Annotated in this window: 40 protein-coding genes, 1 tRNA gene, 1 rRNA gene, 1 pseudogene, 1 riboswitch and 1 other annotated feature; of the genes and pseudogenes, 36 read left to right on the top strand and 7 right to left on the bottom strand. The window is 66.0% G+C overall.

What is annotated here, in order from left to right; genetic code table 11:
- Nucleotides 1-500, bottom strand: a 500-nt coding sequence (locus tag CAP13_RS01130; RefSeq protein ID WP_179184878.1) for a protein kinase domain-containing protein, incomplete at its 3' end; no start/stop codon positions are given.
- Between the two features lie 307 nt (nt 501-807).
- Here CAP13_RS01130 and dnaX point away from each other — a divergent pair.
- From dnaX to CAP13_RS01040, 18 genes are all read left to right on the top strand, one after another.
- Nucleotides 808-1,998: a DNA polymerase III subunit gamma/tau gene (dnaX, locus tag CAP13_RS01125; protein ID WP_085829839.1), complete on the top strand. Its 1,191-nt coding sequence runs from the start codon at nt 808-810 to the stop codon at nt 1,996-1,998.
- Nucleotides 1,995-2,477, top strand: a complete 483-nt coding sequence (locus CAP13_RS01120) for a hypothetical protein (protein WP_085829838.1) — start codon at nt 1,995-1,997, stop codon at nt 2,475-2,477. The genes dnaX and CAP13_RS01120 overlap by 4 nt, the downstream gene beginning before the upstream one ends.
- A 223-nt stretch (nt 2,478-2,700) precedes the next feature.
- A complete protein-coding gene (locus CAP13_RS01115; RefSeq protein ID WP_085829837.1) occupies nt 2,701-3,843 on the top strand; it encodes a N5-glutamine methyltransferase family protein in 1,143 nt (380 codons plus the stop codon).
- 257 nt (nt 3,844-4,100) lie between these two features.
- Entirely contained in the window at nt 4,101-4,841 is a 741-nt protein-coding gene (locus tag CAP13_RS01110; RefSeq protein ID WP_085829836.1) for an L-threonylcarbamoyladenylate synthase, read from the top strand.
- 11 nt (nt 4,842-4,852) lie between these two features.
- Nucleotides 4,853-6,397 (top strand): glycerol kinase GlpK, encoded by a 1,545-nt coding sequence (gene glpK / locus CAP13_RS01105; protein ID WP_085829835.1) that lies wholly within the window; start codon nt 4,853-4,855, stop codon nt 6,395-6,397.
- A 96-nt stretch (nt 6,398-6,493) separates the two neighbouring features.
- Nucleotides 6,494-6,985: a ribose 5-phosphate isomerase B gene (gene rpiB, locus CAP13_RS01100; protein ID WP_085829834.1), complete on the top strand. Its 492-nt coding sequence runs from the start codon at nt 6,494-6,496 to the stop codon at nt 6,983-6,985.
- Nucleotides 6,986-7,006: 21 nt separating this feature from the next.
- Complete coding sequence (gene upp / locus CAP13_RS01095) at nt 7,007-7,654, top strand: uracil phosphoribosyltransferase (protein WP_085829833.1); 648 nt, start codon at nt 7,007-7,009, stop codon at nt 7,652-7,654.
- Between the two features lie 312 nt (nt 7,655-7,966).
- On the top strand, nt 7,967-8,308 hold the full coding sequence (locus CAP13_RS01090) for a hypothetical protein (protein ID WP_085829832.1): 342 nt from the start codon (nt 7,967-7,969) through the stop codon (nt 8,306-8,308).
- Complete coding sequence (gene atpB / locus CAP13_RS01085; protein WP_085829831.1) at nt 8,308-9,105, top strand: F0F1 ATP synthase subunit A; 798 nt, start codon at nt 8,308-8,310, stop codon at nt 9,103-9,105. The genes CAP13_RS01090 and atpB overlap by 1 nt, the downstream gene beginning before the upstream one ends.
- 122 nt (nt 9,106-9,227) lie before the next feature.
- Nucleotides 9,228-9,422: an ATP synthase F0 subunit C gene (locus tag CAP13_RS01080; RefSeq protein WP_085829830.1), complete on the top strand. Its 195-nt coding sequence runs from the start codon at nt 9,228-9,230 to the stop codon at nt 9,420-9,422.
- A 35-nt stretch (nt 9,423-9,457) separates the two neighbouring features.
- Nucleotides 9,458-10,051: a F0F1 ATP synthase subunit B gene (atpF, locus tag CAP13_RS01075; protein WP_085829829.1), complete on the top strand. Its 594-nt coding sequence runs from the start codon at nt 9,458-9,460 to the stop codon at nt 10,049-10,051.
- The gene (locus CAP13_RS01070; protein WP_085829828.1) at nt 10,048-10,530 is read left to right on the top strand and encodes a F0F1 ATP synthase subunit delta; all 483 of its coding nucleotides are present in this window, start codon (nt 10,048-10,050) and stop codon (nt 10,528-10,530) included. Before atpF ends, CAP13_RS01070 begins: the two co-directional genes overlap by 4 nt.
- A 5-nt stretch (nt 10,531-10,535) precedes the next feature.
- Nucleotides 10,536-12,155, top strand: a complete 1,620-nt coding sequence (gene atpA / locus CAP13_RS01065; RefSeq protein WP_085829827.1) for a F0F1 ATP synthase subunit alpha — start codon at nt 10,536-10,538, stop codon at nt 12,153-12,155.
- A 5-nt stretch (nt 12,156-12,160) separates the two neighbouring features.
- A complete protein-coding gene (atpG, locus tag CAP13_RS01060; protein ID WP_085829826.1) occupies nt 12,161-13,066 on the top strand; it encodes an ATP synthase F1 subunit gamma in 906 nt (301 codons plus the stop codon).
- Nucleotides 13,066-14,499 (top strand): F0F1 ATP synthase subunit beta, encoded by a 1,434-nt coding sequence (atpD, locus tag CAP13_RS01055; RefSeq protein ID WP_085829825.1) that lies wholly within the window; start codon nt 13,066-13,068, stop codon nt 14,497-14,499. The genes atpG and atpD overlap by 1 nt, the downstream gene beginning before the upstream one ends.
- Nucleotides 14,500-14,910, top strand: coding sequence for an ATP synthase F1 subunit epsilon (gene atpC, locus CAP13_RS01050; protein WP_179184869.1), 411 nt, complete (start codon nt 14,500-14,502; stop codon nt 14,908-14,910). It begins immediately after the preceding gene.
- A gap of 73 nt (nt 14,911-14,983) precedes the next feature.
- Nucleotides 14,984-16,267: a UDP-N-acetylglucosamine 1-carboxyvinyltransferase gene (gene murA / locus CAP13_RS01045; RefSeq protein WP_085829824.1), complete on the top strand. Its 1,284-nt coding sequence runs from the start codon at nt 14,984-14,986 to the stop codon at nt 16,265-16,267.
- Between the two features lie 13 nt (nt 16,268-16,280).
- Nucleotides 16,281-17,450 (top strand): LCP family protein, encoded by a 1,170-nt coding sequence (locus CAP13_RS01040; protein WP_085829823.1) that lies wholly within the window; start codon nt 16,281-16,283, stop codon nt 17,448-17,450.
- A 146-nt stretch (nt 17,451-17,596) separates the two neighbouring features.
- Here the strand turns inward: CAP13_RS01040 and pepT are convergent, their stop codons facing one another.
- Complete coding sequence (gene pepT / locus CAP13_RS01035; protein WP_085829822.1) at nt 17,597-18,835, bottom strand: peptidase T; 1,239 nt, start codon at nt 18,833-18,835, stop codon at nt 17,597-17,599.
- Nucleotides 18,836-18,959: 124 nt separating this feature from the next.
- On the opposite strand from pepT, the gene CAP13_RS01030 reads away from it, so the two are divergent.
- From CAP13_RS01030 to CAP13_RS00955, 16 genes are all read left to right on the top strand, one after another.
- Nucleotides 18,960-19,385, top strand: a complete 426-nt coding sequence (locus CAP13_RS01030; protein WP_085829821.1) for a metal-dependent transcriptional regulator — start codon at nt 18,960-18,962, stop codon at nt 19,383-19,385.
- Nucleotides 19,386-19,395: 10 nt separating this feature from the next.
- Nucleotides 19,396-20,307, top strand: coding sequence for a homocysteine S-methyltransferase family protein (locus CAP13_RS01025; RefSeq protein ID WP_085829820.1), 912 nt, complete (start codon nt 19,396-19,398; stop codon nt 20,305-20,307).
- Between the two features lie 130 nt (nt 20,308-20,437).
- On the top strand, nt 20,438-21,835 hold the full coding sequence (locus CAP13_RS01020) for a phosphohexomutase domain-containing protein (protein ID WP_085829819.1): 1,398 nt from the start codon (nt 20,438-20,440) through the stop codon (nt 21,833-21,835).
- Between the two features lie 240 nt (nt 21,836-22,075).
- Nucleotides 22,076-22,362: a sequence feature (23S ribosomal RNA rRNA prediction is too short), on the top strand.
- A gap of 179 nt (nt 22,363-22,541) precedes the next feature.
- A 5S ribosomal RNA gene (rrf, locus tag CAP13_RS01015) occupies nt 22,542-22,657 on the top strand.
- A gap of 256 nt (nt 22,658-22,913) precedes the next feature.
- Nucleotides 22,914-23,450: a holo-ACP synthase gene (acpS, locus tag CAP13_RS01010; protein ID WP_085829818.1), complete on the top strand. Its 537-nt coding sequence runs from the start codon at nt 22,914-22,916 to the stop codon at nt 23,448-23,450.
- 4 nt (nt 23,451-23,454) lie between these two features.
- The gene (locus tag CAP13_RS01005; protein WP_085829817.1) at nt 23,455-25,083 is read left to right on the top strand and encodes an NAD(P)H-hydrate dehydratase; all 1,629 of its coding nucleotides are present in this window, start codon (nt 23,455-23,457) and stop codon (nt 25,081-25,083) included.
- Entirely contained in the window at nt 25,070-26,221 is a 1,152-nt protein-coding gene (gene alr / locus CAP13_RS01000; protein WP_085829816.1) for an alanine racemase, read from the top strand. The genes CAP13_RS01005 and alr overlap by 14 nt, the downstream gene beginning before the upstream one ends.
- Nucleotides 26,222-26,230: 9 nt before the next feature.
- Entirely contained in the window at nt 26,231-26,890 is a 660-nt protein-coding gene (locus CAP13_RS00995; protein WP_085829815.1) for a uracil-DNA glycosylase, read from the top strand.
- A 1-nt stretch (nt 26,891) separates the two neighbouring features.
- Complete coding sequence (gene tsaE, locus CAP13_RS00990) at nt 26,892-27,392, top strand: tRNA (adenosine(37)-N6)-threonylcarbamoyltransferase complex ATPase subunit type 1 TsaE (protein WP_085829814.1); 501 nt, start codon at nt 26,892-26,894, stop codon at nt 27,390-27,392.
- Between the two features lie 85 nt (nt 27,393-27,477).
- Nucleotides 27,478-29,904: a tRNA (adenosine(37)-N6)-threonylcarbamoyltransferase complex transferase subunit TsaD gene (gene tsaD / locus CAP13_RS00985; RefSeq protein WP_085829813.1), complete on the top strand. Its 2,427-nt coding sequence runs from the start codon at nt 27,478-27,480 to the stop codon at nt 29,902-29,904.
- A 498-nt stretch (nt 29,905-30,402) separates the two neighbouring features.
- Nucleotides 30,403-32,937 (top strand): ribonucleoside-diphosphate reductase subunit alpha, encoded by a 2,535-nt coding sequence (locus CAP13_RS00980; RefSeq protein ID WP_085829812.1) that lies wholly within the window; start codon nt 30,403-30,405, stop codon nt 32,935-32,937.
- A 35-nt stretch (nt 32,938-32,972) separates the two neighbouring features.
- The gene (locus tag CAP13_RS00975) at nt 32,973-33,356 is read left to right on the top strand and encodes a DUF488 domain-containing protein (protein WP_085829811.1); all 384 of its coding nucleotides are present in this window, start codon (nt 32,973-32,975) and stop codon (nt 33,354-33,356) included.
- A gap of 82 nt (nt 33,357-33,438) precedes the next feature.
- Nucleotides 33,439-34,497, top strand: coding sequence for a ribonucleotide-diphosphate reductase subunit beta (locus CAP13_RS00970; protein ID WP_085829810.1), 1,059 nt, complete (start codon nt 33,439-33,441; stop codon nt 34,495-34,497).
- Nucleotides 34,498-34,834: 337 nt separating this feature from the next.
- Nucleotides 34,835-36,748 carry a carbon starvation CstA family protein gene (locus CAP13_RS00965; RefSeq protein WP_085829809.1) on the top strand — a complete coding sequence of 638 codons (1,914 nt, stop codon included), beginning with the start codon at nt 34,835-34,837 and terminating at the stop codon, nt 36,746-36,748.
- Between the two features lie 224 nt (nt 36,749-36,972).
- Nucleotides 36,973-37,881, top strand: coding sequence for a peptidoglycan-binding domain-containing protein (locus CAP13_RS00960; protein ID WP_179184868.1), 909 nt, complete (start codon nt 36,973-36,975; stop codon nt 37,879-37,881).
- Nucleotides 37,882-37,918: 37 nt separating this feature from the next.
- Nucleotides 37,919-37,992: transfer RNA gene (locus CAP13_RS00955), tRNA-Gln, on the top strand.
- Between the two features lie 20 nt (nt 37,993-38,012).
- Here CAP13_RS00955 and CAP13_RS00950 read toward each other — a convergent pair.
- Nucleotides 38,013-39,026, bottom strand: coding sequence for a polyprenyl synthetase family protein (locus tag CAP13_RS00950; protein WP_085829808.1), 1,014 nt, complete (start codon nt 39,024-39,026; stop codon nt 38,013-38,015).
- Nucleotides 39,027-39,077: 51 nt separating this feature from the next.
- Entirely contained in the window at nt 39,078-40,139 is a 1,062-nt protein-coding gene (galE, locus tag CAP13_RS00945; protein WP_085829807.1) for a UDP-glucose 4-epimerase GalE, read from the bottom strand.
- A 279-nt stretch (nt 40,140-40,418) separates the two neighbouring features.
- Here galE and CAP13_RS00940 point away from each other — a divergent pair, with 279 nt between their 5' ends.
- Nucleotides 40,419-41,561, top strand: coding sequence for a coiled-coil domain-containing protein (locus CAP13_RS00940; protein WP_245798849.1), 1,143 nt, complete (start codon nt 40,419-40,421; stop codon nt 41,559-41,561).
- A gap of 209 nt (nt 41,562-41,770) precedes the next feature.
- Here the strand turns inward: CAP13_RS00940 and CAP13_RS00935 are convergent, their stop codons facing one another.
- The 3 genes from CAP13_RS00935 to CAP13_RS00925 are packed head-to-tail and all read right to left on the bottom strand — an operon-like array spanning nt 41,771 to nt 44,905.
- Nucleotides 41,771-42,574: an energy-coupling factor transporter transmembrane component T family protein gene (locus tag CAP13_RS00935; RefSeq protein ID WP_085829805.1), complete on the bottom strand. Its 804-nt coding sequence runs from the start codon at nt 42,572-42,574 to the stop codon at nt 41,771-41,773.
- A complete protein-coding gene (locus tag CAP13_RS00930; protein WP_085829804.1) occupies nt 42,558-44,375 on the bottom strand; it encodes an ABC transporter ATP-binding protein in 1,818 nt (605 codons plus the stop codon). The genes CAP13_RS00935 and CAP13_RS00930 overlap by 17 nt, the downstream gene beginning before the upstream one ends.
- On the bottom strand, nt 44,372-44,905 hold the full coding sequence (locus CAP13_RS00925; RefSeq protein ID WP_085829801.1) for an ECF transporter S component: 534 nt from the start codon (nt 44,903-44,905) through the stop codon (nt 44,372-44,374). Before CAP13_RS00925 ends, CAP13_RS00930 begins: the two co-directional genes overlap by 4 nt.
- Nucleotides 44,906-44,909: 4 nt before the next feature.
- Nucleotides 44,910-45,050, bottom strand: a riboswitch (FMN riboswitch).
- A 79-nt stretch (nt 45,051-45,129) separates the two neighbouring features.
- On the opposite strand from CAP13_RS00925, the pseudogene CAP13_RS00920 reads away from it, so the two are divergent.
- Nucleotides 45,130-45,323: pseudogene (locus CAP13_RS00920) on the top strand (UDP-N-acetylmuramate dehydrogenase); the annotation flags it as partial.

Below are 45,323 nucleotides of genomic sequence, written 5' to 3'. Positions count from 1 at the left end.
GGTTTGATGTCGAGGTGGAGCACGCGATTCTCATGCGCGTAGGCGAGGGCCGACACCAGGGCGTCGGCGATGGCGGCGGCCTCGTCGTAGGTGAGGGAATGGCCCTCCACGGCCGCGAGGAACTCCTCGAGGCTCATGCCGTCCACGTACTCCATAACCAGGTAGGCGTGGGCGATGTCGTAGCTGAAGTCGATGACGGACACGATATGGGGGTGCTGCAGCATGCTCGCGGTGCGCGCTTCGCTGAGCGCGGCCGCAGTACTCTGGCGCGGGGTTCCCGCGGCATCGGCCCCGAGCGGCATGCGCTTGATGGCCACGCGGCGCTGCAGGCGCTTGTCGAGGCAGATCTCGACGCTGCCGAAGCCGCCGGCTGCCCGCGTCTCGAGCGGCCGGTAGCGTTTGAAGAGTTGGAATGCGGCCGTGCCAGCAGGACTCGGGGCCGGCGCGGGCTCCGCCTGGAGATGTGGGCGCTCGGGGCGCTGCTGGCTGAAAAAGGGCATGGAGCGTCAAGCCTTTCAGGTTCGTTTCAGGTGCAGATAGGCTATCCGCGGCATTTTACCATGGAGGATGTGCGGCGATGTGAAGCGCTCCTGTGGTATCGCCGATCCAGATCCGTCCGGGCGCGGGGATGCCGATGTTCCCGAAGACCCGCGAGGCCGTGCGAAAACCGAGGACGCGCCTCGTCGGCCTCAAGCGTCCCCGTCGGGCTTCGCCGGCCGTCCGCGCGAGGCGGTATCATAGGCGCACGGCATCGGTCCTCCGGGACCCGGCCGCGCATCGCTCACCCCACCCCACGAGGAGGGTCCCATGGAGTCGCTCTACCGCACCTACCGCCCGCTCACCTTCGAGAGCGTCGTTGGTCAGGAGCACATCGTCTCGACGATCAGGAACGCCGTCACCGAGGGCCGCCTCTCGCACGCCTACCTCTTCTGCGGCCCGCGCGGCACGGGCAAGACCACCATGGCGCGCATCCTGGCGAAGGCCCTGCTGTGCGGCAAGGCGGCCGGATCCCCCGCCGGCACGGGCTGCATGCCGGACGGCACCTGCCCCGCTTGCGACGCCATCGCCCACGGCACCCACCCGGACGTCTACGAGCTCGACGCTGCGAGCCGCACCGGCGTCGACAACGTGCGCGAGGAGATCGTCAACTCCGTCGGGTTCGCCCCGGTGCAGGGTGCCTACAAGGTCTACATCATCGACGAGGTCCACATGCTCACCACGGCGGCGTTCAACGCGCTGCTGAAGACCCTCGAGGAGCCGCCGAGCCACGTGGTGTTCGTCCTCTGCACCACCGACCCCCAGAAGATTCCCGAGACGATTCTCTCCCGCTGCCAGCGCTTCGATTTCCATCGCATCGGCACGGAGGACCTCGTCTCCCGCATGCGCTATATCTGCGAGCAGGAGGGGTTCACCTATGACGACGAGGCCCTGGAGATCGTCGCCAAGCATGCCCGCGGCGGCATGAGGGACGCCCTCTCCACTTTGGAGCAGCTCTCCGTCTTTGGCAACGGCGTGGTCTGCGCCGCCGACGCCCGGTCGCTTTTGGGTGAGACCCCCAAGAGCGTGCTCGCGGCTTTTAGTAGGGGGATCGCCGGCCGCGACGTCGTGGGGCTCTTTGGCCTCGTCCGCGACCAGGTGGAGGACGGCGGCGACCTCATGGAGCTGATCCGCGACCTCGTGGGTCACCTGCGCGACGTCTACACGGTGCGGGTCGCCGGCGCGAAGGAGGGGCTGGTTGACGGCACGCCCGAGGAGGTCGCTGTCCTCGGAGAGGAGGCGGCCCTCTTCGAGGGGCCCGATCGCCTGGCGCGCGCTCTCACGGTCCTCGATGACGCGGCGCTTGAGATGCGTGACGCCACCGATGNCCGCAGGCCTCGTCCCGTGTGCGGGGCGGCTCCGGACGGGTGCCGAGGGGCGCGGATCACGGCCCCGCGCCGACGGCCGGGCAACCGGATGCCCCGCTTCCTCATGAGCGCCCGTCTGATCCGGCTTCCGTGAACGCCGCCGCCCCGGCCCCCGTCAACTCCGCAGCGCCCGTCTCAGTGCAGGGGGCATCCGCCGACGAGATGCCCCCTTGGGAGGCCGAAGCCAGCTCCTCTCCCGCGACGGATGCTGAGAGCGGGCCCACGGTCGTGCCCGAGCCCGATGTGGAGGCCGATCGCAGGGCTTGGGAAGATGAGCGGGTGCCCTATGACGACGCTGCCGTTGCCTCATATGAGGATGGGCGCGCGGTCAATGGCTCCGTAGCCGGAGACCCCGGACGCGAGCCCAGGACGCAGGATCATGCCCATGACGCGCCCGCCGGGCCGACGGCCGCCCGTCCTGACGCCCCTTCCGGTCGTGCGGCCGCTGCGTCGGCCATGCCTTGGTCGGGGAAGCCCACCGTGGACGCCGACGAGCAACCTGAGGCCGTGGAGGATGCCAAGAGCATGCTCGGGGAGATCTTCGGGGCCGGGGTCGTCTTCAAGAACGAGTAGAACGAGGCATCCCACAGGGGGTCGGCGTTAGATTCGGGGGAAGATTCCTTCGAATTCGAGCGCAGACCGCGTCGTCGGACCGCTTTTTTCACCCGCCTTTCCCGCCGGGAGGGCATCGCCGCACCTCGCCGCACCGCGGCCGTGCTAGAGTCACGCTTCGCAGGCGGTCCGGGACCGGGCCGTCGCGGTGCCGTGGTTGTCGTGCGAAGAGAGGGTGGAGCTCATGGCCGAGGTGTGGACCGTCAAGCGCTGCATGGACTGGACGCGCGCGTACCTGGAGGAGAAGGGCGCGGAGCGCGGCCGCCACGAGGCCGTGTGGATGCTCTCCGCAGTCACCGGCCTGTCGCGTATGGAGCTGTTCCTCTCGCTCGATCGGCCGCTCTCGAAAGCCGAGCTCGATCGCATGCACGGCTACGTGGTGCGCCGTGCGAAGGGGGAGCCGCTCCAGTACATCCTCGGCGACACCCAGTTCCGAACGATCACGGTGCTCTGCGAGCCCGGTGTCCTCATCCCGCGACCTGAGACCGAGCTTCTCGTCGAGGAGGTGCTCAACTTTCTCGATAAGGAGGTGCTTCTGGCGTCAGATGCGCGGCGCGCCCGCGTCGAGCTGCCCTGGAACGCCGAGGTGGCCGCGGCTCGCAGCGCTGAGGAGGCCCGTGCCCGAGAGGCCGCCGCGGCAGGCGGGGGCTCCGGGGAAGCGTCCGCCGATGCCCCTGCGGAGCTGTTGGATGTGACCGAGGAGGGGGAGCGTGCGGAGATCGCACCAGGTGACGGAACCCCTGAGGCTGAGGGGGTGGTCCAAGCCCCCGAGGGATCCACGGTGCCCGCCCGCACCGGTCGGTCCGCTCGCGTGCTCGAGATCGGCTCCGGAACCGGGTGCATCTCGCTCTCGATCGTCTCTGAGCGTCCCGGCCTCGTGACCGCCGTCGCCACGGACATCGATCCGCACGCCGTGGCGCTCTCCGTGAAAAACCGCGAGGCGTTGGGCATCGAGCCTGCTCGGGCTGATTTCCGCGAAGGGAGCCTGACCGCCCCCATCAGCCATGAGGAACGGGGCAGCTTCGATGTGCTGGTGTCAAACCCGCCCTACATCCCCGAGTCGGTGATGCCGATCCTGCCACGCGAGGTCACGGCGTACGAGCCTCATCGGGCGCTCGCGAGCGGCGCGGACGGTCTCGACCTGTTCCGCCACATCGTGAAGGCCGCCCCCCATATGCTGCGTCCAGGCGGGCTCCTCGCTTGCGAGCTCTTCGAGGACGCTCTGTCTACGGCAGCGGACATCTGCACGCTCGCCGGCTTCGCGGACGTGCACGTGACGGAGGATCTCACGGGGCGACCCCGGTTCGTGCTGGCGCGCTGGAGATAAGGGGCACCCACAGCCCGTCGGCGGCGCGCGATCCCAGGCGCGGCCGTCCCGCCCTTCGATCGGGTCGTCGCTGCTCTAGAAAATCGCCACATCCCGGCCCCTTCACCGAACGATGCTCCCCGTTGGCCCATCTCGTGCGCATCGCGGGTGTGAGACGGGGCGATGCGTGGGAGAATGCTCCGATGAAGGCGCCTGTCCTGGACGGGTGCAGACGATGAGCCCCGGTCCGCATCGCGGACAGGGGGAAAGGTGTGGCTATGCGCAGGATCTATCGAATCGATGGCACGGCACCGCGCCCGTCCCGTCTCGCGATCGCGCATGCCGCAGCCGACCTCTCGCGCGGCGCCCTGGCGCTCCTGCCGACCGAGACCGTCTACGGGGTCGGCGTCGCCGTGTCAGCTTTTGCAGGCGATGGCCCCGATCGGGATGAGCTGCCCGATGAGGGCAGCGGCTATCGACGCATCTTCTCACTGAAGCGACGCGACCTCGCGCAGACGGTCCCCTGGCTGGTGAGCGGTATCGAGGCGCTCGACATCCACGGCGTGGACGTCGACCCCCGGGTCCGTGCGCTCGCGGAGGCGTTCTGGCCCGGCGCACTCACCATCGTGGTGAAGGCCGCACCGTCCGTGCCCGCTTTCATGCGCGCTGCCGACGGCACCGTCGCCCTCCGGGCAAGCGCCTCCCCGGTCATCCTCGCCCTCACCCGCGCCTGCTCCTCACCACTCGCGGTCACGAGCGCGAACACGCATGGCAGGCCCGCGCCCGCATCGTTCTCGGCTGTTGAGCCCCGTGTCCTCAACGGAGTTGACCTCGCCATCGACGCAGGTGAGACGGTCTGTCGCGATGCGTCGACGATCGTGTCCTTCGTCTCCGGGCACTTGGAGATCCTGCGTGCGGGCGCCCTCGCCACCGCGGAGATCGAGGAGGCGCTCGCCCGGATGGCCGGCGGGTCACCCGACGCAACCCCTCATCGGGCCGACGGCCCGATACAACCATAAAGAGGTAACCGATGGCCTTCGCATTCAAAGATCTGAAGCTGGTGGAGCAGGTGTACTCCCCGGGAAAGAGCCAATACATCATGGCCCTCGATTCGGGGACCACCTCCGCGCGCGCGGTGATCGTCGATGAGTACGGCTGCATCGTCGCCCAGGCCAAACGGGACATCCCCACGATCTACCCGCGGTCCGGTTGGGTTGAGCAGGACCCCATGGAGATCCTCGCGGCTCAGATCGCCGTCATGATGGAGGTCCAGTTCAAGAGTGGCATCCATTCGGACAGCATCGCGGCCCTTGGGATCACGAACCAGCGTGAGACCGCCGTGGTGTGGGACAGCGACAGCGGCCAGCCCATTCACAACGCCATCGTCTGGCAGTGCCGCCGCACCGCCCCGCTCGCCGACGCCCTCGTGCGCGACGGCTACGAGGACCTCATCCGCTCGAAGACGGGGCTCAAGCCCGACGCGTACTTCTCAGGCACCAAGATCCAGTGGATCCTCGACAACGTGGACGGGGCGCGCGCTGCGGCAGAGGCCGGGCAGCTCATGTTCGGCACCGTGGACACCTGGCTCATCTACAACCTGACTGGCGGCATGGTCCACGCGACGGACTACACAAACGCCAGCCGCACCATGCTCTTCAACATCCACACCCTGGAATGGGACGATGAGCTGCTGCGCCTGATGAACGTGCCCCGTGCCATGCTCCCCGAGGTTCGGTGGAGCTCGGGCGAGTTCGGACGGGTCTCGAGCGAGATCATGACCCATATGCCGCGCATCACCGGAGTCGCCGGTGACCAGCAGGCGTCCCTGTTCGGGCACTGCTGCTTCGAGCCGGGTGAGACCAAGAACACCTACGGTACGGGCTGCTTCATGCTCATGAACACCGGCGACGCCCCGGTCGCATCCGAGAACGGCCTGCTCTCGACCATCGGCATCGCCGAGGGCGGCTGCATCAGCTATGCGCTCGAGGGCTCCATATTCCACGCGGGCTCGGTCATGACCTGGCTCCGTGACAAGCTGGGGATCCTCGGCTCGGTGGAGGAGTCATCGGACATCGCCCAGGCCGCCGGTAGCAATGGGGGCTGCTACCTGGTGCCGGCGTTCAGCGGCCTCGGCGCCCCGTGGTGGGACCCCGATTCCCGCGGGCTCATCTGCGGCCTCTCGGCGGCTTCGGATCGCGCTTCCCTCATCAGGGCCGCATGCGAGTCCATGGCCTTCCAGACGTACGACGTCCTGCATGCGATGGAGGCGGACGCCTCCATCGACCTCTGCGCGCTCTCGGTTGACGGATCCGCCTCGCTCAACGACTTCATCATGCAGTTCCAGGCGGACTTGCTGGACATCCCTGTCATCAAGTCGGAGTCGGTGGAGACCACCTCGCTGGGGGCCGCCTACCTCGCCGGCCTCGCGGTGGGGTATTGGGAGGATCGCGAGGAGCTCAGGCAGAACCTCGGCCGGGGCAGGCGCTTCGAGCCCTCGGGCGACCCCGAAGTCCGGGCGCAGCTGCTCTCAGGTTGGCGCGACGCGGTGTCCCGGTCGCGTACATCGCTCGCCTGAGGCCTCCCGTCTGGTCACGTACCCGACGTGTCTGCGATGTGTAGTAAAGTGTGGGCTGCCTCGAAACGCGGGGCGCCGACTCGAAAGGAAGCATCCATGCGCATCGCCATCGGTTCCGACCACGCGGGCTTCGAGCAGAAGCAGATGCTCGCCGACTATCTCACCCGTGAACTCGGCCACGAGGTCATCGACCTCGGTCCCGACACGGACGACCGCGTCGACTACCCCGATTACGGCGAGAAGGTCGCCCGGTGCGTGGCCTCTGGTGAGGCGGACCGCGGCGTGGCCGTCTGCGGCACCGGCATCGGGATCGCGCTCGCGGCCGACAAGGTCGCCGGCGTGCGGGCCTCCTCCATCACAAGCCCCGAGTTCGCCGACCTCTTCCGCCGTCACAACGACGGCAATGTGATCGGCCTCTCAGGCCGCTTCGTCGACCCCGAGGTCAACCGCGACATCGTCCGCGTGTTCCTCACGTCGGAGTTTGAGGGCGGCCGCCACGCCCAGCGCGTCGCCAAGATCATGAAGCTCGATGAGAGTGGGAAGACGGAGGGCGGCCACCGTCCCCCCGTCATGCCGATCAACCGCTAGAACCACCGAAAAGGAGCACCCATGTCCTGCGTCTACGACCCCTCGCGCGTCACCCTGATCGACCATCCGCTGGTGCAGCACAAGCTCGCCATCATGCGCAGCGTGGACACGGGCACCAAGCAGTTCCGCGAGCTCGTGCGCGAGCTCGCGCTGTTCGAGGGCTATGAGGCTACGCGCGATTTCCCGCTTGAGGACGTCGCGGTGACGACCCCGATCAGCGAGACGGTCTGCCGTCGGCTCTCCGGGCGCAAGGTCGCCATCATCCCGATCCTGCGCGCCGGCCTCGGCATGGTGGACGGCATGCTCGAGCTGGTTCCCTCCGCGCGCGTGGGACATCTCGGCATGTACCGCGACGAGGTGACCCACGAGCCCCACGAGTACTATGCGAAGGTGCCGGCCGATATCGAGCAACGCATCTGCCTCGTGGTCGACCCGATGCTCGCCACCGGAGGCTCGTCGATCGACGCGATCAAGTACCTGCGCCGCCAAGGTGTTCAGGACATCCGGCTGCTCGTGCTCGTGGCGGCGCCCGAGGGGCTTGCCGCCGTCGAGCAGTCCGATCCGCAGGTGCGGATCTTCACCTGCGCGATCGATGAGCGCCTGAACGAGGACGCCTACATCGTTCCGGGTCTAGGCGACGCCGGCGACCGCATCTTCGGTACGAAGTAGCGCGCGGCCGGCTCCCTGCGAGAGCGGCTCGCAGGGAGCCGGCCGCGGCGGTTGAGGCGCGTGACATGCAGGTGTATTACTTCAGGATAACTCAATAAAACGGCCCGGCGCACCCTTTGAGAAACCAGAGGTTAGCTGCATGTTTGCGGATGCCGTTCATCCTTTCCCGGGGTCCGTTCATACCGCCCAATGCACCGTTCCCATATTTATTCGCTTTTTGAACGGGTGCTCACTTTCCGGGTATCGGCAAGTTGGCTACACTGGTTCCTGTGAGAAGCGACCTCGGTCGCAGCGCGCGTTTGAGGTGGTTGCATGCAGGGGCTTTCGTTAGAGATCGGCGCCTGCACCATCCCCTTCATCGTCGGTGTCGTCATCGGGGCGACTGCCTTCGGCGTCCTCATGCTCGTGCTGCTCCCTGTCCTCAGACACAGGCGGAGACCGCGCCTGTCGTGGGGGTTTGCCGCCATCATGGCGTCATTCGCCCTCTTGGCGGCTGGGATCATCGGGGCCTATCTGCTTCTCGCCTCAGCGCTGTTGTGGTTCCTCGCAGGGGAGCTGACAGGGCTGTTCGTGTGCTGGGCCGTTCTCGCCTGGTCGATCCTCACACATCGGTGGGGTCCGAACGGGACTGAGGGAAAGGGAAGGGTTGTATAGTGGAAGCGTTTGACAGGCTCCCCGACGAGATCAACCATCTGGTTTCGGAGTTCTCCTCCATCCCGGTGTTCGGCACGCTCATGGCGGGGCTCACGCAGTACACGTTCTGGCTTGTCGTCTCATCGATCGTGCTGCTGATCGTCGTCTTCGCCTATGTGCGCCGGCTCTCGCTCGTGCCGCACGGCATCTTCTCGAACGTCATGGAGACGGCTATCAACTTCATCTCGAACGATATGTGCCAGCAGATCATCGGGCCCACGTGGAAGAAGCACTTCCCCTTCCTCGCGAGCGTCTTCTTCTTCATCCTGGTGAACAACCTGATCGGCGTCATCCCCGGCATGAAGCCCGGCTCAGGGACCATCTCGACGACAGCCGCCCTGGCGCTCGTCGCGTTCATCTACTTCATCGCAGTGGGCATCAAGCAGCACGGTGCCATCGGGTATGCGAAGAGCCTTGCGCCGAAGGGCGTCAGCTTCCCGCTGAACGTCCTCATCTGGCTCATCGAGCTCATCTCGCTGCTGCTCCGACCCATTACCCTTGCGGTCCGACTGTTCTGCAACATGTTCGCCGGCCACATCGTGATGGGATCGTTTGCCCTCATGGTGACGCTCTTCGCTGAGCCGCTGCTCCAGGAGGTGACGGCGTCGAACATCCTGGGCGCCCTGCCGGCGGTCGCGTTCGCCGGGATCCTGCTCGTCATCTATGCGATCGAGATCTTCGTCGCCTGCGTCCAGGCGTATGTCTTCGCCGTGCTCGTCGCCGTGTACATCCAGGGCGCCGAGGCGGAGGGCCACTAGGAATCGTCGCGGGGGATCAGGAACATGGTCCCCCGCAGTATTTGGTACCAGGCGCGCCCGCGCGCTTGATATAGCATGCATTCGGATGCGCCCAAAGGGGGCGTGTGAACGGAGGAGGAATCGTGGGAGTTATCGGTTACGGTCTTGGTGTTATCGGCGCTGGCCTCGCTATCGGTTTGGCGGCCTACGGCGTCGCCCAGGCTATGGCCCGTCAGCCTGAGGTGCAGGATCGTGTCTTCACCGTCTTCATCATGGGCGCTGCGTTCGCTGAGGCCCTGGCCCTGATCGGCTTCGTTGTCGCGCTGGTCGTTCGCTAGACACAGACGACGGGCCTCACCGTAAGGGAGATGTCATGAAAAAGTTCCACGTCGGTATCGCAGCCTGCACGGCATCGGTGCTCCTGGCTCCTGCCGCGGCGTTTGCCGAGGAGTCCACCTCCTCAGGTGCCGAGATCCTGATCCCGAAGCCGGCTGAGTTCATCCCCGCGCTCATCATCTTCATCATCATCTGGGCGCTGCTCGCCAAGTTCGCCTGGCCCCGGGTCCTGGATATGCTGGAGAAGCGCGAGAAGACCATCCAAGACAGCATCGACGAGGCCGAGGCGATCAAGTCCCATGCGATGAGCACGCGCGAGGAGGCGGATGCGGTCATCGCCGACGCCCGCCGCAAGGCCTCGGAGATCATCCTCGCCGCCCGTGAGGATGCCGAGAAGGAGCGCGGCCGCATCGTGGCCGACGCCCACACGGACGCCGAGGACATCATATCCAAGGCGCGCGATCGCGCGGCGGATGAGCAGCGTCGCATCTACGCGAACGCCACCGACTCCATCGCGAAGGTGTCGGTCGCCGTGGCCGGCAAGATCGTGGGCGATGTGCTCGAGGGCGACGAGGAGAAGCAGCGCGAGCTCATCAAGAAGTACATCGCGGAAGTGGGTAGCTTACGATGAGCGACTCGACCTTCAACAGCCGGCTCGATCAGCGCAAGCTCGAGACGTACGCGCGCACGCTTCTCGAGGCCGCACGCAGCGAGCACCGCGTCTATGAGAACCTCGTCCCGCTGAAGGCGGAGGCGGGCGCCTCGCCCGAGGTGCTCTCCCTGATCGGGTCCATGGCGAGCGCCGGCGATCTGGACAAGCTCCCCGAGGTGTTCGAGCTCTACCGTGAGATGATCGACGGCGATCGGGACGTCGTGGGCGTGCACGTGACCACGGCGATCCCGCTCGACGACGAGCTTCGCGAGATCGTCAAGAGCAAGTGCGAGGCCGATCTTGAGGCCCAGGTGTTCCTCATCGAGCACGTGGACCCCACCATCATCGGCGGCATCGTGATCTCCGCCCGTGACCAGCGACGTGACGCCTCCGTGCGCATGCAGCTGGAGACCGCGCGCAAGATCATGACACAGACGAAACGGAACACGGAGGTATAGCGCATATGGCAGAAGCTATCAGCGCCTCCAATATCGAGGAGGTCCTGCAGCAGCGCCTGCTCGACCTCGCTGCCACGGTCGACACGCAGGAGCTGTCGCATGTGGCGGAGGTTGGTGACGGCATCGCGCACGTCATGGGCCTCAGGAAGGCCATGTCGGGCGAGCTGCTCGAGTTCATGAGCTCCACAACGGGCAAAACGGTCTACGGTCTCGCCCAGAACCTCGATCGCGAGGAGGTGGGCGCGGTGCTCTTCGGCGATGTCGACTCCATCAAGGAGGGCGATGAATGCCGCACCACCGGCCGCATCATGGACATCCCCGTTGGCGAGGGCATGCTGGGCCGCGTGGTGAACCCGCTCGGCGAGCCCATCGACGGCAAGGGCCCCATCGGCGCCACGCATCGCCGCCCTATTGAGTTCAAGGCCCCCGGCGTTATCGACCGCACCCCGGTCTGCGAGCCGGTGCAGACCGGCCTGTTGGCCATCGACGCCATGATCCCGGTCGGGCGCGGCCAGCGTGAGCTCATCATCGGCGACCGCAAGACGGGAAAGACCGCCATCGCGATCGACGCGATCATCAACCAGCGTGGCAAGGGCATGATCTGCGTTTACGTGGCCATCGGTCAGAAGGCGTCCACCGTCGCCGCGATCCGCCAGACCCTCGCCGAGCACGGGGCCCTTGATTACACGGTCATCGTGTCGGCAAGCGCCTCGACCTCCGCGCCCCTGCAGTACATCGCCCCGATGGCGGGCGCCGCCATCGGCGAGTACTTCATGTACAACGGGCGCGACGGCAAACCCGCAAGCGCGTCCAACCCCGGCGGGCACGTGCTCGCCGTCTACGACGACCTCTCGAAGCAGGCGGTCGCCTACCGGCAGATGTCGCTTACGCTGCGGCGTCCGCCGGGACGCGAGGCCTATCCCGGCGACATCTTCTACCTGCACTCCCGCCTTCTGGAGCGCGCCTGCAAGCTCTCCGACGCCAACGGCGGCGGCTCGCTGACGGCGCTGCCCATCATCGAGACGCAGGACGGCGACGTGTCGGCCTACATCCCCACCAATGTGATCTCGATCACCGATGGGCAGATCTACCTGCTGAGCGAGCTGTTCTTCCAGGGGCAGCGCCCGGCTGTCGACGTCGGCATCTCGGTGTCGCGCGTAGGCGGCGCGGCGCAGACCAAGGCCATGAAGCAGATGGCCGGCAACCTGCGCCTCGATCTCGCCTCCTATCGCGAGCTCGCCGGCTTCACGCAGTTCGGATCCGACCTCGACGCCACGACGCAGCAGCAGCTGACGCACGGCTCCCGCATGACCGAGCTGCTGAAGCAGTCCCGCTTCAAGCCGATGCCCGTCTCCGACCAGGTCATCGCCCTCTTCGCAGGCAACAAGGGCTATCTCGATGATCTGGATCTCGCGGATGTCGTCCCCTTTAGGGACGGGCTCATCGATTACTTCGCGGGTGCCTATCGCAAGTTGCGCGACCGCGTGGGCGAGACCAAGATCGACGACGAGCTCGCCGCTGAGCTTGAGGTCGTCATCAAAGACTACAAGGAGGAGTTCGTGGCCTCCCGTACGCAGGCGCGCGCCGGCGATACCGGTGATGACGCCTCCTCCAAGGAGAACTAGGGTCCATGGCGAATCTCCGTGACATAAAGAAGCGCATCTCGTCGGTCTCCACGACCGAGCAGATCACGCGCACTATGGAGATGGTGTCAACGGCGAAGATCGCCCGTGCGCTCAATCGCGAGCAGCGCTCGGAGCCGTACCGCATCGCCATCACGGACGTGATGCTCACCGTCGCGGGCGACGCCTCATCCGAGTCGCCGCTACTGGAGAACCCCGAGACCTATGAGCGGGCCCTCCTCGTCGTGGTCAACTCCGACCGAGGGCTCGCCGGCGGCTTCAACATCCAGGTGGAGCGTGCGGCCGAGGCGCGTATCGACCACTTCCGCCGGCATGGTGCCCAGCAGGTCGAGCTCATCACCTGCGGCCGCCGGGCGACCGAGTACTTCCGCTCCTACCCTGACGTGGTCATGTCCGTCGAGGGCGAGTCCGATGCCCCCGCGTTGCACCGTGCGCGGGAGATCGCTGACTACATCCTCCACGGCTTCGGTGAGGGCCGTTTCGGTCGCGTGGACATCGTGTACTTCCACGCGAAGAACCGCGTCGAACAGGTCCTCCGCCAGGAGCGCATCCTGCCGCTCGACCCCGAGGTCCTGGCCGCCCCGCGTGGCCCCAGGACCGATGAGGCAGGCGGCCCGAAGCGCCTGACCTCGCCGTTCACCTACACGCCCTCCGCCGAACGCGTGCTCGACCGGTTGATACCGAGCTATGTGCTCACCGTGGTGCACCAGGCTCTGATTGACTCCGCAGCCGCTGAACAGGGCGCGCGCCGCAAGGCGATGCATTCCGCCACGGAGAACGCGAGCGCGATCATCTCTGACCTTAAGCGCACCTACAACCGCGTGCGTCAGGCTTCCATCACCACCGAGATCAACGAGATCGTGGGCGGAGCCGCAGCATTGGAGGATTACTAATGGCTGATAACATCGCCGACACGATGAGCGAGGGAATCGGACTCGGGCACATCGTCCGCATCATCGGCCCTGTCGTGGACGTCAAGTTCAACAACGGGGTCCCCGATATCTACAACGCCCTCACCGTCGACGCCGAGACCCCCGTGGGCCGCATCGAAACCATCCTCGAGGTCGAGAGCCAGCTGCCGGGCAACGTGGTCCGGTGCGTGGCAATGACATCGACGGACGGTCTCACCCGCGGCATCGATGTCACCGACACCGGCGCCCCCATGAAGATGCCGGTGGGTGCGAACACCCTCGGGCGCATCTGGAACGTCATGGGCCAGCCGGTCGACGGCAAGGAGATGCCCGAGGTCGATGACTGGTACCCCATCCATCACCCCGCGCCCTCCTTCGATGAGCTCACCACCAAGACCGAGATCTTCGAGACCGGCATCAAAGCGGTCGACCTGCTCGAGCCCTATATCCGCGGTGGCAAGACGGGCCTGTTCGGCGGCGCCGGCGTGGGCAAGACCGTTCTGATCCAGGAGCTCATCAACAACCTCGCCCAGGAGCACGGCGGCACCTCGGTGTTCACCGGCGTCGGCGAGCGCACTCGCGAGGGCACCGACCTCTACCTCGAGATGACCGAGTCCGGCGTCATCGAGAAGACCTGCCTGGTCTACGGTCAGATGAACGAGCCCCCCGGAGCGCGTCTGCGCATCGGCCTGGCCGGCCTCACCGAGGCCGAGTACTTCCGTGACCGCGGTCAGGACGTCCTGCTCTTCATCGACAACATCTTCCGCTTCTCGCAGGCGGGTTCCGAGGTTTCGGCCCTGCTCGGCCGCATGCCGTCGGCCGTGGGCTACCAGCCGACGCTGGCCACCGAGATGGGCGACCTCCAGGAGCGCATCACCTCCACCAAGACCGGATCGATCACCTCGGTCCAGGCCGTCTACGTCCCCGCCGATGACCTCACGGACCCGGCGCCGGCGACGACCTTCATCCACCTGGACGCCACCACGGTCCTCTCGCGCTCAATCGCCGAGCTCGGCCTGTATCCGGCCATCGACCCGCTGGCGAGCTCCTCCGACGCGCTCGACCCGAGCATCGTCGGCGAGGAGCACTACCGGGTGGCCGTCAAGGTGCAGGAGATGCTTCAGGAGTACTCCGACCTGCAGGACATCATCGCGATCCTCGGTATGGACGAGCTCTCGGAGGAGCAGCGCCTGACCGTCAACCGCGCCCGCAAGCTCCAGCAGTTCCTCTCCCAGTCCTTCCACGTCGCCGAGCAGTTCACCGGCAACCCGGGCGTCTACATCCGCGTGGGCGACACCGTGCGCTCGTTCGCGGCCATCGTCGATGGAGAATGCGACGACCTGCCCGAGCAGGCCTTCCGCTACGCCTCCACGATCGACGACGTGCGGAAGCGCGCAGAGAAGATGGTGGGCTAGATGGCCATCGACGTCCGCATCGTCTGCCCCGAGCATGCCGCCTTCGCAGGGGAGGCCGCCTTCTTGACGGTCCCCTCCACGGACGGCAGCCTCGGTATCGGCGGGCGTCATGCGAGCGAGATCTTCACCGTCGAGGCGGGGTTCGTCGAGATCTGCGCCGAGCGGATGAACGACGTCACCGACACATTCGCGGTCAGCACAGGGTTCGTCCAGGTGGCCGATGACCGGGTGATCATCCTCGCCGAGCGCGCCGAGGACATGTCCAAGGTCTCGGCATCCGAGGTTGAGGAACGCAAGCGCGGTTTTGAAGACGAGTTGGGTAATTTGTCGGCAAACGATGCGCGCCGCAGCAATCTCTATAATGAGATCGCATGGTGTAAGCTACTGCTTACGAAGGCCGGGGCCGCATAGGCCCAATCGCACAACGATGAGCGATTCGCCCGGAAGCCATCGGCTCCCGGGCGCTTTTTGAAAGGTTCCGCGTTTGGATATCATCCGTGTAGAGGGTGGTCACCACCTGGAGGGAAGCGTATCGGTCTCCGGTGCCAAGAACTCCGCGCTCAAACTCATGGCTGCGACGCTGCTCGCGCCGGGCGCAACCACGCTCACCAACGTACCCAACATCTCGGACGTCCATGTGATGGGCAAGGTCCTGAAGGGCATCGGGGCAACCATCGATGTCCTCGATGAGCACACCCTGCGGATCGACACCTCTTCGGTCGACTCCTGGGAAGCTCCCTACGAGCTCGTCGCCAAGATGCGGGCCAGCACCGCGGTCATGGGTCCGCTCCTCGGCCGGTTCGGGAAGGCGAAGATCGCCATGCCCGGCGGCTGCAACCTGGGCGCCCGCAAGATCGATATGCACATTCTGGGCCTCGAGGCCCTCGGCGTGGAGTTCGACACCGAGCACGGCTACATCTACGCCGATGCGCGCGCCGGTCTCACCGGCACCAACGTCACGCTCGAGTTCGCGAGTGTGGGAGCCACCGAGAACCTGATCATGGCTTCGGTCCGCGCCACCGGCACCACGGTCATCGACAACGCTGCCCGCGAGCCCGAGATCGTCGACCTCGCTTCCATGCTGAATGAGATGGGCGCCAAGATCAGCGGCGCCGGCACCCCCGTCGTCACCATCGAGGGCGTTCCCGAGCTGCACCCGGTCGAGCACCGCGTGGTGGGGGACCGCATCGAGGCGGGCACCTTCCTCGTCGCGGGCGCGCTCATGGCCGGCCCGGCCGGCGTTGAGGTCATCGGATTCAACCCCATGCACCTGAACATGGTCATCCGCAAGTTCGAGGCCATGGGCATCTCCTTCGAGCGCACCGCAGACGGCCTCAAGGTCTCCCGAGTCGAGCGCATCGAGCCCATCGATATCCAGACCCTTCCGTTCCCGGGCTTCCCCACCGACATGCAGCCGCAGGCCATGACCGTCTCGGCCCTCGCCGACGGCAACTCGATCATCACCGAGAACATCTTCGAGAACCGCTTCATGTTCGCCTCCGAGCTCGTGCGTATGGGCGCGGACATCCACATCGAGAGCCATCACGCCATGATCCACGGCGTCTCCGGCTTCTCGGGTGCGCAGGTGAGCTCCCCCGATCTGCGTGGCGGCGCCGCGCTCGTGATTGCGGGCTTGACCGCTGAGGGGATCACCGAGGTCTCCGCCGTGCACCACATCGCCCGCGGGTACGAGCGCTTCGTCGAGAAGCTCTCCTCCCTGGGTGCCCACGTGGAGCACGCGAGCGTCCCTGACCCCGATCTCGACTAGCCAGGAGCAGCACATGGCGAGCAAACCGATCCAGCATATGCGCCAGCCTTCCACGGGCGCAGCCGGCCGCATCTACAGCCGTGAGAACGTGGGACGCTACTCCGAGCGGGCGCGCCAGCGCAAGCGCAGCCGCCGCGTCCGCCGCGGCGCCATCGCGACTCTCGTGATCCTGCTGCTCGTGGGCGGCAGCGCACTCGCGCTCCAGATCGTCAAGAGCGTCATCAACGGCAGCCTACAGGGTGAGTCCGGGTACCTGGGCGGGCTCTCGAGCATCCTCACCGATACCAACACCGCGAAAGACCCCTTCAACATCCTGCTCTTGGGAACCGACGGACGGCCTGGTGAGGAAGAGTACCGCTCGGATTCGATCATCCTGGCCCATATCGATCCGGTGAAGAAGACCGCATCGCTGATCTCCATCCCGCGCGACATCAAGGTCGAGTACAAGGGCAGCGTCATGAAGGTCAACGAGACCCATGCCTACGGCGGCCCCGAGGCCGTGGTCTCGGCTGTCGAGGATCTTTGCGGCGTGAGCATCTCCCACTATGCGGAGGTGAACTTCGATGGCTTGGTGAGTCTGGTGGATGCCGTGGGCGGCATCGACCTCACGATCCCCGAGGGAGACGCCGTGGATGACCCGGCCGCCGGGTCTGTCGTGATCCCGGCGGGTGAGCAGCATCTGGACGGGGCCGCCGCCCTCACCTTCGCGCGTGCGCGGCACCAGTTCATCGACGGTGACTACACCCGCATGCGCCATCAGCGCATGGTGCTCGGCGCCCTTGCCCATAAGATCCTGAACAACATGGATATCACGCAGATCCCGTCGCTCATGAGCTCGCTGTCCGACATGCTCATCACCACGATGAGCGTGGACGACATCATCGGCGTCATCAACGCCATGAAGGGCATGGACGCGTCCAACATCTGGTCGGCGAACCTGCCGAGCTACTCGGACGACACCACCTACATCGACGGCAAGAGCTACGTTTTCGTGTACGAGGATGAGCTCAAGGCGATGATGGAGCGCGTGGAGGCCGGCGAGGATCCCCAGGGCCCGAACACCTCCGGCAAGGATGGAAGCACCACGACCCTCGGTGACCTGGCAACCACCAGCAGCGATGACTGGGCCACCGGGTCCACCTCCAGCTCCAGCTCAACCGGCACCAGCTCTTCCACCAGCTAGATCACGATCTCACGCAGCATACAGGCGACCCCGGTGCGGTTGGGAGCAGCTCCCTCCCGCGCCGGGGTCGTTTCATTCAGGGCTCCTGTGGCCGCCGACGCTTCAGCGCCCGGGCGCGTGCGGCCTCGATCGAGCGCCCTGATCCATTACGCGAACCGGGCGACCAGGGCCTCGAGCACATCCACCATCGTCTCGAGCGAGCTCACCGGGATGAACTCGTTCACGCTGTGCATGCAGTAGCCACCGGTTGAGAGGTTCGGGCAGGGGAGCCCGCGGAAGCTCAGCTGGGCGCCGTCGGTGCCACCACGGATCGGGATGATGCGCGGCTCGACGCCGGCGGCGAGGAAGGCCTCCTCGGCGGTGCTGATGAGCTGAGGGTGCTCGCGCACCACCTCGGCCATGTTGCGGTACTGCCGCTTCACCTCGACGTGCACGCGGTCGCGGTCGAGGCCGGCGTTCAGGTACGCGGCCGCCTGCTCCATACGCGCGATCTTCGCCTCGAAGGCGGTGGCATCGTGATCACGCACGATATAGCGGCCGACGGCGTGGCTCACCGTGCCGGACATGTTCTCGAGATGGTAGAAACCCTCGTACCCCTCAGTGTTCTCAGGGCGCGGGAAGGTCGGCAGCAGGCCATGGTAGGCGTGCAGGAGCTCGGAGGCGTTCACCATCCGGCCCTTCGCGTCGCCCGGATGGATGGAGTGGCCCTCGATGCTCACCGTCACCTCGCAGGCGTTGAAGCACTCCCACTCGATCTCGCCGATAGGCCCGCCGTCCACGGTGTAGGCCCAGGTGCACCCGAAGGCGGGGATGTCCAGGAGCTCGGCGCCGTGTCCGATCTCCTCATCTGGGCAGAAGCACACGGCGATGCCGGGATGGGGGAGCTCAGGGTGGGCGGAGAGCCGCGCCACGAGGGCCATGATCTCCGCGACCCCCGCCTTGTCGTCCGAGCCGAGCAGGGTGGCGCCATCGGTGCAGACGAGATCCTTGCCCACCAGGTCATCGAGTGCTGGGAGCAGTGCGGGGCTCATGGCGACGGGGCGGCCATCCACCGTCCCACACACGAGGTCCCCGCCCCCGTAGTGCACGATGTGGGGGCTCACGCCGGCGCCCGGGGCAACCTCGGTGGTGTCGAGGTGAGCGATGAGGCCAAGGCGCGGTTTGCCCTCGGACCCGGCGCTCGCGGGGATCTGCGCGGTCACGTACGCGTGCGTGGACACCGCAACATCCTCGGTCCCCAGCGCCCGCAGCTCCTCGGCGAGCAGGTTCGCGAGATCGAATTGACGGTCGCTCGAGGGAACTCGATCCGAATCCGCATCCGATGAGGTGGTGTCGATGCGCGCATAGCGATAGAAGCGCTCGAGCACATCCGAGGCTGTCTCCATGGGAGCTCCTTTCCTGAAGGGTCTGCTACACGGGCAACTGTAGCACGCCCTCGACCGGGGCATACCTGTTTACGACGGACGGCGGTGAGGTAGAATCAACCAAAACCTGAAAGGGGATGAGCGTATGGATACGACTGATACCTCGCGCGAGCGGCACCTGACCATGGCCAACGAGGACTACCTTGAGTGCATGGTGCGTATCGAGGATGAGGACAACGAGCGCGAAGGCGTGCGCTCGGTTGACATAGCCCAGCGTTTGAACGTCTCGAAGGCCTCCGTGAACAAGGCGGTCTCAGCTCTGAAGGCCCAGGGCATGGTGGAGCAGTCGCATTACGGCAAGGTGCTCCTGACCGACGAGGGCCGCACCCTGGGACACGCGGTCTGGTATCGGCACCGGTTGCTGCGCACCTTCCTGATGCGTGAGCTCGGCGTCGAGTTCGAACGCGCCGATGCGGAGGCATGCATGATGGAGCACGCAGTGTCCGAGGACACCATGAGCCGTTGGCTCAAGTACCTGGAGAACCAGGGCATCCACATCGAAGGGGAGTAGGCGGTCTCACATGGCGCCATCGCCGTACCCGACAGACAGGTACAACCGCGAGGGGGCGGCGGGCCTGCGCGCCCGGCTGGCACGCGGGCCGATCGTCATGCAGGGGCCCGTTGTCACCGCGTTGCGGATGCTCCCTGACGGGGAAGGTCTCCCCGCGGCCCTCTGGAACGTAGCGGAGCCGCAGGCCGTCGCCCGCGTTCATGAGCTTTACGCGGCTGCTGGGGCCGAGCTCCTCGTCACGAACACGCATCGGGCAAGTTCGCCGATGCTCGCGGAGGATGGCGTGCGGCAGCAGCCTGTCGAGGTGAACCGCGCGGCGGTGGCAGCGGCCCGCCGGGTGCCGGGCACGTACATCGCGGGCGCAATGGGGCCGTGCGGCATCGAGTGGGTGCTCGAGGGCGCCGCAAGCTATCGGGAGGCCCGTGCGGCCTACCGCGACCAGGCACATCAGCTGCTCGCTGCCGGCGCCGACGGCATCCTCCTCGAAGGGTTCACGTCGCTGCGCGAGATCGAGCCCGCTTTCGATGGCGTCGGCGACGTACGAGACGGCATGCCGCTCATCGTGGCCCTCACCGTCAATCAGGCGGGCGACCTGCCAGGAGATGACCAGAACATCGAGGCGGCGGTGCGCTATGCCCAAGACCATGGGGCGGAGGTGATCGGCGCCGCCTGCCCGGACGCGCCTTCTGCCGGAACAGTCGCTCGACGGCTTCACTCCATCACCGATCTCCCGACCTTGGTGACCGCAGCCGTTCCCGGTGAGCCCCATGTCGATGAAGACGGACTCACCGCGTGGGACGAGCGGCCCTCCGAGATCGCGCAAGCGGCCTCTTTGTGGCTCGATTCCGGGGTCAGCATCATCGGCGGCGGTTGGGGAAGCACGGCGCGCACGGCCTGCGCTCTCGCCGACCTCATCTTGTGAGGTGCTGGAACAGTAAAGAGCACGTCCGTGGGCGGCCGCATCGGTGGCCGCCCGTTTTATGAAGACGCATGCCGCGTCGGCGAACGGGTACCCTTGTTGTGCACGGCACCGACAGTAGGATGTGAAGCGCATGGGCGCGATGATTCATTTTGGGACCGACGGCTGGCGGGCGCGGCTTGACGGCGATTTCACCGAGGAGAACGTCGCCCGGATCGCGCATGCGGCAGGGAAACTCTGGTCGGGCCAAGTGTGTCGTTCAGTATATATAGGGTATGACACCCGCCCGCAGGCGGTCGGGTTCGCCCGTATCGCCGCCGAGGTCATCGCGGCCATGGGGTTCACGGCCCGCCTCACCGACAGGCCGGTGCCGGCTCCGGCGCTCTCCTGGGCCACGGCATCTGATCCAGATGCCTGCGGCGCCCTCATGGTGACCGGTTCACATCATCCGTCAGACTACCTCGGCATCAAGCTGCGCATGGCAGACGGCGGGGGAGGGCTCGCTGAGCTGTACGACGAGCTCGAGGGGATGGTCGAGGCCGATCCCCCGGAGGAGCGCGGCGAGGTCACATCCGTCGACATTTCGACATCGTACGAGGCACAGCTCGTGTCTCTCGTCGATGGGGAATCCATCCGATCTGCCGGCCTCACCGCCATCGCTGATCCCATGTACGGCGCTGCACGCGGCTGCCTGGCCGAGATTCTGCGCAGCGTCGGGGTGAGCGTGCATGAGATCCACGCCAAAGAGGAGCCGGGCTGGGAGGATCTCAGGCCGGAGCCTATCGAGCCGTGGGTCGATGCCTGCGAGCGCGCCGTCATCGGGCAGGGGGCGAGCATCGGCCTCATCACCGATGGCGACGCCGACCGCGTGGGCGCCGTCGACGATCGGGGGCGCTATGTGCATCCGCATCAGATCATCGCCCTCATCCTCGATCATCTGGTTAGGCATCGAGGGGCCACAGGGCACGTGGTCTTAACCGCTGCGAGCTCAGTGCTTCCCCGCCGTGTGGCGGAATCGCATGGATGCCGCGTGACGATCCGGCCCATCGGGTTCAAGTACCTGTACGAGGAGGTGTTCAAGGGAGATGTCCTCATCGCCGGCGAGGAGTCTGGAGGCATCGGCATCCCGGCACACCTTCCCGAGCGCGATGCGATGCTCTGCTGCCTGCTGCTTTGTGAACTGATCGCGCAAGAGAACAGACCGCTCTCGGAGCTTGTCGATGAACTTGACGAGCGTTACGGCGCGCGGAGCTTCGCCCGTCGCGACCTGAGGCTCGCGCCAGAGTCGGTGGAGTACCTGAGGACGCTCCTTCCCGGGTTGAATCCGCCCGAGGTGGCCGGTATGGAGCCGACGACGGTGAGCCACCTTGACGGTCTGCGCCTCGATTTTGCAGATGAGTCCTGGCTGCTCTTGCGTCCAGGCGGTACGGAGCCCGTGGTGCGCGTGCTCGCGGAGGCACCTACGATCGAGCAGCGCGACGCCCTACTTGAGGCGGGGATCGCAATAGCCCAAAGCGGTGTCTCAGCCTAGGGGCTGTCGGCGGACGGTAGGAATATGGCGATCAACGTATCGGCACCCCAATATATAGAGGGAAGCTGAGCAGCTAACCCCCCTTTTGTGTCGGTCCCGTGGAGACCCCGATCCCCGACCCCGGCGGGCCCGGGGTCTGGCATTATGTCTCCTTGCCGCGCGGAGCCGGGCGGGCCCGAAAGGGGGTCCGGGGACGCGGCGGCGGGCACCTTCAGAACCGGATACTGCGAGGGCCCGGGGGGAGACCCCCGGGACACGGAACAGGTGGAGAGATACCACTTCAGAAGAGATAAGCAGTGATGTGACCAAGTCAAGCGAATGGACGAGGGNCCGGTGAACGGGTTGTCGACCTAACGGCACCGCCCGGTAGCCGCGTCCGGACCGGATAACCGCTGAAGGCATCTAAGCGGGAAGCCGTTCCCGAGATCAGTTCTCCTTTTTGGTAAGGGCCCAGGTAGAACACCTGGTCGATAGGCCGCAGGTGCAAGGTCGGCGACGGCCTCAGCCGAGCGGTACTAATCGCCCGAGCTCTTACCCCCTAGCATCCGCACGGCGGCTGGGGCGCGCGGTCGCGCGCCGGTGTCGCATGCGCGGGACGCTCCTCGGATCTCTCACGATCGGCGGTGCGCGAAGGTCACGGTCCCCTCCTCGCTGTGCGGCCCTCAGGGCGCGCGGGCCCCCCGGGTGGGCGGAGCGCCGCCCACCGGTCAGCGGCCATGGCGGGCGGGGCACGCCCGGAACCGTTCCGAACCCGGAAGCTAAGCCGCCGAGCGCCGATGGTACTGCGGGGTCAGCCCGTGGGAGAGCAGGGCGCCGCTGACCGGTGGACGGCGCTTCGCCGTCACTGCACGGGATGCCCGAGGGCCCCGGGCGCGATGCGCGCCCGGGGCCCTCTCCCCATGCGGGGGCGGCGCCCTTTGCTGTCCGCCCCCCCGCCCCCGGCGGGGCGCCTCCGGGCCCGATATGGATATCAGGTCCTTCTCTGCGCTCTTTCTCCATGGTCGGAAGGTGCGCGCATCCTCTGTCCGTATGACCCCTTACAATAGTTTCACTTGATTCTTTCGCTAAGGGGGTGCACATGGCCGGGGCCTCAATCGGTGTCGATATCGTCGAGATCTCTCGTATGGATAGGATCCTGGGAAGGACCCCATCGTTTGTCACGCGCGTTTTCACGGAGGAGGAACATCTCTACTGCGAGTCCTCCGCACGTCCGGCTGCGCACTATGCCTGCCGGTTCGCTGCCCGTGAGGCGGTTCTCAAGGCCCTGGGAACCGGTTTCTCAAACGGCATCGGCTTCAAGGATGTCTCCGTCGCCCGAGATGCCTCTGGGCGGCCTCTTGCTGTTCTGACGGGAAGGGCGCTTGAGATTGCCTGCGGCCAAGGTATCGTCGAGGTCGCCCTCTCCCTTTCCTTCACCGGCGATCTTGCCATTGCAAACGCGATGGGAATCACCGAGGACGCGCGCCCTAAACCAAAGGAATCGCCTGAGGATGAACGCGCCCTGATCACGCGGTCATTTCAGGAGGCCCGATCGGTTCTTGACGAGTTGGAGCGCGTGCAAGATGGCGATCTGACCCTGCCTTCGGACCAGGGTTCTTTGGATGGACAGGAGTAGGCAGATGAAACCGGTTCTTGATATCGAGGCCGTGCGGCGCCTCGAGGATCTCATCGAGAAAGATGGCACCTCCAAGGCCGAGCTCATGGAGCTTGCGGGTGAGTTCGCCGCAGCCGCCGTGGAGCAGCTCTCGCCTCAGAGGGTCGTGGCGCTCACGGGGTTTGGTAACAACGGCGGGGACGGCTGGGTCGCTGCCGATATCCTGCGCCATAAGGATATCCACGTCGACGTGGTGAGTCCGGTCGAGCCCGATGAGATTCCTGCCGCGCTGGCGCGTCATGTCGCCCGGCGCACCGCCGGCCGGGATGTTTCGGTGTGCGTCGGCCCGTCTCGCGATGAGCTTGCAACCCTGATTGAGCAGGCGGACGTCGTCATCGACGCCATCCTAGGCATCGGGTTCCATGGGGAGATGCGCCCGCCGTTCTCCATCTGGATTCAGACGTTGAATGAGCTCGCGCCAACCACCGTGTCAATTGATGTTCCGTCCGGCCTTGATGCCGAGACGGGTGTCGCTGCCGAGGTGTGCGTTCGCGCAGACACCACGGTCGCCCTGCTCGCTGCGAAGATGGGCCTCTACAGCGCAGACGGCCCGGAGTACGCGGGCGAGGTCATCTGCGGGGAGCTGACCGAGGCCACCGCTGAGGCCATCGGTGAGGTCGATCACGTCGCCGAGCTCGTCGATCCGGTGGATCTATTCGGTTGCATCGAGGGTCTGCCGGCCAACGTTGACAAATACACGCGCGGGTCCGTTCTCGTGGTGGCGGGCTCCTCCGCGTATCCCGGAGCTGCCATGATGGCCGCCAAGGCAGCGGCCCGCGCCGGCGCCGGCTATGTCGCGGTGGCGGCGCCGGAGACCTGTGCGAACCTGATCCGCATGGCGCTGCCCTCGGTCCCCGTCATCGGCGTCCCGGCAGATACCCGTGGCGCCTTCGGGGCGGCTGCGCGCTCCGTGGTGTGCGAGATCGCCTCAAAATATGACTGCGTGCTTTGCGGTCCTGGCATGACGACGGCCTCGGGATGCATGCAGGTTGTGACCGGGCTGCTCGAGGAGGACGTCCCGCTCATCTTGGACGCCGATGCCCTGAACTGCCTGGCACGGGTCACCATCGACGGGATAGAGAACACGCCGGAGCTCTACCGGCGCGAGGCGCCGCTCGTCATGACCCCCCATTATCGGGAGCTGTCGAGGCTCTCGGGCGGGGAGCGGGTTCGCGACCTTGCGAGCGCCATCGAGGCGGCCCAGGGGATCGTATGGGCTGCGGGCTCTAAGAACCTTGTGATCCTCGCCAAGGGCCCCACCACGGCCGCCATCGGCGTGGAGCGTGTCCTGCTGCCGCCCGCGGGCCCCGCCTCCTTGGCGACAGCCGGTTCAGGCGATGTCCTCGCCGGCATACTCGCGGGCACGATCGCCACGGCCTCGGTGGAGCCTGAGAGCTGGGAGCTCCTCTGCTCCTATGCGGTGGCCGTCCATTCGGGCGCGGGATACGCCGCTGCGCTCGCGATGGGTGCCAAGAGCGTCATCGCGACCGATCTCATCGAGGTCATAGGCCCGGCTATGCAGGCGGTTGAGGATGAGGCAAACGAGGCCCTCGGTCTTGGGGACCAGGAGGGGAGCGAGCATGGCGCTCAATAGGGAGCCCGCGACGCGATGGGCCTGGATCGAGATCGACCAGGGCGCCCTGCGCCGCAACACGCGGGCGTTCAAGAACCTGCTCGGCCCGCGTCAGCGCCTGTGCTGCGTGGTGAAGGCCGACGCCTACGGGCACGGGGCGGTGGAGTGCGCCAAGATCATGTACGCCACCGGTGCCGATATGTTCGCCGTCGCCACGGTGCGCGAGGGCGTTGCGCTGCGCGAAGGCGGCATTAAGGCCCCTATCCTGCTGCTCTCGGAACCTCCTATCGAGGCGGCGGACACCTTGCTCGCCCATCAGATCATGCCCTCGATCTACACGGCCGAGTTCGCCCTCGCCTACGGGGAGCGCGCCGTGAGCGCCGGCGTGGTGGGCAAGTACCACATGGCCATCGAGACCGGGATGAACCGCATCGGCGTGCACCACACCGAGGTTGTTGAGTTCCGGCGTAGCGTCGAGTTCCATCGCGGTATCGCCTGCGACGGCGTCTTCACGCACTTCGCGACCGCCGATGAGCCCGATGGCTGGGACTACAAGCTTCAGTGCCGGCGATTCGAGGAGGCGGTCACCGCGATGCAGGAGGCTAGGTTCCCCTGCGGCATCGTGCACTGTGACAACACGCCCGCCTCGATCCTCGATCCGTCGACGCATTTCGACATGATTAGGGCCGGTATCGGCCTATATGGTCTGCAGCCGGCTGAGCGCACCGCTCCGGTGTTCCCCCTCGATCCGGTCATGAGCGTGCGCGCCCGCGTCACACGGGTGACGCATCCCGCGATAGGCGAGGGCGTGGGCTACGGTTTCACCTATCGCGTGCCCCGCGCCCGCGTCCAGATCTGCACGCTGCCCGTTGGGTACGCCGACGGGCTCTCGCGCACGCTTTCCAATCGCATGGACGTGCTGTTTCGGGGAAGCCGTGTCCAGCAGGTGGGTAATATCTGCATGGACCAGTTCATGGTTGCCATCACGGAGACCTCGAAGCGTCAGATGCCCGAGGCCGAGATCGGGGACGCCATGACCATCATCGGACGCGATGGCGACGAGCAGATCACCGCCGACGAGCATGCGCGTCTGCGTGGCACGATCAACTACGAGGTCGTATGCGACTTCGGCCTGCGCCTTGAGCGCGTATACCGTTAGGAGGCCGACATGGGTGTGATGCACATACCCGGACATGAGAACCAAAGGCCGCGGGAGGTCAGCCTCGAGGAGATCCGCGCGGTCATGGGGGACTGCCGCCTGTGCGAGCTCGCTCAGACCCGCACGACGCTCGTCTACGGCGTGGGCAATCCGCGCGCCCGGGTGATGTTCATCGGCGAGGCGCCGGGCAAAAACGAGGACCTGCAGGGAGAGCCCTTCGTTGGACGGGCCGGGGAGAATCTGAACGGCATCCTCTCCCTCGCCGGCCTCAAGCGCGACGACATCTACATCGCCAACGTGCTCAAGTGCCGTCCCCCGGGAAACCGCAACCCCAAGCCTGAGGAGGTGCTCGCCTGCTCGCCGTTCCTGCGCGAGCAGATCCGGAGCATCTGGCCGGACATCATCGTGACCTTGGGCAACCCGGCGACCCATTTCGTCTTGAAGACCGAGATAGGCATCACGCGCCTGCGCGGCCGATTCCACCAGATGGGGCATTTCGTGGTCATGCCGACCTTCCATCCTGCGGCGGCGCTGCGCAATCCCGCATGGCAGGAGCTGCTTGAGGCCGACTTCAGGATGCTTGGGGACTACCTCGCGCGCCATCCGGTTGGTTCCGGGGCTCAGGTGCCCGCGGAGCATTCGGAGGCATTGCCGAAGGCGGTGGAGTGACGTGGCGCTTGAACGGGTGGACGCCCGGGTCTTCCGCAGCGGGAGCGCCGCGGATACGGAGCGCCTGGGCGAGCTCGTGGCCCCCTGTTTGGCCGAGGGCGATGTACTCGTGCTCACCGGTGGTCTCGGCGCGGGCAAAACGCAGTTCACGCGTGGGGTCTCGCGGGGTCTGGGCGATGAGCACCCGGTGACGAGCCCCACCTTCGCCCTCATGGCCGTGCATGACGGGGGCAGCCTCCCGTTGTTCCACTTCGATCTCTACCGTCTCGAGCATGCCTATGAACTCGAGGATACGGGTATCTTCGACGTGCTGGGATATGAGGGGGCCTGCCTACTCGAATGGGGCGAGCAGTTTCAGGACGAGTTGACGGACGCCTATCTCAGTGTGACGATCACGCGGCTGGGCGAGGACGAACGGGCTTTAGAGTTCGTGGGCCACGGCGCCCGCTCCCGTGCGCTGGCGGACGCTATCGACCACGCGGTGGCGGAGGCGCTCGGGTAGGGTGCTGCGGGATCATATCGATGGCATGTCGCGCCGCGCCACATCCAGGCGCGGCGTTCGGTGTAGATAGGTTGGATTTGTGACGATGCATGAGAGCGATGATGAGATGACCCGGGTGCTCGCGATCGACACCTCGACGGATATGCTTGCCTGCGCCGTTGGGTCCGTGCGTGCCGGGAAGCCGATGGGCGACGGGGCGGTTGACGTTCTTGCGGCGGGCGACCATCGCTGCCGGCGCCGCGCCAACGTTGAGCTGGTGGGGACGGTCGATACCACCCTCACCCAAGCGGGCGTGGGGGTTGACGATCTCGATGCGATCCTCGTCGGGCGCGGTCCCGGCTCCTTCACCGGGGTTCGTATCGGGATATCCACGGCCAAGGGCCTGGCGACTGGCGCGAATCTGCCACTCTACGGCGTTTCGACCCTCGACGCCACAGCGTGGACCGCATGGCATGCCGGTGTCCGCGGGCGGCTCGGCGTCGCCGCCGATGCCATGCGCGGCGAGGTCTACCCGGCGCTCTACGAGCTCACCGATGCGGGCGTCGCCCGTCTGTTCGAGCGGGAGCGGGTGCTCAAGGCCGCCGACGCGGTAGCGACCTGGCGTGCCCTCCCGTTTTCATCGGATCTCCTGCTCACGGGCGATGGCCTCGTGCGATACGGAGCGCTGTTCGAGGAGGCGGGGCTCATGGGCCGCGCCTTGGATCAGGATCTCTGGTGGCCAAATGGGCAGGGCCTCATCTCGGCATTCGCCGCTGCGGGCGGCGCAGCCGCGGCGGGCATCGGAAACGGGGATCCGGCGGCGGTGCTGCCGGTGTACACGCGGCTCTCGGACGCCGAGGAGAATGAGCGCCGTCGTCTGGGGCTTGCCGGCGATGCGCATGTCGCGCCCACCGGGGTGGCCGATGAGCTCGCCGGACGGCACCTGCAGCTCAGACCCCTTGCCGCATCGGACGCCGAGGCCGCCGCTGCCCTCGATGCAGTGTGCTTCAACGAGGGCGCGCACACATCCTGGACACCCGAGATGTTTCTCTCGGAGCTCTCTGAGGGGCTGACCGCCCCCCGGGCATGGTGGGTCGCCCATGACGATGGCGAGCTCATCGGCATCGCGGGCGGCATGGTGATCGACGCCGACGTGCAGATCCTGGATGTGGCGGTCTCCCCTGAGCACCGGCGCCGCGGCATCGCGCGCAAGCTGCTCGCCCATGTGAGCTACGATGCCCAGATGCTCGGCTGCACCTCCGCTTCCCTGGAGGTTGAGGCCGGGAATGATGCCGCGATCGGACTGTACGAGGACCTGGGATTCAGCCGCGCTGGATGTCGCCGCGACTACTACGGGCCCGGCAGCGACGCCGTGGTCATGACGGCGCCGTTGCCGCTCTCATTGCCGGTGGATGCGTCCTCCCCCGAGCCCACGGCCGCTGCGGCGCGGGACTGGCCTGCGCCGGCGCAGGCCAAGTCCGAGCGCGCGGAGATCGAGCGTCGCCGTCTCGTGCTCGCGATCGAGAGTTCCTGCGATGAGACCGCCGTGGCGATCATCGACGCCGACGGGGCCCTCCTGGCGAATCAGGTGTCCACGCAGATTGACTTCCATGCCCGGTTCGGGGGTGTGGTGCCCGAGATCGCGTCGCGCAAGCACGTCGAGGTCATCGTCGGTGTGGTCGAGGCTGCGCTGGAGGAGGCGAGCGAGGCCCTGGGGCTCACGGGCGGCACGCTCTCCCCGCGTGAGCTCGCGGCGGTCGGCGTGACCCAGGGTCCCGGCCTCGTGGGCGCGCTCGTGGTGGGCGTCGCGTTCGCGAAGGGGCTCGCCTTCGCGGCCGGTCGCCCGCTCGTCTGCGTGAACCACCTCGAGGGGCACCTCTTCGCCAACCTGCTCGCAGACCCGGATCTGAAACCCCCCTTCATCTTCACCCTCGTCTCCGGCGGGCACACCATGCTCGTGCACGTGCGCGCCTGGGGAGACTACCGGGTGCTGGGCGAGACGCTCGACGACGCGGTGGGCGAGGCCTTCGACAAGGTGGCGAAGGCGCTCGGCTCGGGGTATCCAGGCGGCCCCATCATCTCCCGGCTCGCAGAGGAGGGGAATCCGGAAGCCATAGACTTCCCACGCGCGATGATGCACAGCCACGACTATCGTTTCTCGCTCTCGGGCCTGAAGACGGCGGTGGTGACCTATATCGAGCAGGAGACGGCGGCCGGTCGCACAATCCATCTGCCCGATCTCGCGGCGTCGTTTGAGGCTGCCGTCTTCGACGTGCAGTTCAAGAAAGCCTGGGATGCGCTGCGCGAGACGGGCGCAGAGTCATACTGCCTGGGAGGCGGGGTGGCCGCGAATCCGCACCTGCGCGAGCTCCTCACCCGGAAGCTCGGGCGTCGCGGCGTGCACGTGGTGCTGCCCCCACAGGGGGCGTGCACGGACAACGCGGCCATGATCGCCGAGGTCGCGCGTCGCAAGTTCGATCGGGGAGAGGTTTCTGGATTCGACATCGATGCGGATCCGAACATGACGCTGTAGCAGCCCCTCAACCCGTGCGCCCACTTTGATGTCGTCGGCCGCCTGCACGCGGTTTGCAAGCACGCGGGCGGCTGAACGTAAGAGGGTGTGCCGCGTTGAGCTTGCTGATTGGACGCAGGGTTGATTTATCATGCAGGCTCTCCGGACCCGTCTGATACATCCCACCACCGCGCCTTTGGTCCACAACCGCCCTTTGCATGGGGAATGCCGGCTTCGAAGCCATGTTGATCCGGTGCGTCCGCATCTCTCATGCGAGGGGGAGGCGGGATGGATGGGACGCCGAAGCCCCGCACAAAAAAATCCCCGCAACCGCCCCGTTCCCGTTTTCGCGCTGGTGCGAGGCCGCAGCGCTGGGAGCCTCCGTGCGCCCACAGCGTGATCGCAGGATGCACGTGAGCGGGATGCGATTGACCGGGCTGGGAGCGCGGACCGGTGCCCGCAAGTACGGTACACTTGCCTGTGCTTGCTGCATTGAACGATAAAACCCAAGGAGGGTTTATGAATATCACCAAACGCGACGGCCGCGTGGAGCCCTACGACGGTCAGAAGATTGTCTCCGCCATCTGCCGCGCCTTCGCCGACGTCCGCGAGGCCTCCGATCCCACGGGCGCCGAGTTCGCCGATATCGCAGGCGAGCTCCTCATCGGGATCGAGGAGGCCGTGGGGCAGAACGGGCCGGCCTCCGTTGAGGCCATCCAGGACCAGGTCGAGCGCTCCCTTATGGAGCACGGTTACTTCGATGAGGCGAAGGGGTACATCCTCTACCGCCACCAGCGCGCCGAGGAGCGCTCCGAGCGGCATGTGATCGCGCTTGAGGCGGGCGCTCCCGAGCTCGAGCCCGTCCTCGTGGGTATCGCGCGCGACTTCGATCGCAAGGTCTACGCCCTCGCGAACCTCGCTGCGAAGTTCCGCAGCTTCATGAAGGCCGACATGTCAGTTGAGGAGCGCCTGGCCGCCCTCACCAGGGCCGCTGTCGAGCTCACGAGCCAGGAGGCCCCGCGCTGGGAGTTCATCGCCGCGCGCATCCTCGCCTTCTCCTTCCACCGCGACCTTGCGGCCATGGAGGCGGCACACGGGCTCACGACCCTCTACGACAAGCTCCGCTATCTCACGGACCAAGGCCTGTACGGCGATTACATCCTTGAGCGGTACACACCCGAGGAGATCGCCGAGGCGGCCACCTTCATCGACGAGGAGCGGGACGCCCTCTTCACCTATTCGGGCCTCGACCTCCTCATCAAGCGCTATGTGGTCTGCTCGCACCGCCGCGAGCCGCTGGAGAGCCCCCAGGAGATGTTCCTCGGCATCTCGCTGCACCTCGCCATGAACGAGACGGGGGACCGCCTCAGCTGGGTCCGTCGCTTCTACGACATGCTCTCCAAGCTCGAGGTGACCATGGCCACCCCGACGCTCTCCAACGCGCGCAAGCCCCAGCACCAGCTGTCGAGCTGCTTCATCGACACGGTGCCCGACAGCCTCGAGGGCATCTACCGCAGCATCGACAATTTCGCCCAGGTCTCCAAGTTCGGCGGCGGCATGGGCATGTACCTCGGCAAGGTGCGCGCCACCGGCGGCTCCATCCGCGGCTTTCAGGGGGCGGCCGGCGGCGTGATCAGGTGGATCCGCGTGATCAACGACACAGCCGTCGCCGTCGACCAGCTCGGCGTCCGTCAGGGCGCGGTTGCCGTGTACCTCGACGCCTGGCATCGCGATCTGCCCGAGTTCCTGCAGCTGCGCACCAACAACGGTGACGACCGCATGAAGGCGCACGATGTCTTCCCCGCGGTCTCCTACCCCGACCTCTTCTGGAAGATGGCCGAGGAGGACCTCGACCAGGACTGGTACCTCATGTGCCCGCATGACATCCTCACGGTGAAGGGCTATGCGCTCGAGGATTATTTCGGCGAGGAGTGGGAGCGGCGCTACCATGACTGCGTTGCCGACGCCCGCATCCCCAAGCGCGTCATGAGCATCAAGGACATCGTCCGCCTCGTGCTCAAGAGCGCCGTCGAGACGGGCACCCCCTTCACCTTCATGCGCGATACGGTGAACCGTGCGAACCCCAACCCCCATGCGGGCATCATCTACTGCTCGAACCTCTGCACGGAGATCGCCCAGAACACCAGTGAGATCGAGCAGGTCTCGCGCGAGATCGTCACCGAGGACGGCGACACCGTGGTGGTCTCGACCACCCGCCCCGGCGACTTCGTCGTCTGCAATCTGGCGAGCCTCTCCCTCGGTCACCTACCCGTGGAGGACGACGCCTACCTGTCCCGCACCGTCGAGACGGTCGTACGCGCCCTCGACAATGTGATCGATCTCAATTTCTACGCCCTGCCCTACGCGAAGATCACGAACCACACCTACCGCAGCATCGGCCTGGGCGTGTCGGGCTACCACCACATGCTCGCCAAGCGCGGGATCGCCTGGGAGAGCGAGGAGCACCTCTCCTTCGTGGATGACGTGTTCGAGCGCATCAACCGCGCGGCGATCGAGGCCTCGAGCGCGCTGGCGGCCGAGAAGGGCAGCTACAAGCTGTTCGAGGGCAGCGACTGGCAGACCGGCGCATACTTCGAGAAGCGCGGCTACACCTCGCCGGCCTGGCAGGAGACGGCGAAGCGCGTGGCCTCCCAGGGCATGCGCAACGCCTACCTGCTCGCCATCGCACCCACGAGCTCGACATCCATCCTCTCCGGCACCACCGCCGGCGTCGACCCGGTCATGAAGCGCTTCTTCCTTGAGGAGAAGAAGGGCAGCATGTTGCCGCGCGTGGCACCTGAGCTCTCCCTGGAGACCTATTGGTATTACAAGCCGGCCCATCTGATCGACCAGTCGTGGAGCATACGCGCCTCCGGCGTTCGCCAGCGCCACATTGACCAGGCTCAGTCGGTGAACCTCTATGTCACGAACGATTACACCATGCGCCAGGTGCTCGACCTCTACCTCCTGGCATGGCGCGCGGGCGTGAAGACGGTCTACTATATCCGCAGCAAGTCGCTTGAGGTCGAGGAGTGCGAGAGCTGCAGCAGCTAGGCGCCGGTTCGGGCGGCGCCGGGAAGGGGCGTGGCATGGCGGGTGTTGAGATCAAGCGGATCTATGAGGACCCGGCTCCGGAGGACGGCGAGCGCGTTCTCGTCGATCGCCTCTGGCCACGCGGGGTATCACGCGAGCGAGCCCGCCTTGATGCGTGGAACAAGGAGGTCGCGCCCTCGCCGGAGCTCAGGAAGTGGTTTGGACACGATCCGGAGCGCTTTGCGGCGTTTACCGAGCGCTACCGTGAGGAGTTGGACGGCTCTGAGGACGCTGCCGCGTTCGCGGCCCACTGCGCTGAGGTCGGTGCTGCCGGCGGTCGGGTGACCCTGCTGTACGCCGCGCACGACCCGGCGGTCAACCATGCGCTCGTGCTCAAGGCGTGGCTCGATGACCAACAGGGGAAGGGCGCCCAGGCGTAGCGTGCCCCTGTTCCGCGCATGAGGTCGATATCGGAAGATGCCAGGTTTCACCTGGGTGAAGTTGATAGAGAAGGGAAGCTTCATGACACTTGACGCCACCGACCAGCTCATCCGCACCCCGCTGTTCAACCCCGACGGCGACACGGAGGTGCGCGACCGCCGCATGATCGGCGGGAACTCCACGAACCTCAACGACTTCAACAATTTGAAGTATCCGTGGGTGTCGGACTGGTACCGCCAGGCCATGAACAACTTCTGGATCCCCGAGGAGATCAACCTCTCGCAGGACGTCAAGGACTACCCGCACCTCACTGAGGCCGAGCGCACAGCCTACGACAAGATCCTCTCCTTCCTCGTGTTCCTCGACTCGCTGCAGTCGGCGAACCTCCCCAACGTGGCCGAGTACATCACGGCCAACGAGGTGAACCTCTGCCTGCACATCCAGACCTTCCAGGAGTGCGTCCACTCGCAGAGCTACAGCTACATGCTGGACACCATCTGCAGTCCGGAGCAGCGCAACGACATCCTCTACCAGTGGAAAAACGACGAGCACCTGCTGCGCCGCAACACCTTCATCGGCGATCAGTACAACGCCTTCATGGAGAAGAAGGACGTGCGGACCCTCCTCAAGGTGATGATGGCCAACTTCATCCTCGAGGGCGTCTACTTCTACTCGGGGTTCATGTTCTTCTACAACCTCGCGCGCAACGGCAAGATGCCCGGGAGCGCCCAGGAGATCCGCTACATCAACCGTGACGAGAACACGCACCTCTGGCTCTTCCGCAGCATCATCCTCGAGCTCAAGCGCGAGGAGCCCCAGCTGTTCGACGATGAGACGGTGGCGGAGCTGCGCGCCATGCTCGAGGAGGGGGTGCGCCAGGAGATCGCCTGGGGCCACTACGTCATCGACGACCGCATCTCCGGCCTCACGCACGACATGGTGACCGACTACATCAAGTACCTCGGCAACCTGCGCTGGCACTCGCTTGGCTTCGGCACGCTCTTCGAGGGGTATGAGCGCGAGCCGGAGAACATGGCCTGGGTCAGCCAGTACTCCAACGCCAACATGGTCAAAACCGACTTCTTCGAGGCTCGGTCCACCGCGTATGCGAAATCAACGGCGCTGGTAGATGATCTGTAAGATAGGAGATCGGCCCGCAGGCCGCCGCGCGGTGAAATCGTTTTGAAACACGCGATTTGACGTGCGGATACAAAAGGGCCACACTCATCCTCACTCCACCAAAGAGGAGTGGCAGCAGAGGCGCACACGCGTGAAGGCGGTGCGCGAAGAAGGGATCTTCCAGCGATGAACCAGCTCCAGCTACAGATTATCAGCGTGATCATTATCTAGCGCGGGCTGACATAGGTCGCCCGCGTGGATAGCGGGCGGCTGAGACTATGAGACGGGGCCGTCGAATCGAATCGACGGCCCCGTCTTTTTCTATCGCGAAGACCCTCAAGAGGGAAGGGGAACGAGGATGAACGGTGTTGCGGTAATAGCGGTGGCTGCGGTGGTACTCGCCGCAGGGTACCTCCTCTATGGGCGATGGCTGGCCCGGACCTGGGGCGTTGACGACACGCGCATCACCCCGGCGCGCCGGATGCGGGACGGTCGCGATTTCGAGCCCGCATCGGGCTTCACGGTCTTCGCCCACCAGTTCAGCTCCATCTGCGGGGCCGGGCCGGTCACCGGCACGATCGTCGCGATGATGTTCGGCTGGCTGCCGGTGATGCTCTGGGTGCTCGTGGGCGGCATCTTCTTCGGCGCCGTGCACGACTTCGGGGCACTCTACGCCTCGATGAGGAACAACGGGAAATCGCTCGCCCAGCTCATCGAGACCTACATCGGCAAGACGGGGCGTCGGTTGTTCCTGCTGTTCTGCTGGCTGTTCTGCATCATCGTCATCGCTGCTTTCACGGATATGGTCGCCGGGACCTTCCGGATGGCGGAGGGGGCCGCAGCCGGCGTCGGCCTGGGCGTGGACGCGTCGAACCCCTCGTATGCCGCCGGGACCGCGGGCACGATCTCGCTGCTCTTCACCTTCGCGGCGATGGCCTTCGGATGGGCCTGCCGCCGGTTCAGCCTCAGCGGCGCCAAGGAGTTCGCCGTCGCTCTCGTCTCCATCGTCGCGATCTTCGCCGTGGGGATGCAGTTCCCCATCTACCTCGATAAGCTCGGCTGGTTTGCCGTCATCATGGTCTACCTGGTCTTCGCCAGCGCCATGCCGATCCAGGCGCTCAAGACCCCGCGCGACTACCTCACGAGCATCCTCATGATGGCCATGATCGCGGCGGCGGTGCTCGGCGTGGCCGTGCTGGGCACCGTGGGGCAGGCGACGATCACCGCGCCCATGGTGGTGGACAGCGAGACGATGGCCAAGCTCTCGGCTGCGGGGAGCAGCCTCTTCCCGGTGCTCTTCGTATCCGTGGCCTGCGGTGCGCTCTCGGGATTCCACAGCCTGGTGTCTTCTGGTACCTCTTCGAAGCAGGTCGAGCGCGAGTCTGATGCGGTGAAGGTCGGCTACGGCGCCATGATCGTCGAGTCCTTCGTGGCTGTGCTCGCCGTGGTGGTCGCGGGCATCATGTTCGCTGATATGAACACCGCAGGGACGGGCGCTCTGAACGGCGGGGTCCCCTCAACGCCCTTCCAGATCTTCGCCGCCGGTATCTCCCGCGGCATGCAGGCGTTCGGCGTGAATGCGACCGTGGCGACGGTCTTCATGACGATGTGCGTCTCAGCCTTGGCCCTGACCTCGCTCGACGCGGTCGCCCGTATCGCCCGCGCCTCGTTCTCCGAATTCTTCGCGAGTGGCAACGACGCTCGCGCGGTGGATGCGAATGATCGCCGCGGCGCGGTTCGGATCCTCATGAATCCCTGGTTCGCGACGGTTGTGACCCTCCTGCCCGGGCTCGCCCTGGCGTTCGGCGGCTATGCCAACATCTGGCCGCTCTTCGGCGCATCCAACCAGCTGCTCGGCGGCATGACGATGATCACGCTCGCGGTCTTCTGCAAGTGCACCGGGCGGCGTGGCTGGATGCTCTGGGTGCCGGTGGCCTTCCTGCTTTGCTGCACCTTCACCTCGCTGGTGCAGAGCGTGCTCGGGTGCTTCACGGCAGTGAGCACCTACGGGTTCTTCGGGATGATGCCGGCTTCCGCGGCTACGCCCGATGTCCTGGTGTCGGTGGCGGCGACGAAGGGACTGCAGCTCGTGTTCGCCCTGTTGCTCATGGTGCTCGGCGTGATCGTGGCGGTGCGCTGCCTGCGCGAGCTTGTGGTGAAGAAGGCGGGGTCCCTGCCCGATGAGCCGGAGGAGTGGACGGAGCTCGGTCGCGCCACCGTGAATGTGGAGCGAGCGGAGATGCCGGACGCTGGAGATGCCGTCACCGCATAACGGCATCAACGCGCACCTGAGTGCTTCCTGAGGCCCGATGCCCTTGTGGGTGTCGGGCCTTTTGCCGGCTTCGCGTGTCTGCGGGGTGATCTGCGCGTGGGGTGGAGAGGATTCGCGCCGCGTGCGTTTCGGGTATCCTTGTTCAAGATTACCGGCGCATGGCCTCGCCATGGGATTGCGACACGGGCCCAGAGTGACTCGGCGTCGGAGGAAAGGGGGTTGCGATGGATCCGATTACGCGGGGGATGTCAGGCCCTGCTGTTGAAGATGTGCAGACGCGCCTGGTCGGCCTGGGGTTCGAGGTTGCCGAGGACGAGATCGCCGCGCAGTCGTTCGGGCCCTCGACAGCGGATGCGGTCCGCGCCTTCCGCGGGGATCAGGGGCTCGCAGACGGCGACGAGGTGGATGCTCCCGCATGGAGCGCCTTGGTCGACGCCTCGTACAGGCTTGGCGATCGCACGCTTTATCTGCGCCTCCCCAATTTTCACGGCGCCGATGTCCGCGCCCTGCAGCAGGCGCTGAACACCCTGGGCTTCGCATGTGGCGAGGACGACGGCTGCTTCGGACCGCATACCGAGGCAGCGCTCCAGCAGTTTCAGGAGAACGTGGGCCTGTTCGCCGACGGCATGGCCTTCCAGGACACCTTCAGCTACATCAACCGGCTCAAGCACATCTGGGATGGAAAGCCCTCGGTGGTTGAGCTCGGCCCCGACGCCCGCACCGGGTTCGCTCGTGCCGCGACCGTGCTCGAGCAGGTGCGCGTCGCCGTGGGCGGCGAGGACGCCATCGCACGCAACATCGCGTCGCGCATGTGGAACATCGCCTCGGCCACCACGAACAACAGCGGCATGGTCCTCTACGACAGCGTGGCCCCGCAGGATGTCGATGTCATCTTCCATATCGCGAGCAACCCGCTACCCGATGACGCGGAGCCACGGGCAACGATCGTGCTCAGCGAGACGGGCAACCTTTCCCAGCGTATCCGCACCGCGGTGGCCGCATCCAAGCGCACGCCCGCACGGCTGCGCCTGGAGCTCACAGGGGCGTCGAGCTACGGGCAGTTCACCTCAAACGATGCGCAGACCCTCGCGGTCCGTCTGCTCGACGGCGTTTGCGATGCGCTGAGCGAGTAGATACGCTACACTGTTTCAGCGGCTGAGCCGCAGGTGTTGGGGCATCGTCCAGCGGCAGGACCCCGGTTTTTGGTGCCGGTTACGGGGGTTCGAATCCCTCTGCCCCAGCCATTTTTTGGCCGAAAAGCTTGCTACCGCAGACGGCTCACGAAGAAATCCGCCATGTCCATGAGGAGCTTCTTGCAGCCCGGTTCGAGCTTCACGGGTGAAAGTGTCGCCTTGGCGCGTGCGATGAGCGCTTCGGCTTTGGCGCGTGCGAACGCGATCGAGCCCGTCTCCTCGAAGAGCTCCACCGCACGCGCGAGCATTGCCTCGTCCTTTGTGCCGGCGCGTAGGATCGCTTCGATCTCGTCGTGGTGCTGCGGGTCCGACAGCGCGTGAACTGCTACGAGGGTGCGTTTGCCCTCGGTGATGTCGGTGCGGAAATCCTTCTCGCGGCCGTTCTTCTCGCCAATCAGGTTCAGCAGGTCGTCTTGGATCTGGAAGGCGAGCCCGGTGTCGAGGCCGAAGGACCTGAGGGCGGTCACCTGCTCCTCGGTGCCGCCGCCGATAATGGCCCCGCAGGCCAAAGGCGTGGCGCCGCTGTAGTGGGCGGTCTTCAACGTCGCCATGGTGAGATAGTCGTCAACGCTCAGATCGAAGCGCTCGTCGCGCACCCAGCCGAGATCGAGGGCCTGTCCCTCGATGGTCCGCGTCGTCATGTCGACCAGCTCATGGAGGAGCCGGACCTTCAAGGCATCATCAAGGGCTGCATCCCGCAGCACGGCCCCGGTCACCAGCGAGAGCGCGAGGTCACCGCAGTTGATCGCGATGCCCTCGCCGGCGGTGAGGTACATGCAGGGCTCACCGCGCCGAAGCGTGCCGTGGTCGGCGATGTCGTCATGGATGAGGGCCGCGCTCTGAAAGTGCTCGATGGCCGTCGCGGCGCTGAGGGCGCGCTCGAACTCCCCGCCCACCGCCTGGCAGGCGAGCATGCAGATCAGGGGGCGGTGGCGCTTGCCGGCCGTCTGCGCGAACCGTGCGAGCGGCGCGTAGAGGTAGGCGTCGATGTCGGCGTTCTCGGTCTGCCCCTGGAAGGCCTGGATGAGATGGGCGTTGATCTCAGCTACATGCTGTTCCAGGAAGCTGACGAAGGGATTCTTCACGCGTGGTCGCTCTCTTCTACGAGACGGGGCGGGTGCGGGGCAGGCGTTTCGCTAGCGCTCGGTGCGGTAGCCGTCCGGGTTCTGGGACTGCCAGCGCCAGGAGTCGCGGCACATGTCGGCGATGTCGAACTGAGCCTTCCAGCCCATCTCGCGTTCGGCCTTGCTCGCGTCGCACCAGTTGGCGGCGATGTCGCCGGCGCGACGCGGCTTGACCGCATAGGGGATCTCGTGCCCACAGGCCTTCTCGAAGGCGTGGATGACCTCGAGGACCGAGGTCCCCGTGCCGGTTCCCAGGTTGAAGACCTCAACGCCGGTGCGCCCGTTCATCCAGTTCAGCGCGGCGACATGACCGGTCGCAAGATCGACGACATGGATGTAATCGCGCACCCCTGTGCCGTCAGGCGTGGGGTAATCATCCCCGAAGACCTGGACAGCCTCGAGCTTGCCGACGGCGACCTGGGCCACGTAGGGGACGAGGTTGTTCGGGATGCCCTTGGGGTCCTCACCCATAAGCCCTGACTCGTGGGCGCCGATGGGGTTGAAGTAACGCAGGAGCACGACGTTCCAGTTGGGGTCGGCGGTGTGGATATCGGTGAGGATCTGCTCGATCATCCATTTGGTCCAGCCGTAGGGGTTGGTGGCCATCTTCTTGGGCGACTCCTCCGTCACCGGCGGGTTGTCCGGGTCTCCATAGACGGTCGAGGAGCTCGAGAAGATGATTGACTTGCAGCCGTGGGCGCGCATGGTGTCAACGAGGGCGAGGGTGCTCTCGATGTTGTTGTGGTAGTACTCGATGGGCTTCGTGACGCTCTCTCCCACGGCCTTGAAGCCGGCGAAGTGGATCACGCGGTCGATGCGGTGGGCGGTGAAGATGCGCTCGAGCGCGGCGCGGTCGAGAACATTCTCCTGGTAGAAGGTGAGGTTTGCCGCATGCTGCTCCCCGACGATCTCGCGGACGCGCTCGAGGGCCACCTCGCTCGCATTGGAGAGGTCGTCGACGACCACCGTCCGGTATCCGCGATTCAGGAGCTCGACCACGGTGTGCGAGCCGATGAACCCAGCGCCTCCCGTGACCAGGACGCAGGTGTCTTCGGGCTTGAGGGTTTCGGACATGGGTGCTCCTTCCGCACGCGCGCATTGCAGTGAAGTATACCGCGCGACCGAGTTCGACGTGCACCCGGGCATGAGAACGGCCGCTGTCGGCGCTTCATGGAGATTGGTCGCGCGCCCGCTCATGCGCTATCCTTAGAGAGCACATTTGACCGAAACATATTCATACGCACAAAAACTGGAGTCTATATGTCAACGCCAAATGATCGTTTCCGAGCCCGTACCTCGACGGATGCCGTTCTCGCAGCCGCGTACCAGGTTGGGGTCTCGCGCCGTTCAGCCATGAAAACGCTCTTCGCTGCCGCAGGCGCCGCCGTTCTCTTCGCCAACCCCGTGCGCGCCCGCGCCGCAGACGCCACGGACGAGACCAAGCAGGCCCTCGCCACCGCGCAGGCGGAGTATGAGAAAGTCCAAGCGCAGATGAACGAGCTCTCCGCTCAGTTCCAGTCGCTTTCCGAGCAGCAGGACAAGACGATCTCTCAGATCGAGGATGTCCAGGGTCAGATCGACACCACGCAGGCCGAGATTGACGAGAAGCAGGCCGAACTCGAGAAGAAGCAGTCCGTTCTCTCAACGCGCGTCTCCAGCAACTACAAGGCCGGCGACGCCGACGCGCTCGCTATGATCTTGTCCTCCACCTCCTTCGAGGACCTGGTCTCCAAGGCTTTCTACGTCAACAAGGTAAATGAGAGCGATCAGAAGGCCATCAACGAGGTCAACACCATCCAGAAGACCCTGGAGGAACAGCGCACCAACCTCGAGTCGCAGAAGAGCGAGCTTGAGACCCTGAAGGCGGCCCAGGCCGACCAGCTCGAGCAGATGAAGGCGAAGAAGACCGAGGTCAAGAAGCTCGTCGACGGCCTTTCCGATGAGGTGAAGGCCCTGATCGCCAAGCGCGATGACGAGATCCTCGAGTCCGCCAAGGCCGAGGAGGCCGCCCGCCAGGCTGCCGCGGCAGCCGCCGCGGCCCGCGCGGTCTCGAGCTCCTCAAGCTCAGGTGCCTCCGGCGTCATCTCCGGCACGAGCCAGGCGTCAGCCGGTGCCGGCGCCCAGCAGCGCGTCGTGAGCGCCTGCGGCTCCACCCCCTCGCCCGGTGCCGGCTACTGCGCCGCCTGGGTGAGCTACGTGTTCTCGAACGCCGGCCTCGGCAGCGTGTACGGCAACGCCGATGACATGTACAACGCCTGGTGCACGAGTTCGGACAAGAGCAAGCTCAAGGTCGGCATGATCATCGCCGTCTCCACTCACCCGCACACCTGGGCAGGTCAGATCTACGGTCACGTGGGCATCTACGTGGGCGGCAACACGGTGATGGACAACATCGGCTACATCCGCAGCATCAACGTCGATCAGTGGGTCAACTTCTACGGCGGCACCGTCACCCCGCGCTGGGGTTGGGCGAACGGGCTCAACCTGGAGGCGTAGCAGCCCCCTCGGCCGTCCCGATTGCTGGCATGAGCACCCCGTGTACCGCGGATGCGGCGCACGGGGTGTTTTTTGCGTACCGGCTCCATACCGATGGGAGGGGCACCGAATTCGGTAATCGGTGGGGATGGGGCGTCACTCGTGGAGGATGCCGCCACGCAGTCAGGGGCCGATCGGGATCTCCGAGCGCCCGACGCGTCGATCTCCTCCTATATGGCCAGCAACGCGACGAGCACTGTCAGATACGCCGTGAATCCCAGGCAGAAGGGGAGGTCTCGACGGGGTGTGAAGCTGAGGACGCGATAATGGGTGCGGCCTGCTCCCCCGGTGTAGCATCGGGCGTCCATGGCGCGCCCGAGATTGTCGGCGTGGCGCAGTGCGCTCGCGAAGATGGGCACGATGAGCGGGACGCAGGCGCGGGCGTAGGCGAGGGCCCCCTTGCCCTCGAAGTCCGCGCCGCGCGCCGCCTGCGCCGCCATGACGCCGTTGACCTCCTCAACAAGCGTGGGCACGAAACGCAGCCCGATGGAGAGGATGAGCGCCACCTGGGTCACCGGAGCACCGAAGCGCTCCAGCGGCTTGAACACGGCCTCGAAGGCGTCGCAGAGCGCGGTGGGCGTGGTGGTGAGCATGAGCAAACCGCCGCCGATGAGCAGCAACGCGAAACGGGTGGTGAACAGGACGGCTGCGGCGAGCCCGTCGGTGTGAATCGACACGAGACCGACGGAGAGGAGGACGTCACCTGTTTGGATGAAGAACAGGTTGAAGACGGATGTGATGATCAGGAAGGCGAGAACGGGCCTCACCTGGGCGGCAAGCCGTCCGAGCGGCACATGGGAGCAGATGGCTGTCGCCCCGGCTGCGGCTGCAGCGGCCGCAAGCGTCGCGGCGTCCCGAACGAAGAAGCAGCTGATCATGAAGAGCACCGTCACGATGAGCTTCACGCGGGGGTCCAGGCGGTGGATGGGGGAATCGGCGGAGTAATACTGGCCGATGCTAACGCGCAACGCCATCGGGCCCCACCTCCCCCAGGGCAGCCGCGATGGCGTCGACCAGGGCACCTAAGGTGAGTGGCGGCTCCGATGCGGCGGGGAGAATGCCGGCGCCTGCAAGTGAGCGAGCCAGGCGAAGGGCTGCGGGGATGCCGGGGGTCTGCGGCTGGGCGGCACCGAAAACCGTGCGCGGGCTGCCGTCGGCGACCGTCCGTCCGGCCTCGAGGGCGATCACGCGGTCGGCGAGCTCGGCGGCATCTTCCATGGAATGCGTGATGAGCAGCAGGGTGGTGCCAGCCTCCTTAAGGTTGAGGAGCAGCGAGCGCATCCGCGCCCGTCCTGCGGGGTCAAGCCCGGCCATGGGCTCGTCGAGAACCAGGATCGGCTGGCGCATGGCGAGCACGCCGGCGAGGGCGACGGAGTGCCGCTGTCCTCCCGAGAGCGCGAAGGGGGAGCGCGCAAGGAAGGCCTCGTCGGCGGGGAGCCCCACGGCGGTGAGGGCAGTTCGGACGCGGACGCCCACCTCGTCATCGGGGCATCCGAGATTGCGCGGACCGAAGGCGACATCCTCGAAGATGGTGCGGGCGAAGAGCTGGCGTTCAGGCAGCTGGGCGACGAAGCCAACGAGCCGTCTGAGCTCACGACGGCGTTTGCGGTCGGTGGTGTCGATGCCCCCCACCTTCACTGTGCCAGAGCTGGGCACCCTGAGGGCGCAGGCGAGCGATGCCACGGTGGACTTCCCCGATCCAGTGCGACCGACAAGTGCTGTGAGGGTGCCGGGCATAAGCGAGCAGCTAAACCCCGTCAGGGCCGCAGGGGCGTTTCGGTTCCCCCGCTCTGCGTAGGAGAAGGAGACATGGTCGAAGACGAGCGCGGCCTCAGCCCCCTGCGCGCGAACGAGGTGCCCGTCCTGGAGAACAGGCGGCTCTGCACCGGTGGCATGCGCGGTCTGTATCTGATGGGCCGCCGATGAGTCACGTTGGGGGCGGTTCCACCCCTGCATCTGCCCTTGGAGCCAGAGCACAAGGCCCGACTCGTCGGTGACAGGGGGAACGGCGAGCCCGCGCTCGATCAAGGCATGCGCCACACGCAAGTGAAAGGGGAGCCCGAGCCCGAGTCGCTCGATCATCTCACGGTGCTCGAAGACCCGTGCCGGCGTATCGTCCATGACCACGCGTCCCCCGTCCATGACCACCACGCGGTCGGCGGCGAGGGCGTCGTCCATGAAGTGGGTGACATGCACGATGGTGATGCCGTGCCCGGAGAGACTGTCGATGACCCCATGAATCTCGCGATGCCCCTCAGCGTCGAGCATGGCCGCCGGCTCGTCGAGCAAAAGGACCCGCGGCCCCATGGCGAGGGCGCCGGCGATGGCGACGCGCTGCTTCTGGCCGCCTGAGAGGTCGGCGGGATCGCGCCGCGCCTCATCCGACATGGAGACGGCCGCAAGGGCGGCCTCCACCCGCTGGGCGATTTCAGGGGAGGGCACGCCCAGGTTCTCGGGACCGAAGGCGACGTCATCGGCGACGACGCTCGTGACCATCTGGTCCTCGGGGTGCTGGAAGACCATGGCGACCTGGCGGCGCACCGCGAGTGCTCCGTCCGCTACCGCGGGGTCGATGCCCATGACGTGGACCGTTCCCGAGTTTGCGAGCACGAGGGCATTCATAAGCTGTAGAAGGGTTGACTTGCCGGATCCGTTGCTCCCGAGGATGCAGACGCGCTCGCCGGCGCGTATGCGCAGCGTAACGCCGGCGAGCGCGGCAGTCTCCCCGTAAGCGTACTGGGCGTTCTCTATGACGATCTGAGCTTCTTCCATCATTCCTGTGACGATGTGAGGACATTCATGGCCGGCGTGAGCAGGACCTGGCCCGCCACGACGTTGATGACCATCTTGATGAGGTTGAACGGCAGGAGGATGGGGAGGATCATCGCGGCGACATCGGCCATGGTGACGGCCGTGTAGAGCGGGGTGACGATGAGGTTCGCCGCGCATGAGAGCGCGACGGCGACGACCGCCCCCGCGATCATACCCGCGACCGAGGCCGCCCGGCCGCTCTTGCCGCGCTGGTAGATGATGGCGGCCAGGATGACGAACGCGCAGGTGTTCAGCGTGCCCATGATGGCGCCAAAGGGGTCGAGGAAGACGCGGGGGAGCCAGGAGATGATGGCGACCGCAGCGCCGAATTTCGGGCCGAAGGCGAGCGCTGCGATGAGGCAGATGATGCCCGAGGGATCGTAGGCCAGCCAAGGGGCTGCCGGCATGAGGGGGATCTGAATGAAGCTCGCAATCAGCGATGCAGCCGTGAGCAGGCCGGCGAGTGCGATTTTTCTGGTGTTGATGGTGCCCATGGGGCCTCCGTTTCTTCCGTCCGGACTGTAACCGTCGGCCCCGGAATCTCACCGGGTCAACCGCCGCAGCGGGTCGCGGGCTCCTGGATGGTATGAACAGCCAGTCACCGCCGGTGGGGAATCTCACCCCGCCCTGAAACTACGGCAACACTATACACGCTCTGCTGCATTGTTCAAGCGTGGGGTATAGTTTTCGGAGACGAGACGATGAGAGCGGGTGCCCCATGCATGCATACGACAGCTTCAACGAGGACCTCCTCGGCGCGCTTGCCGCCGTTGTGGGTGAGGACGACGTGCTCATGGTCGAGCCCATGCGGGCGCATACGACGTTCAAGATCGGCGGTCCCGCTGACGTGCTCGTGCGCCCGCACACCCCTGAAGAGGCCGTCCGCGTCCTCGATCTCCTCTCGATCGGCGG

Source organism: Collinsella vaginalis (genome assembly GCF_900176655.1).
In the GTDB taxonomy this organism is placed as follows: Bacteria; Actinomycetota; Coriobacteriia; order Coriobacteriales; family Coriobacteriaceae; genus Collinsella; species Collinsella vaginalis.
This window is presented reverse-complemented; position numbering and strand designations above follow the sequence as displayed.

Bases quoted from the DNA above. Each gene is read 5' to 3' on its own strand.
- atpA (WP_085829827.1), top strand. From the start codon at position 10,536: ATGGCAGAAGCTATCAGCGCCTCCAATATCGAGGAGGTCCTGCAGCAG.
- acpS (WP_085829818.1), top strand. From the start codon at position 22,914: ATGGCCGGGGCCTCAATCGGTGTCGATATCGTCGAGATCTCTCGTATG.
- atpC (WP_179184869.1), top strand. From the start codon at position 14,500: ATGGCCATCGACGTCCGCATCGTCTGCCCCGAGCATGCCGCCTTCGCA.
- CAP13_RS00980 (WP_085829812.1), top strand. From the start codon at position 30,403: ATGAATATCACCAAACGCGACGGCCGCGTGGAGCCCTACGACGGTCAG.
- CAP13_RS01020 (WP_085829819.1), top strand. From the start codon at position 20,438: ATGGGCGCGATGATTCATTTTGGGACCGACGGCTGGCGGGCGCGGCTT.
- tsaD (WP_085829813.1), top strand. From the start codon at position 27,478: ATGCATGAGAGCGATGATGAGATGACCCGGGTGCTCGCGATCGACACC.
- galE (WP_085829807.1), bottom strand. From the start codon at position 40,139: ATGTCCGAAACCCTCAAGCCCGAAGACACCTGCGTCCTGGTCACGGGA.
- CAP13_RS01110 (WP_085829836.1), top strand. From the start codon at position 4,101: ATGCGCAGGATCTATCGAATCGATGGCACGGCACCGCGCCCGTCCCGT.
- glpK (WP_085829835.1), top strand. From the start codon at position 4,853: ATGGCCTTCGCATTCAAAGATCTGAAGCTGGTGGAGCAGGTGTACTCC.
- CAP13_RS00995 (WP_085829815.1), top strand. From the start codon at position 26,231: ATGGGTGTGATGCACATACCCGGACATGAGAACCAAAGGCCGCGGGAG.
- CAP13_RS00960 (WP_179184868.1), top strand. From the start codon at position 36,973: ATGGATCCGATTACGCGGGGGATGTCAGGCCCTGCTGTTGAAGATGTG.
- pepT (WP_085829822.1), bottom strand. From the start codon at position 18,835: ATGGAGACAGCCTCGGATGTGCTCGAGCGCTTCTATCGCTATGCGCGC.
- CAP13_RS01070 (WP_085829828.1), top strand. From the start codon at position 10,048: ATGAGCGACTCGACCTTCAACAGCCGGCTCGATCAGCGCAAGCTCGAG.
- CAP13_RS01115 (WP_085829837.1), top strand. From the start codon at position 2,701: ATGGCCGAGGTGTGGACCGTCAAGCGCTGCATGGACTGGACGCGCGCG.
- CAP13_RS00935 (WP_085829805.1), bottom strand. From the start codon at position 42,574: ATGGCGTTGCGCGTTAGCATCGGCCAGTATTACTCCGCCGATTCCCCC.
- CAP13_RS00970 (WP_085829810.1), top strand. From the start codon at position 33,439: ATGACACTTGACGCCACCGACCAGCTCATCCGCACCCCGCTGTTCAAC.
- CAP13_RS00925 (WP_085829801.1), bottom strand. From the start codon at position 44,905: ATGGGCACCATCAACACCAGAAAAATCGCACTCGCCGGCCTGCTCACG.
- CAP13_RS00930 (WP_085829804.1), bottom strand. From the start codon at position 44,375: ATGATGGAAGAAGCTCAGATCGTCATAGAGAACGCCCAGTACGCTTAC.
- atpG (WP_085829826.1), top strand. From the start codon at position 12,161: ATGGCGAATCTCCGTGACATAAAGAAGCGCATCTCGTCGGTCTCCACG.
- CAP13_RS01025 (WP_085829820.1), top strand. From the start codon at position 19,396: ATGGCGCCATCGCCGTACCCGACAGACAGGTACAACCGCGAGGGGGCG.
- CAP13_RS01090 (WP_085829832.1), top strand. From the start codon at position 7,967: ATGCAGGGGCTTTCGTTAGAGATCGGCGCCTGCACCATCCCCTTCATC.
- CAP13_RS01030 (WP_085829821.1), top strand. From the start codon at position 18,960: ATGGATACGACTGATACCTCGCGCGAGCGGCACCTGACCATGGCCAAC.
- atpD (WP_085829825.1), top strand. From the start codon at position 13,066: ATGGCTGATAACATCGCCGACACGATGAGCGAGGGAATCGGACTCGGG.
- CAP13_RS00975 (WP_085829811.1), top strand. From the start codon at position 32,973: ATGGCGGGTGTTGAGATCAAGCGGATCTATGAGGACCCGGCTCCGGAG.
- upp (WP_085829833.1), top strand. From the start codon at position 7,007: ATGTCCTGCGTCTACGACCCCTCGCGCGTCACCCTGATCGACCATCCG.
- alr (WP_085829816.1), top strand. From the start codon at position 25,070: ATGGCGCTCAATAGGGAGCCCGCGACGCGATGGGCCTGGATCGAGATC.
- CAP13_RS01005 (WP_085829817.1), top strand. From the start codon at position 23,455: ATGAAACCGGTTCTTGATATCGAGGCCGTGCGGCGCCTCGAGGATCTC.
- CAP13_RS01040 (WP_085829823.1), top strand. From the start codon at position 16,281: ATGGCGAGCAAACCGATCCAGCATATGCGCCAGCCTTCCACGGGCGCA.
- CAP13_RS00965 (WP_085829809.1), top strand. From the start codon at position 34,835: ATGAACGGTGTTGCGGTAATAGCGGTGGCTGCGGTGGTACTCGCCGCA.
- rpiB (WP_085829834.1), top strand. From the start codon at position 6,494: ATGCGCATCGCCATCGGTTCCGACCACGCGGGCTTCGAGCAGAAGCAG.
- CAP13_RS00940 (WP_245798849.1), top strand. From the start codon at position 40,419: ATGAAAACGCTCTTCGCTGCCGCAGGCGCCGCCGTTCTCTTCGCCAAC.
- atpF (WP_085829829.1), top strand. From the start codon at position 9,458: ATGAAAAAGTTCCACGTCGGTATCGCAGCCTGCACGGCATCGGTGCTC.